Source organism: Acidovorax sp. LjRoot38 (assembly GCF_964252975.1).
Taxonomy (GTDB): domain Bacteria; phylum Pseudomonadota; class Gammaproteobacteria; order Burkholderiales; family Burkholderiaceae_C; genus Acidovorax; species Acidovorax facilis.
This window is the reverse complement of the sequence record NZ_CAXUPT020000016.1, coordinates 56744-113898: the sequence shown is the minus strand read 5'-3', so window position 1 is coordinate 113898 and position 57155 is coordinate 56744. Positions and strand designations below refer to the sequence as shown.

Sequence of the window (57155 nt, the reverse complement as noted above, 5' to 3'; positions counted from 1 at the left end):
CATTGCGGCCGGCTTGGGCTGGACGTCTACCGGGTGGGTGGGCGTGTTGCTGGGGCTTGGCGGCGTGGGCATGTTTGTGTGGGCGCTGGTTAGCGAGCGAAACACCAGGCGCGTCGCCGCCTGACGACCACGGGCCACTGACCTGTGTTGTGTCGCGGCGGTGCGACACTGCCGCAATCCACGGAGAAATGACCGCGTTGTGCCTTAAAGTGGCAGCGGGCCGGCCTTTCTGCCAGCCACGTCGCTCGGACGGTTCCGGGCGCTTACGTGAAAGTCACCACAGCATGTCTGCTTCTCAAGGCAAGCGCCGCTTTGCGCGCATCGATCGCCTCCCTCCCTACGTCTTCAACATCACGGCCGAGCTGAAACTCGCCGCCCGCCGCCGTGGCGAAGACATCATCGACATGAGCATGGGCAACCCCGACGGGGCCACGCCGCCGCACATCGTCGCCAAGCTCACCGAAGTGGCCCAGCGGCCCGACACCCACGGCTACAGCGCCAGCAAAGGTATCCCGCGCCTGCGCCGCGCCATCAGCCACTGGTACAAAGACCGCTACGCGGTGGACATCAACCCCGACACCGAGGCCATCGTCACCATCGGCTCCAAAGAAGGGTTGGCCCACCTCATGCTTGCCACGCTGGACAGGGGCGACACCGTGCTGGTGCCCGACCCGAGCTACCCCATCCACATCTACGGCGCGGTGATTGCCGGTGCCGACATCCGCAGCGTGCCCGTGGCGCCCGATGTGGACTTTTTTGCCGAGCTGGAAAAGGCCATCCGCGGCAGCTACCCCAAGCCCAAGATGATGATCTTTGGCTTTCCCAGCAACCCCACGGCGCAGTGCGTGGAGCTGAGTTTCTTCGAGCGCGTGATCGACCTGGCCAAGAAGCACGACATCCTGGTGGTGCACGACCTGGCCTATGCCGACATCGTGTACGACGGCTACCGCGCCCCCAGCATCATGGAAGTGCCCGGCGCCAAGGACGTGGCGGTGGAGTTCTTCACCCTGAGCAAAAGCTACAACATGGCCGGCTGGCGCGTGGGCTTCATGGTGGGCAACCCCGACCTCGTGGCTGCGCTCGCCCGCATCAAGAGCTACCACGACTACGGCACCTTCACCCCCCTGCAGGTCGCGGCCATCGCCGCGCTCGAGGGCGACCAGCAGTGCGTGAAAGACATCGCCGCCCAGTACCAGCGCCGCCGCGACGTGCTCTACAAGGGCCTCACCGAAGCGGGCTGGGCCGTGGACTGCCCCAAGGCCAGCATGTACATCTGGGCCCGCATCCCCGAGCCGTATCGCGCGCTGGGCTCGCTGGAGTTCGCACGGCAGCTGCTCGACAAAGCCAAGGTGTGTGTGTCGCCCGGCATTGGTTTTGGCGACCAGGGGGACGAATACGTGCGCTTTGCGTTGATCGAGAACGAGGCGCGGATTCGGCAGGCGGTGCGGGGAATTCGCGCGATGTTCAAGGCGGACGGGTTGCTCATGGCGCCTACGACAGCGGCGGCCTGACATTGGAAGAGGCCGTTTGGGGACTGAACTCCAATTGATTCTGAATGGGGATTGAGGCTTGCCCCCTCCTTGGGGCCATAGCGGTCTTGAAGTTCTCACTACTATTCGGTTGTGCGAGGAACCCATGCTTCAGAACTACGTGCTGCTCCGAGAATTCCTCCCGCGCGATCAGGAGGTGTTCTGTTCGCTGCAGGAAGATCAAGACGTAGGTCAGTTTGTAGATTGGTTGCCACGAACGCGCTATCAAGCGGAGGTTGCTTTCTGGGATGCGCTGGAGCAGCAGGTTATGCCGATCAGAAGCCGATTTTTCTACGCTGTCGAAGTGGACTCCATCGTGGCGGGGAGCGTGGGGTTCACGTTGCTCAGCGGTGGTAGCGCTGACTGTGGGTGGTTCTTGCGTAAGAACTTTTGGGGTAAAGGCATTGGCACGAAGGCTGTTGCCTTATTAGTAGAAGATGCCTTCGTAAAAGGCATTTCTAAGCTGAGAGCATCTGCTAGAAGCCAAAACATCGGCTCTATAAGGGTTGCAGAGAAGTGCGGCTTTCAGCGCCTTGGTGAGAAAAATGGGCGTGTATTTTTCGAGGTTATTGATAACCGAAAGATTTGTCCTGCCGTCTCATAGACCGCCACCTCACATCGCCCAAATCCTAGGCGCTTCCCCGTCCAACCCCCACAACACCTCCCTCCAGGCCACCCGCACCGCCTTGAGCAGCTTCATCGCGGGCTCCACCTGCGGCGCCAGCACGCGCACCACCACCATGCGGTCGTTGGGGCTGGTGGCGCCTGCGGTGGCGTTGACCTGGGGGTGTTGATCCATCACTGCGCGGGCCGCTTCCAGGGCCGCGTCGCGGCGTGTGCGGTCGAGGGGCGTGCCTGCGGCAAAGAACATGCTGGCCATGCAGCGGTGGCCTGCCAGGCCCAAGGGGCTGCTCAGCAGGCGCTCATCGGCGGCGTCGATCACGCCGCGCTCCAGCCACAGGCCGGGCACTTCCAGGTGCTGGGTGAAGCGGCCTTGCTCAAACGGCTGGCCCGCGTGGGGCAGGCCCAGTGCGGTCACGTCCCAGGCAATGCATTCGGCGCCGGGGGCGAGGTTCAGCGTGAGGTGGTTTTCGGCGTGGCAGGCGCTGTAGCACAGGGCCTCCAGCGGCAGCCATTCCAGGCGCGCGCCTTCGGCCAGGGTGAGGTGGCTGCGCTGCAGGGCCAACGGGCCGGTGGACCGGTAGAAGCGCGTGGCGCCGGGGGTGGTGACCAGGCCGTGGGCGCCGGGGCCGACGGTGGTGGTGATGTCCAGCGTGTCGCCGCCCACCAGGCCGCCGGGCGGATGCACCAGCACGTTGTGGCAGATGGCGTCGCCCTCGGGGTACAGGCTTTGCAGGATGCGCAGCGGCCCGTTGTGCTCATAGCGGGCTACGGTGCGGGCGTTGTTGTTTTGTGCCGTGTAGTCGAGCTGCAGGCGGGCGTGCCAGGACATGGAGGAGTCTTTGCTATCAAATAAGTAGCTTATTGCGCAATGCAGATAAGCGCTAGGGGCCTTTGGGGTCGAATAATAGCTGACGGTAGGTGGGTGCTTGGTTTGTTTTCGGAGACGGGCCGGTGGCGGGGCTGCACAGCATCGTCTGCTCACCCCTTTGGCAGGCCCTCCCTCGCGACAACGGCGCGAGGGGCGATTTTTGTGAGCTGTTCTAAAACTCCAGGTTGTCAATCAACCGCGTGCTGCCCAGCCGCGCAGCCCCCAGTGCCACCAGCGAGCCCGCTGCATCGGCCGCTGTGGCGGGCAACAGATCGGCGCGGCGGCGCACGGTGAGGTAGTCCGGTGCCCAGCCCCTCGCGCGCAGGGCGTCCAAGGCCCGGGGCTCCACCGCGCTGCGGTCGTTGGGCGCAGCGTTCAGCCATTGCTGTGCCAGTTGCTTCAATGCCTGCGACAGGGCTACGGCTTCTTGCCGCTCTTCCAGGCTGAGGTAGCCGTTGCGTGAACTCAGTGCCAGGCCATCGGCCGCGCGGCAGGTCTCGCCCGCTACCACCTCAATCGGCAGCGCAAACTGCTGCACCATGTGGCGGATCACCATGAGCTGCTGGTAGTCCTTTTTGCCGAACACGGCGGTGCCGCCCGTCTGGCCGAGCACGCAGGCAAAGAGCTTCATCACCACCGTGCTCACGCCTGTGAAGAAGCCGGGGCGGAAATGGCCTTCCAGCATGTCGGCCAGTGCTGCGTCGGGGTGCACCTTGAAGGTCTGGGGCTGTGGGTACAGGTCGGCCTCGCGCGGGGCAAACAGCACATCGCAGCCCGCAGCTTGCAGTTGTGCGCAATCGGCCTCCCAGGTGCGGGGGTAGCTGTCAAAGTCCTCGTGCGGCAAAAACTGCAGGCGATTCACAAAGATGCTGGCCACCGTCACGTCGCCCAGGGGCTTGGCCTGGCGCACCAGGGCGATGTGCCCGTCGTGCAGGTTGCCCATGGTGGGCACAAAGGCGGGGCGGCGATAGGAGGCCAGGGCCTGGCGCAGGTCTGCAATGGAACGGGCAATCAGCATGGGGTGGGAGAGGTCGAAAAGAAATGAGGAAATGCGGTGAAGGCTCACCAGGCGTGCAAGGCGTTGTCCGGGAACTGCCCCTGCTTCACGGCCTGCACATAAGCCTCCATGGCGCCGCGCACGCTGCCTGCGTCCTGCATGAAGTTGTGGACGAACTTCGGCATCTTTCCGAGGTTCATGCCCAGCATGTCGTGCAACACCAGCACCTGGCCGGCCGTGCCGTTGCCCGCGCCGATGCCGATGGTGTGGCAGTGCAGCAGCTCGGCCGTCAGCTCGGCGGCCAGCGCGGCGGGCACCATCTCCAGCACCAGCATGGTGGCGCCTGCGTCTTGCAGCTCATGCGCCTCCTTGCGCAGGGTGCGGGCTGCGTCGTCCGTCTTGCCCTGCACGCGGTAGCCACCCAGCGCGTGCACCGTTTGTGGCGTCAGGCCCAGGTGGGCGCACACCGGCACGCCGCGCTGCACTAAAAACTCCACCGTGGGCGCTGTCCAGCCCCCGCCTTCGAGCTTGACCATGTGCGCTCCCGCCTGCATCAATACGCAGGCGCTGCGCAGCGCCTGCTCTCGGCTCTCGGCATAGGTGCCGTAGGGCAGGTCGGCCACGAGCCAGGCCGTGCCCTGCACCCGGTGCAGGCCGCGCGCTACGCTGGCCGTGTGGTAGGCCATGGTGTCCAGCGTCACGCCCACCGTGCTGGGCAGGCCCTGGCACACCATGCCCAGCGAATCACCCACCAGGATGCATTCCACCCCCGCCGCATCAGCCACGGCCGCAAACGTGGCGTCGTAGGCGGTGAGCATGGTGATCTTCTCGCCCGCTGCGCGCATCTGCGCCAGGCGCGGCAGGCTGACCGGGCGGCGTTGGGGCAAGGGGGATGCGGGCGGCAGAGTGCCGTAGGGCGTGGCTGGGGGGGCTGCAGGGCTGGTCATGGGGCGCTCCGGTCGGGGGCTGTGAAATTGCGGCCGAGTCTATGCGAGATGGGCGCGGCGCTTGCCACACCCCATACTTGAGAAAGTGCTATTTATTTGATAGCTAATTGCGCTTTATTTGCGATGCTCAGAAGACTATTTGGCTTGGGTTGAGGCTGCACGGCGTACGCCCCCAGGACGGGTGTCAACGCTCGGGCAGTGCGCGCCAATGACGCCATAGGGGCGACAAGGCGGCCACCAGCAGGGCCGTGCTGACGGCCACGGCGGGCGCGCCCGTCAGTAGCTCCGGCCACGAACCGTCGGGCAGCTCCAGCGCGCGGGCGGCTTCGTCCCACACGCTGGCCGACCCCGCCAGGGACAGCGCCAGGCCCAGGCCCAGCAGCGTGGAGCCCCCCCAGGGGCGGCGCAGCAGCGCAATGCGCACCCAGGCCAGCGCCAGCAGCGTTGCCGGCACCAGCGGCAGCATGATGTTGTTGGCCAGGCCCGCCACGCCCAGAAGCATCAGTGCAGGGGCGGCCAGCGTGAGCGCGCCACACAGGGCAGCAATCTGCCGCAGCGACAGCAGCCGCGCGGCGATCAGCGCCAGCGCCGCGAAGAAGCCCGCGCTGGCGGCGGCCAGCACACTGCTGCGCTGGCGCTCCTGCGCCCTTTGCGACGGCGTGGCGCCTTCCAGGTGGTGGGCGACGAGGCCGGGCTGTGCCATGCCGTAGCGGGGGTGTGCCCATTGCACCAGGCGGGGCGGCGGACTGAGGTGCTGTTGCAGCGCGCTGTGCAGGTTGTCGCGCCATTGGCTGGGCGAACGCGCGAGGTCGCTAGCAAAGCAGGCACGGGGGTCGCGAGAAACGGCGACATCGCAATCCCGCCCATCCCGGGGAGACTGGGCAGCCCGGGCGTCCCGTGCGCGGTCCTGCGGCTGCGCGGTGCCTGCATGCTGAGCCTTGGAGTTGCGCCACTCTTGGGCCAGGGGCGATTGCAGGGCGGCCTGGTAGGCGCTGACGAGCTGCTGCGCCTGGTCCTGCGCCGACGCCCCCGGCCGCACGGGTGCGTATCCCCATCGGCCCAGCGCCGCGCCGTAGTGCACCAGTTGCTGCGCAATGGCATCGGTGTCGGCCTGGGCCAGCCAATGCAGGGATTGCAGCGCGTTGGTTGCGCAGCCGGGGTCGTATTCCCTGTACCTCTGGTTCTCGTTGCATTTGTCGTTGTCATGGATCTCGGCGGCGGCTGTAGACGGCTCAGCAGCCTGCATGGCCTGTGCGGCCTGTGTCCACTCGACCAGCCGCGCCGCGTTGTCCGGCGCCAGCAGCAGCTCCCAGCGGCGCACATGCCAAGCCGCCTGCTGCTGGGCGGCGGTGTCCTGGCCCTGCCACAGGCGCTGGATGCGGTCGCGGTAGGCCGCGTCCAGCAGCAGCGTGGGGGCCAGCAGCAGGGCGAAAAACAGTGCGCCCCACAGGTATTCGCACCACAGGCCCAGGCGCGGCGCGGGTGCGATCTCGCGCCAGCGGTTGTGGATGCGCACGCGCCACAGCCACCACAGCGCCAGGCCAAAGGCGATGATCCAGGCGATGATGCCGCCCACCTGCCGCGTGGTGTCCTCGGGCCGGTTCCACGTGGCGACCACTGTGCCTTCGGGGCTGCCCATCCAGCGCGCGGGTTCGGCCGTCCAGCCAATCCACCCGCCGAACATCAGCAGGCACCACAGCAGCGCCAGCGGCAGATACCAGTGCAGGCGCAACTGCCACAGCAGCGGGCTGTGCATCAAAAACCATTGATCCCAGGCAGTGGTCAGGCGGCGCATGGTGTGTCAATCTTTCACGAAAAGGCGGCGGGTCGAGTCGGTGATGTCGCGCAAATAGCCCAGCGGCAGCCCCGCATCCACGGCGGCGCGCAGGAAGTCGGCGGCGCTGGTGTCGCCCTGAAAGCTCACGATGTGTGTGTGCCCGTTGACCTGGTGCGTGTGGGGGGGCAACTGGCCCAGCCAGGCGCTCAGGGCGGGCTCCGACCAGCTTGTCTCGAACTCGATCGCGCAACCCACCATCTGCGCAAAGCGTTCCTGCACGCTGCGCGGCTGGCCGTGCTCCAGGAACAGCACGGCATCGGCCACTTTCTCCACCTCATACAGTTGCTGAGAGCTGAGCACCAGTGCCATCGGGCGCCAGGGCGAGCGCGCCAGCGATTGCAGATCAGACAGCAAGGTCTGCTGGGCGTTGATGTCCAGGTTGGCCAGCGGTTCATCAAGCAACAGCACGCATGGCTGGGTGAGCAGCGCGCGGGCGAGTTCAAAGCGCATCTTGTAGCCCGAGGAGAGCTGTTTCCACTGGTGGCCGCGAAAGGGCCGCAGCGACAGCCGGGCTATCACCAGCTCCACCAGGCAGCGGTTGGCCTCGCCCACAACGCCGTGGCTGCGCGCGGCGAACTGCAGGTGGTCCATGAGCCGCCCGCCCCAGGGATGCGGGCGCTGCGGGATGTAAGCCAGCTGTGATCGCAAGGCATAGGGGTCGCGGGCAGTGGCGCCCCAGTTGATCTGGCCGGCGTCTGGCGCCAGGTCGGCCGCGAGCAGGCGCAGCAGGGTGGTCTTGCCATTGCCGTTCTCGCCCACCAGACCCAGGATGTGGCCTGGCGCCACCTGCACGTCCACCGGGCCCAGGGTGAAAGCCCCCTTGCGAAAGCGCTTGACCAGCCCCGAGCCCTGCACCCGCCGGGCCTGCCTGCCTGCTGCTGTGAGCGTTGCGCTGTGGGTGTGGTGGTGGGCGCCGCGGACGGCGGCGAGAGCGGTGTGCAGCAGCGCGGCGCGTTGTGCTGCCGGGGCCTGGGCTGGTAGTGCATCCCAGGCATCCAGGCTGGCCAGCACCTGCTGCTGCACGGACGGAGGTACGGGCAGGGCTGCGTCCAGCAGCGTGCACCAGGCGCCGTGCCATTGGCCTGCGCCCAGTGCGTGCTCGGCCGCCAGCGCCCATGGCGGCGCGTGCGCAGGGGCGGGCTGCGCCGAAGCCGTGGCATTGTTTTCCATGTGGACTCCCTCTGTGGATAGGCCCGTCTGTGCGGGCTGCGGGGGCCGGCGTGCGGGCCGCACCCGGCACGTCGGTGGCGGGGCTTTATAGCATTTGCCCCGGTGGGGGGAGCGATGCCGCTATGCTTGGCGCCCCATGAACAAACGCCGCGACAACCCGATGACTCCTGAAGCCCTGGCGACACTGGCGCGCGAGGATGTGCACCGCGCCCTGCAAGAAGACGTGGGCAGCGGTGACCTGACCGCCGGCCTGATCGACCCCACCCGCCGCGCCCGTGCCCGCATCCTGGCGCGCGAATCTGCCGTGATCTGCGGAGCCCCCTGGGCCGAAGCCGCCTTGCGCGCACTTGACCCCACGGTGCAGATCACCTGGCATGTGGCAGAGGGCCAGCGATGCGCGCCCGATCAGGTGGTGCTGGAGCTGGAAGGCAATGCCCGCGCACTACTGTCGGCCGAGCGCACTGCGCTCAACTTTCTGCAACTGCTGTCGGCCGTGGCCACCAAGACCCGCACCTATGTGGATGTGGTGGCGGGCACCCGCGCCCACATCGTGGACACGCGCAAGACCATCCCCGGCCTGCGCCTGGCGCAAAAGTACGCCGTGCGCGTGGGCGGCGGCACCAATCACCGCATCGGTCTGCACGACGCAGTGCTCATCAAGGAAAACCACATCGCCGCCGCCGGAGGCGTGACGGCTGTGCTCAATGCCGCCCAGACTGTGGCAGCTCAAGCAAAGTTCGTCGAGATTGAAGTGGAAACCCTGGAGCAACTGACCGAGGCGCTGGATGCAGGTGCCAAGATGGTGCTGCTCGACAACATGCCGCTGCCCACGCTGCGCGAGGCGGTGCGCATCAACGCGGGCCGTGCAATTTTGGAAATATCGGGTGGCGTCACGCTCGAAGGCTTGCGCGAACTGGCCGAAACGGGGGTGGACCGCATCTCCATCGGCACGCTGACCAAAGACGTCAAGGCGACGGACTTTTCCATGCGCCTGCAGGAGCTGTCATGACCACCGCTGTAATGAACCGCATCGACGTGGAGTACGAGCAGCCGCTCGATACCGAGGAAGGCTCCGTCTGCTCCACCAAACACGCCTGGGCGCGCGTGCCACCCGAACCCACGCAGGCCGAACGCCTCGCGCTCAAGGACAAAATCCGCCGCCTGCTGAAAGAGAAAAATGCGGTGATGGTGTCGCACTACTACGTGCACCCCGACCTGCAGGATCTGGCCGAGGAAACTGGCGGCCTGGTGAGCGACTCGCTGGAGATGGCCCGCTTTGGCCGCGACCATGCCGCGCAGACCCTGGTGGTGAGCGGCGTACGCTTCATGGGTGAGACGGCCAAGATTTTGAGCCCCGAAAAGACGGTGCTCATGCCCGACCTGGATGCGACCTGCTCGCTCGATCTGGGCTGTCCTGTGGAGGAATTCAGCGCGTTCTGCGACGCCCACCCCGACCGCACCGTGGTGGTCTACGCCAACACCAGCGCGGCCGTGAAGGCGCGGGCCGATTGGCTGGTCACATCCAGCTGCGCGCTCGACATCGTCGGCGCCTTGAAGGCAGCAGGGCAAAAGATCCTGTGGGCGCCCGATCGCCACCTGGGCGCCTACATCCAGCGCGAAACCGGGGCCGACATGGTGTTCTGGAACGGCGCCTGCATCGTGCACGACGAGTTCAAAGCCTTCGAGCTGGAGGCGCTCAAAAAAGAACACCCCCACGCCAAGGTGCTGGTCCACCCCGAAAGCCCTGCGGACGTGATCGCCTTGGCCGATGCGGTGGGCTCCACCAGCGCCATCCTCAAGGCCGCGCGCGAGATGGAAGCCACCGAGTTCATCGTGGCCACCGACAACGGCATGATGCACAAGCTGCGCACGCTGAACCCCGGCAAGGTGTTCATTGAGGCCCCCACCGCCGGCAACAGCGCCACCTGCAAGAGCTGCGCGCACTGCCCCTGGATGGCGATGAACGGCCTGGCCGATGTGGCCCGCGTGCTGGAGACCGGTGCCAATGCCATCCAGGTGGACCCGGCGCTGATCCCGCGCGCGCGCCAGCCGATTGACCGCATGCTGGCCTTCACGGCCGCGCTGAGGAACGGGCAGCCCACGGCGGGCCTGGTCCCTGGCATCGGGGCCGCCTGAGGCATCACGCAGGTATTGAGTCGTGGCGGACCGGGCGGGCGCTGGCTACGCCACGCCGTCCACAATGACGTGCCGCGTGCCCACCGAGCAGCTTTCAATGCGGGCCCGGATGCGATAGACATCGCGCAGCATTGCTGCAGTAATCACCTGCTCGCAAGGCCCGCTGTGCTGCGCCTGGCCGTTGGCGATCACCAGGGCGTGGTCGCAGTAGCGCAGCGCCTGGTTGATGTCGTGCAGCGCGATGAACACGATCAGCCCCCGCTCCTGTGCCAGCGAGCGCATGAAGTCCAGCACCTGGATCTGGCGGTGCAGGTCGAGCGCGCTGGTGGGCTCGTCCATAAGCAGGATCTCGGGGTCGCGCGCCAGCGTCTGGGCGATGGACACCAGTTGCCGCTGGCCGCCACTGAGTTCCCCCAGGTTGCGAAAGGCCAGGTCCGCAATGCCCAGTGACGCGGTGATGGCGTCCACCTGCGCCAGTTCGGCATCGCTCACCGCCCAGCCCTGGTGCTGCTGTTTGGCGGCCAGCAGTATGGATTCAACCACCGTGAGCCGCGCGGTGGCGCTGATGTCCTGCGGCATGTAGCAGATGCCCTCGGACCCCTTGCGGGTGCCCTGTAGCACGATCTGGCCAGGCCCCTTGAGCATGCCGGCCACGCGCTTGAACAGGGTGGATTTTCCCGCCGCGTTGGGCCCGATCACTGCCACCACCTGCCCCGCGTGGAAGACGGGGGTGTTGACGTTCGCAAGCACCGTGCGGCTGCCATAGTGCGCGCCCACCCCTTGCAGCTGGAGCGTCACCATGAGCGCTCCCTGCGGCCCAGGATGAGCGAGATGAAGAAGGGCACGCCTATGAGCGAGGTCACGACGCCGATGGGAAAGATGGCCCCAGGGATCAGCGTTTTGCTGACCACCGAGCTGATCGACAGCAGCAATGCGCCGGTCATGACCGACGCAGGCAGGAAGAACCGCTGGTCTTCACCGATCAGCATGCGTGCAATGTGCGGGCCCACCAGGCCCACAAAGCCGATAGTGCCCACAAACGCCACCGGGAAGGCCGCCAGAAGGCTGATCAGCACCAGCGTTTGCAGCCGCAGGCGCGCCACGTTGATGCCGAAGCTGGCGGCCTTGTCATCGCCCAGGCGCAGGGCCGTCAGTGCCCAGCTGTTGCGAGCAAAAAGGGGCAGCGTGACCACGAGAACCAGGCAGGTCACACCCAGCTTCGGCCAGGTGGCCTTGGTCAGGCTGCCCATGGTCCAGAACACCACGGCCGCCACGGCTTGCTCGGTGGCGAAATACTGCACCAGCGCCAGCAGTGCATTGAAAGTGAACACCAGCGCAATGCCCAGCAGCACGATGGTCTCGGTGGTCACGCCGCGTTTCATGCTCAGCAGGTGGATCAACCCGGCCGACAGCATCGCCATCACAAAGGCATTCAGCGGCACCACATACCCGGCCACCGTGGGGAACAGGGCAACGCCGAAGGCCAGCCCGAGCGCGGCGCCAAAGCTGGCCGCCGCCGAAATACCCAGCGTAAACGGACTGGCCAGCGGGTTGTTGAGCGTGGTCTGCATCTGTGCGCCCGCCACCGACAGCGCAGCACCCACAGCCAGCGCCATGAGCGCAGTGGGCAGGCGGATGTCCCACACCACCACGCGCAGTTGCACGGGCACGCTGTCGGGCCACAGCACAGCCTGCACCACGTCCCTCACGCTGTAGCCCACCGGCCCGAGTGCCAGGTCGAGCAGCAGGCTCAAGGTCGTCAGCACGAAAAACCCCAGCAGCAGCCAGCGCTTGCGGCGTACCAGGGCACGGTAGCCAGCGCCCTGGCTTGCAGGGGGTGCCATCGCCGTGGTCGTCATGGGGCAGCCTTGGTGGTGGAGGGCGCTGCGGAGGCTGCGGGTGTTGCGCTGCCCAGGCTCACGAAGTAGCCGGGTTCATAGGGCACGGGAAGAAAGCGTTCGTGCATCTCACGGTAGGTGGCGTCCGGGTCCAGGTCCGCGAACAAGGCTGGGTGGAACCACTTGGCCAGCTGCTGGATGGCCACAAACTCGTACGGGCTGTTGTAGAACTGGTGCCAGATGGCGTGGAACGCGCGGTCTTGCGCAGCCCGGGTGCCGGTGTAGGCGGGGCGGCGGGTATAGGTCTCCAGCTTGCGCCGGGCCTCTGCCAGGTCGGCACCAGGGCCCACGCCAATCCAGTGGCCGGAGGGTACGTAGGCCTCCCAGTTGGCGCTGGTGACCACGACCTGGTCGGGGTTGGAGGCGATTACCTGCTCAGGGTTGAGCTGGCCGAAGGTGCCGGGAATCACGCCCTTAGCAACGTTCGTGCCCCCCGCCACTTCCACGTATTTGCCGAAGTTCTCGTTGCCAAAGCTCAAGCAGCAGTCTTCGGTGTAGCCGCCGATGCGTTCGATGAACACCTTGGGGCGCGGGGGCTGCTCGGCGGCGATGGTGTCTGCCACGCGCCGGATCTGCGCCGCGCGGTACGCGATGAACTCTTCAGCGCGCGCTTCCTTGCCAAGCAGCCGGCCCATCAGGCGCATGGTGGGCTCGGTGTTCTCCATGGGGCGATGGCGAAAGTCCACATACACCACCGGAATTCCCAGCGCCGCCAGTTTCTCGATGTAGCGGGCGTCATCGGTGGCCCGTTGGGCCTCGATGTTCAGCAGGATCACATCGGGCTTTTGCGCAATGGCCTGCTCGATGTCGAAGGTGCCGTCTTCAAAGCCCCCAAAGGTGGGAATGTCGGCGATGCGCGGAAATTTCTTGGCGTACGCCGAATAGGTGTCAGGGTCGGCCTGGATCAGATCCTTGCGCCAGCCCACGATGCGCTGGATCGGGTTGTCCGTATCGAGTGCGGCCACCAGGTACAACTGCCGCCCTTCGCCCAGGATCACGCGCTGCACAGGTAACCGCACCTGCACATTGCGCCCCAGCAGGTCGGTCACCGTGACGTGGTGGCTGCCGGAGGGCGGGGGGGATGCAGCGCCTTCGGGGGCTGCGGCCGGAGAAACCATAAAAATGCCGGCGGCGGCGATGCCTGCCAGCACAAGGATAAGAAGCGCGATGCGCCAGCGGTGACCCATTGCCATGTCAAAGACTCTTTGTGAATGAAGGGGTGGGGAGGAAAAAGATGCGATGCGCCGTGGAGGTCATGGCCCGGAAAGGCCGGCTGCGCCTTGCCGGGTGCCGCGCATGCGCAGCACGGCGACGATGACCGCGAGGGCGCAGGCATAGGCCCCCGCCACGAGGAAGTAGGTGGTGTGCAGGCCCAGCAGTTGGGTCAGGCCCCCGCCCAGTGCGATGCCGGCCATGGACGAGAACTGGGCGGTGCTCTGCGCCACGCCCAGAATGCGCCCCTGGTGTTGCCCGCTCGTGGCATGCGAAATCTGGGCCATCAGCACCGGTGTGGTGGCACCCAGCAGCACACCCCAGGCAAAGTGCAGTGCGATAAAAAAAGCCACGCTGTGGGTGGCCCCCGCCAGCACCATCAGCAAGGCGCAGGCGGCAGCCAACCAGGCCATGCGGACCAGGGCGTCGGGGCGCTGCAGGCGCTCGAAGTAGCGCGCCCAGAGCGTGGCCGACACGATGAATCCCAGGGAGAGAAGCCCGTAACACAGGCCCACCACCCAGTTGTCCACGGCAAACACCGAGCGGACATACATCGCAAAAGGGGTTTGCGTGAGCATGCGGGCCACCAGCAGGATGCCCAGCACGGCCAGCAGCCCTGCCACGGGGGATGCAAACCAGGATGGTGGTTGCAGCGGCGCTGCGTTGCCTGACGTGGGTGGCAGTGATGGCACTGCCTTCACGCCCTGGGCGCTGCCTGCGGCAGGACGGGGCGGCAGCAGCACGGCCACGGCTGCAGCACACACTGCGCACAGCAGCGCTGCAATGAGGTTGATCCAGAAGAACGTGGCGTGGTCCAGGATGAGCCCGCCCGCCAGCGCCCCTGCCAGCGAGCCCACGTTGGTGGACACCTGCAGGTAGGCAAACAGGCGCCCCCGGACCGTAGGCACCACGGCGCTCACACCGTAGGCCTGCGCCGGTGCCAGATAGCCAGCGCACGCCCCTTGCATAAAGCGCAGTGCCAGGATTGCCCAGACATCGTGCGTAAAGGCCAGGGCCAGCTGTGTGATGGCCAGCCCCAGAAGCGCCCGGACCATCATGGGCTTGTGCCCGAAGCGGTCCCCCACCTTGCCCCAGAACGTGCTGGTGAGCGCCACGCCCAGCATGGGGCCCACATACACGGCAATGCCCGCAAACGCCAGGACGCCGGGCGATGCGTCCAGCGATTGCAGGTGCACCGGCCAGAAAGGCCCGCTCATTTCCATGGCGCCCATGGAAATGAGCTGGATCACGAACAGCGCGTGAACCATGCGGGGCAGGGCCCCGGAGGCGGCTGGCGTGGGGGCCATCACACCTTCCCGCAGGTCGGGGGCGCGCCCAGCGGGTTGGGCAGCCGGTGCTGCAGGCGGTAGTCTGCGTATTGCTGCAGGTGCATGCGCAACACCGAGCGCGTGGGCCAGGCCGCATGCAGAAACTGTTCGCGCTCCGCGCGCCACAACTGCGGCTCGACACGCGCCTGCACCGCATCGAAGGCACCCTCGGTTTCCTCGCGAAGAATCTCCCAGAGCCAGGTAGGGGGCAACCGGTACTCGTGTGTGAGCGCCAGGGCCAGTTCATGCAGATGACACACAAAACAGGCGTCCAGCACGAAGGTGCGTACGGGTTCGATGTCGTCCCGGAAAACAGTGGGCAGGATGCCCGGGTGCACATAGGGCTGCAGTGTGTAGCCGCGCGCTTCCAGGAGCGGGGCAAACGTGCGTCCGTCGCCAAAGTCCCGGATCAGCAGGCCCCGGGGGCTGCCATCCTCGGAACACAGCACGGACGTGTTTTGCTGGTGGGCCTCCAGGCCGATGCCGTAGAGCAGGTAGATCGCCACCACAGGCCGTGTGACGGCGCGCGCGTATTGCCTGAAATACGCGCCCACCGTTTCAGGCGTGGCACGGCCTGCAGTGCGCTCGATCAGTTCCGTCACCAGCGGCCGTCCGTCCAGCGGCGAAGCCGTGAACAAGGTGGCCACCGTGATGGGCAGCAGACCGTCGCTGCGGTCCAGCGCCTGGCGGGCCCCTCGGTAGGCCACAGAGAGGTGCCTCCCCGGGCGGTCCTCCTGGCGGACCGCGTGGCGGTAGTGCAGCGCCACTTCTTCGGGAAAAATTTCAAGGCGGCGGTCAAAGCCGTTTTCCTCGGCCAGGATGCGTTCGATCACTGCGCTGATGCGCGGCCCCATGTGGATCGACTTGGCCTGCAGGCTGCGTTGTTCGCTGGTGAGCCACAGCGCCAGGGGCAGCTTGATGAACGGCGTGGCCCCGGGCAGCTGCGGCACCATGGTGCGAAACGACATGGTGGGGCGGGTGTCGATGTCGATGCCGTCGGTGATGAGCACACCCTCGGCAATCTCGTCCGCGTAGGTTTGCTTCACGTAGTGCTCCAGGTGCCACGTGTGGATGGGCAGGGGCAGCCAGTCGTCAGCGTTCTGCTGCCGTGCCCGAAGGCTATCGCTCCAGCGCTGCCACACGTCCGGGAACTGCTGGGAAAACCAGGTGCGGTAGTCCTGCACATGAGGCATGCGTTCCACATAGGCCATGTCGGCCCGCAGTGCTGCGATGCGCACGGGCACGCACGCATTGAATTCCGGTGACAGCTGTGCGACTTCGGCGGGGCTCAGCTGGGGCTTGGTTTTCCAGGTGGGGTAGAAGGGGTGCCCTTCGAGCGAGCCCCACTGCTCCAGCAGCACCGCAGCATCACGCGCGGTACGGTGGTGGCGCACATAGTCCACCAGGCCCTTGGAGCCGGTGTCCAAAATGGCTCGCCGCAGTTCTTCGTTCCAGTGGCGGCGGTGGCCGCGTGCCAGCGCGTCATTGGCGACGCTGTTGGCCATGTCGTTCTTCAGCCCGGCGAGGCCCTGCGCTGTGGCGGTGAAATCAAAGTAGGGCGCGAGCAGATCGATGAGTTGGCCGGGTGTGTCGATGGCCGTGTTCTTGCCGCTCGGCTCCACGAGGGTGATCGTGCCGTCGAGAAGGAAGGTACGGGCGGGCGCAGCCCGCAGCGCGGAGAAATACACCAGGGCATGGTGCTCCCACAGCGGGAACCAGGCCGTATCGCCGTGCGGGGCAAAGACCAGTGATCCACTGTCGAGAATGCCTTCGGCAAACAGGCAGCGCACCAGGCGCCGCAGTGCGTTGTGCTGCGCGAGAGCCTGTGCGTCTTGTGGCGGAGGGATGGAGGCCGAACTGGGTTCTGGCCGGGCCAGGGTATTGGTAGAGAGGTGCATGGGAAAGCAGGGCAGGGCACGCCCGTCAGGCGGGCCAGGTGGATGGGAAGTAGTCGAGCGCCGAGCCGCGCAGGCCCTGCATGTAGTCCACGTTCCAGTCGAAGATCTCCTGGATGTGGGGTAGTGGCACGTTGAGCCGCCGTCCCATTTCCACCAGCACGGCCAGGCCGTAGGCGACATCCTCCTGGAACGCGCGGCTGTCCTTGTCGATCACGTAGCCGGGTTGGCCAGCGGCCTGCACCATCGGGGCTTCGATCGCGTCATAGGCCTGGTTGGAGCGCAGCACGGACAGCAGCGTGCGGGGGTCGCGTACCTGGTCTCCGTAGGCTTCGACGATCTCCTGGTGCAGGGGTTTGACCGACGACAGGTTGATGCCCAGGCGTTGCTCGGCGGCCTTGCACAGCCGCTGGTTTTCTTCGTCGCTGCGCGCGAGGAAATACGCGCCCAGCTCGGTGCAGTCCGTCCACCAGCAGACGGGGGCGGGAAAGGTGCGCTCGTGCCACTGGCTGTAGGGGCCTGCCAATCCATAGACCACCGAGCTGTGCATGATGGGATTGCCCGGCGTCAGCGTGATTTCGAGGTAGTGGTCGAGCAATTCCACCGGCGCTGCGTACAGGCGCTGCAGCATCCGTTGCAAGGCAGTGCGTGCGCTAAAGCCCTCTCGGGCGTGGGTGCCCACGTGCAGCACCTGCTTGGCGCCCCCCATGCGCACCGAGACACCGGGGTGCAGGTCGTACGCGGTGTGGGGCACGTCCTTCATGCCCCAGATCACCGCGTTGGGCCGTTCTGCCAGGATCTGCTCGGCCAGCCAGTCAAAGCCGCAAAAGCCAGGGATGGCCCCCACATACACGGGTTTGTCGCGCGGCAGCGCCTGCACCATGCCGCGCAGCCAGGCGGCACGCACGTGGGCCGGCACGGTGAGGATCACGAGGTCTGCGTTGGCGACCAGGGTGGCATCGTGGCCCACTGTGTCTAGCCGCGCCCGTAGCGGGGGCGAGTCCGGCACCAAGGCGGTCAGGCCGTCGGGACTCTTCTGGTGGCGCGCGATGACGTCCTGCCGCGTGGTGAGTAGCGACACGCGAACGCCGGGCACCTGCTTGAACAGCACCGCGTTCAGGTGCCCCGTTCGCCCGCCGCCGCAGACAACCACGTCCAAGTCTTGCATGGCATCCACGTTCAGGCCACCTTCAGCCGGTCGTTGGTACGCGGCAGTTCTTCCACCACGTCCTTGGCCAGCCAGCCGTCGAGCTGCGCCCAGACCGTGGGGTCGATGATGTTGCGCTCCTTGAGCCATGCCTCGTTGAACACGGTGTGCAGGTACTTCTCGCCCCCGTCCGCCACCACCGCCACCACGTTGCCCGCGATCATGCCGCTGTGGATGAACTCCAGGGCCTTGTAGAGCACGCCGCCGGTGGAGCCGCCCACCAGCAGGCCCGTGTGCTGCGCGAAGTAGCGGGCGGTTTCAAAGGCCTGTGCATCGGTCACCTGCACGCCCAGGTCGATGCAGCTGTAGTCCAGCACCAGGCCCACGGTGTCTCCCTTGGGCGTGCCTGTGCCCGACTGGTAGTACGGCCGCCCAGGCTGCCCGAAGATGATGGAACCTGCAGGCTCGACCGCGATGGTGCGTGTGCGGGGGTTGTGCAGCTTGAGTCCGCGTGCAATGCCCGTCATCGAGCCACCCGTGCCCACGCAGCCCACATACGCGTCCACCGGGCCTTGGACCTGGTCGATCACTTCGCGCACGAAGTCGAAGTAGCCGCCCGCATTGGCCACGTTGTCCGACTGGTTCATGAACACTGCACCGGGAATCTTGGAGGCCACCTCGGCCGCCAGGCGCTGGCGCTCCACCACGGCCACCTCGTCCTCGCGGTAGTCGCCCTCCACGTAGCGGATCTCCGCACCCAGTGCGCGCATCACGGCGATCTTGTCGGGCGCGGCATGGTGGTCTACCACCGCGATAAAGCGCAGGCCGAACTCGATGGCGGCAATGGCCAGGCCAATGCCGGTGTTGCCTGACGAAGACTCCACCACCACGCCCCCGGGCTGCAGGCGGCCGGAGCGCATCGCCGCGACGATCATGTTGCGCGCCATGCGGTCCTTGATGCTCCCGCCCGGGTTGTTCTTCTCGATCTTGAGCAGCAGCCGCGTTTTCTTCGAAGGAATCGGGATGCCCAGGATGGGTGTGTTTCCGATCAGGTCCGTCACTTTGCTGAGAATCATGTCTTTACTCCGTTCGGTCGTCGTCTGGCGAAAAGGCCATGGCACCTGTCGCAGTGCGGATGACTGCAATGCGGCGGGGCATGGGATGGCGGTGAAACTCGTTTTCCAGCAGGTCCATCTGGTAACCCGCGGTGTTGGCATACACCAGCAGGTCCCCGGCCTGCGGCACACGCGCAAAGCCGATCCAGCGGTGGGTCAGAACATCGTCGTCCAGGCAGCTGTGCCCAGCGATGTAGGCATGGCAAGCCTGTGGCGTTGCGGGGCGCGGTCCGTTGCCGTCCCCTGGCACCAGCAGGGGGTCCACCAGGAACTCGGAGCCGAACCAGGTCTCGCAGGCGCTGAAGCTGCTGCCTTCCACAAAGATCACATACCGTCCGTCGGCCAGCGGTTTCACCCGCGTGGCGCGAAAGACCGAGATGGCGGCCTGGTCCACCAGGCTGCGCCCGGGTTCGATGGCCAGTGTCAGGCCTGCCGCGTTCAGGGCCTGTGCCACGGTCATGCCCTCCGTGCACGCCGAGCACAGCAGTTGCTCCATCCACATGCAGGCGTCCACAGGCCCGCCATAGGGGTAGAACGATGTGGGCACCTTGCCGCTGCGGTAGTGCGCGCCATCCTGCGCTGCGAGAAAAGCGCTGTAGGCGGCGGTGTCCACATACCGGATGGGCAGTCCACCGCCGATGTCCAGCATCCGGGCGCTCAGCCCCATGCGGCGGGCTTCGTGCACCCAGGGCAGCAGCTCGCGCACGGCTTGCACACGCGGCTCGACCGCATAGCCCGACAGATGAAAGTGAAAGCCTTCCAGAACCATGCGTGCTTCTGGGTTGGCCAATCGGGTAAGGCCTGCGCGCAGGTCGCCAGCGCCCATGCCAAAGCGACTGGTGGGCAAGGAGTGGGGCCGGTAGCGCAGCAGCACGCGCGCCCCCTGGCCCGCGCCAGCAGACTGCAGGCAGTGATCCAGGTCCTGTAGCTCCTGCAGCGAGTCGACGGAAATGAGGGATGCGTTGTCCATCAGCAGCTTGTGGAACGCCCGGGTCTTGGCCGGGCCGGTGGCGCACAGCCGCGTGGGATCCGCACCAGCACGCAGTGCGTCACCCGCCTCGTAGAGGCTGGATACGTCCACGCCGATGCCAGCCTGCACGGCCGCGCGGACCAGGGCGGGCGACTTGTTGACCTTGGCCCCGTAAAAAATCTCAAAGGGCATAGGGTGGGACTGCAGCACGGCCGCCAGCTTGCGCACGTTGTCTTCCAGCCGCTGGGGCCAGACGAGGTGCAGCGGCGAGCCGTATTGGGCAACCAGGCCCGGCAGCATTGCGGGTGATGCGTGCACCAGTGCTGCCACCGCTTCATCCAGCAGCGGTGGCAGGGCTGGGTACACCTTGGCTGCAGTGGCTGCCGGCTGGGGCTGCGGCGTTGGCGCCGCCGCGCGTACAGGGGGTGCATGCCGGTGCGCCGCCGTAACTTTGTTCATGCCCGCCAGGTCCGCCAACTCACCATGGTGCTGGGCTCGCATGGTGGTGCCTCAGAAATCAACGGTGGCCGACACCACCAGGGAACGTGGCGCACCCTGCACCAGGCTGCCGTACTGCGACACGCTGGCCCAGTAAGCGCGGTCTGCCACGTTGCGCAGGTTGGCACGGAACGTCGTGGGCTTGCCGGCGATCTGTGTGCGGTAGCGGGCGCCCAGGTCTGCGGTGGTCCACGATGGAATGCCCAGCGTGTTCGCGCGGTCCACATACTGCTTTCCGGTGTGGGTGATACCCCCGCTCAGTGCCAGGCCCGGCACCCAGGGCAGATCCCACTCCAGCCCCAGGTTGGCCTGCACCGAGGGGACGCCGATGGCTTTCTTGCCCTGCGTGGCCGCGCTGTTGGTCTGGCTCAGCACACCTTGCAGCAGCGTCACGCCGCCGGTGACGGAGACGCCAGGCACCACACGGCCGGAGGCGTTCAGTTCCACCCCCCGATTGCGCTGCTTGGCATCCACTGCAAACAGGCCGTTGGTCTGCTGGCCGCTGGGCTTGGTGATCTCGAACAGGCTCAGCGAGCTGATCATCCGGCCCCATCCGAACTTGGCGCCGATTTCCTTTTGTTTGGCCTTGTACGGCGCAAACACCTCGCCCGCGTTGGAGGCCGTGGCCGGAGCGATGTCGCCCTTGCTCAGGCCTTCGATGTAGTTGGCGTAGAGCGATACGTTCTGCCAGGGCTTGACCACCAGGCCCGCCAGCGGCGTCACTGCGCTCTGGTCGTACGACGAGGCGACGGCGCCCGTGGTGGTGTTGAAGTTGTCGGATTCCACACGCTGGCGGCGCACGCCCAGCAGCACCTGCACCCGGTCGTCCAGCATCGACAGGGTGTCGGCCAGCGCGATGCTGGACAGCTCTGTGTCGGCCACCCGCGCGACCTGGGCCGGGGCGGCCACGTTCTGCGCCGGGCTGTTCACCGGCGCGTAGATGTTGGACAACACGGTGGTGCCGTTGACGGAACCACGACCCAGGCGGTCGTGGTAGGTGCTGGCCTGCAGCGTGACCGTGTGGCGGACGCCGCCGGTGGCGAACTTGGTGCGCAGCCCGGCGTCCGCCGTGCTCCGGTCCACCTCGAACTGAAAGCGTTGCGGCAACGTGCTGGTGTCGCCCTGCACATTGAGCAGGGTGGGGTTGCCAAAGAGCCGGTCTACCCGTGTGCGTCCGCCGCCTGCGTTGGCGAACGCGGTGGTCTGGTCGTTCAGGTCGTATTCCAGGCGCAGCAGCAGGGAGCGGTCGGTGGTTTCAAACCATTCCCAGGGCTGGCTCACGTTGCGCCGGCCATCGGGTGCGGCCGGTACGGCCGTGGCCCCTGCGGCCAGAAACGGCCGACGCTGTGGCGCATCGACACTTTCCTTCTGCGCGATGGCGTCCACGGTGGCGCGCAGCCGTTCGCCCTGGTAGTCGAGCGCGATCGCTCCCACGTCCGCCTTGCGCGACTGGTTGTCCAGCAGCGTGTCGCCCTGGTGGTGGCTGCCGTTGACGCGCACGCCCCACTGGCGTTCGGGGCCAAACCGGCGGCTCAGGTCGATCTGGCCACCCCCCTGTGCGGAGGGGCCAACGTCGGCGGAGATGCGTGTGAGCGGGTCGCTGGTGGCACGCTTGGGCACGATGTTGATGGTGCCGCCCACGCTGCTGGCCGGGGACATGCCAAACAGCAGCGCTGCGGGCCCTTTGACCAGCTCGATGCGCTCCGCGTAGTCGGCCAGCACGCGGTAGTTGGGGGCGATGCCATAGACGCCGTCAAAGGCGATTTCGCCCGAGTTCTGGTCACCTACCGGGAAGCCTCGGATGAAGAACGAGTCCAGCTGGTCGCCGGAGTGGCCCGAGAGCCGGACCGACGAATCGTTCTTCACGATGTCGGCAATGGTGACGGCCTGTTGGTCCTGCACCATCTGCGACGTGTAGCTGGTGGCGCTAAGCGGTGCGTTCAGGGTGTCGGTGTTGCCCAGCAGCCCCAGCCGGCCACCGCGCGCTGTGTGCCCGTTGCCGATGGTGGCGGGCAGCCCTGCATCGCCGTCTGCTGTGACCTGGACCTCGGGCAGGGTACGGGGGCGGTCGGCGGCGTCCGGAGATACGGTCTGAGCGCCTGCCGGGGCCATGATGCCGGCCGTGACCAGACTGGCGAGCGCCAGGCGTGTGGCGGCCGCGAGGGGGTGAAGGGGGGCCGCGGGAGCGGCGTCCATCGAAGAAGAAGGCAGAGAGCCTGGCACGGTCGGTGGCAGCACAGTGGTTCCTTGAGGGGGCAGGAGGCTGGCTGGCGACGGCTGGCTGCTTGGGGTGCATGTCAATGCACCGTATGGCAAAAATTATAAACAAGAATTATTCGCATTTGATGGATTTTTTGCTTGCACTTGCAACAGGAACGCGCTGCCCACCCTCCGCAGAGTTCGTGCCCTGCGGCGTTTACGATAGGCGGCTGCCCCTGCTTGCCGCAGGGCGCTCGTTTCCTTCAAGGTGCTGCCGCCGCGCCCGCCATTTCCATGAATTCCTGCATCGACTTCAGTGCCGCGCTGGCCCCGTCAGCGCCCCGCCTTCGCCATGCCTTCCGCGCGCCCCGCGCCGTGCTGTCGGCCCGTGACCTGGCCGAGGTGCGCCCCGTTCTCGATGCCGTGTTTGCTGCCGCGCAGGCAGGCGCATGGTGCGTGGGCTACGTGCGCTACGAGGCGGCTCCGGCCTTCGATGCAGCCTTGCAGGTGCATGCCGCCCAGGGGCCGCTGGCCTGGTTTGCCGTCCATGACGAAGCGCTGCCGTGGCCCGGGGAAGCCGCTGCAGATTCGGCCGATGGGGCCCATGTGGAGTGGACCTCGGGCCCCTCGCGCGCGGAGTTCGATGCAGCCCTGAACCGCATTCACCAGGCCATCGGCGATGGCGAGCTGTACCAGGTCAACTACACCGCGCCGCTGTCGGGCCAGTTGCTGCAGGGCAGCGCGCAGGCCTTGTTCCAGGCCTTGCAGCGCTCACAGCCCGGCGGCTATGCCGCGTTCATCGCCACCGGCAACGAACAGGTGCTTTCGGTGTCGCCCGAATTGTTCTTTGACTGGGAAAGCGGAGCCCATGGTGACCCGGCGGGTGGAGCCATCCTGGCGCGCCCCATGAAAGGCACCGCGCCACGTGGCGCCACGCCTGCGCAGGATGTTGCCAACGCTGAGCACCTGCGCTCGTCGCCCAAGGAGCGGGCTGAGAACGTGATGATCGTGGACCTGCTGCGCAACGACATATCCCGCATCGCGCTGCCGCACAGCGTGCGTGTGCCCGCGCTGTTTGCCACCGAAGCCCTGCCCACCGTGTGGCAGATGACGTCGGACGTGACGGCCCGCACGCGGCCCGGTACCACGCTGACCGACGTGTTTGCTGCGCTGTTTCCCTGCGGCTCCATCACCGGTGCGCCCAAGGTGCGCGCCATGCAGATGATCCATGCGGTGGAGCCCGCACCGCGCGGCGTGTACTGCGGCGCCGTGGGCGTGGTGCGGCCTCTGGGTGCCGCCGGGGCGGATGGGCAGCACCGCGTGGCGGCCACCTTCAACGTACCCATTCGCACCGTGGTGCTGCGCACCGACGGCGGCCACACCCAGGCCACCTGCGGCATTGGCAGTGGCATCACCTCGGGCGCGCAAGCGGACGCCGAATGGAACGAGTGGCGCCACAAGCGCGCCTTCGTGGAGCGTGCGAGCCAGCCTTTTGACCTGCTCGAAACCCTGGCGCTGGTGGACGGCCAGTGGCGGCATCTGCCCGAACACCTGGCGCGCCTGCAGGCAGCGGCGGTGCATTTTGGCTACCCCTTCGATGGGGAGAAGGTTGGGCAGTGCCTGAGGATGCTGGCCTCAGGGCACGGCACGGGCCCTTGGCGTGTGCGTTTGCTGCTCAATGCCACTGGCGAGCCCCGGGCCGAGGCCTTTGCATTGGCCCCCACGCCCGAGCCCGTGCGCCTGCAGCTGGCGCGCAGCCCGCTACCGGAGGCCCATGGCGAATTCGTGCGCCACAAGACCACGCGCCGCGCGCACTACGCGGCCTTTGCGCCCACGGCAGCCGGGATGTTCGACACGGTGTTGTGGAACGAGGCGGGTGAGATCACCGAAAGTACCTTCGGCAATGTCGCCCTGCTGCTCGATGGCCGCTGGGTCACGCCGCCGCTGGCCTGTGGCCTGCTGCCTGGCGTGGGCCGCGCGGTGGCGCTGCGCGAGGGGCGTGTGGCAGAAGCCGTGGTGCAGCTGCAGGACCTGCCCCGCGTGCAGGGCTGGGCGTTCATCAACAGCCTGCGCGGCTGGTTGGCTGCGGAGTTGGTGGCAGAAGACCCAGGCTGATGCATCAGGGCACCCGCCGGGCTTTAGGGGTACAGAGTTTTGCTATCGAAATAATAGCTATCAATGACTATGGATAAGCGATAGGGCTAAATTTATTCAAAAATTGCCGCTGCTGGTTCAGAGCCGCTCCTTGGCGTACGAGCCCCGGTCCATATCGACGATCTCCACGCTCAGCTGCACCATCACGCCCTGGGGCTTGGGCGTGCGTTCGCGCAGCACGGCGGCGATGCGGTCGGACAGCTCTTTCTTGGCCTCGGGCGTGCGGCCCGCGAGCAGGCGCAGTTGGGCATGCACAAAAGCGCGGTTGGCGGGCGCGATGCCGATCTCGAAGCTGTCGGCCACGATGAAGCGGGTCTTCAGGTCCGCCTCGTCCTGCACCTGGGGGTGGGCGCACAGGGTGGCATTCAGGGCCGTCAGCGTTTCGGCCTCTGGGTAGTGGGGCAGGTTGGCCGAGTATTCAATGGTCAGGTGGGGCATGGAGTGGGTCCGGTTCGGTCGAGTGAATTCACTTCAAAGCCATGGTAGACAGGTTCTAAGAACCTGTTCAAGATCTTTTCAGGGTCGCACAGGGCCCGTTCCCGAAGGGTTGGAGCGAAATCGGGCCGACGAACTTGGAAGTGTTTGGCGCCCCGGCTGCTTGCATGGGCATGAGCCCATGCGGCGCCTCCGAAGCATCCACGTCCATCACGATGGCACTCCAATGCGATCCCCGAAAAGATTCTGAACAGGTTCTAAAGCCAGCAACCCTTGGGCCGTCAGCGGCACCCAGCAGTTTAAGCCGCCGTTAAGCAAGGCTGCTGACTATCATGCGGCTGCTTGCAGCAGCTTGTTTTTCATCAACTTGTTGTTCCTTAAGAGCCATGACACCCTCCTTCTTGATCCAAAAAACCACATTGTTTGCCCTCCTGCTGTGCGCCGCCACCTGGGCTAGCGCCGAGGGCGCCCACCCGCACTGGGAATACAAGGGCAAACACGGCGCCGCCCACTGGGGCGCGCTGGAGCCTGGTTTTGAGGCCTGTGCACGCGGTGCGGCGCAAAGCCCCATCGACATTCGCAATACCGTGAAAGAGGCGCTGCCTGCGCTGGATTTCCAGTACACGGCAGGTGCCCCCACGCTGGTCAACAACGGGCACACGGTGCAGGTGAACATGCCTGCGGGCAGCAAGCTGGTGGTGGACGGCAAGGCGATGGAGCTGCTGCAGTTCCACTTCCACACCCCCAGCGAAGAGGCCATTGGCGGCAAGCACGCGGCCATGGTGGCCCACTTTGTGCACAAGGCTGCGGACGGAGGACTGGGCGTGGTGGCGGTGCTGATCCAGCCGGGCAAGACGAATGCGGCCTGGGCCCCCATCTTTGCGCACCTGCCGCGTGTGGGTGAGCAGGTGACGGTGGACGGGCTCACGCTGGACGCCAGCACCCTGTTGCCCGCCAAGAAGGGTTACTACAGCTTTGCAGGGTCGTTGACCACGCCGCCCTGTTCCGAAGGCGTGCAGTGGATGGTGCTCAAGGAACCCGTGAAACTGGGTGCCCAGCAGATCAAGGCGTTCCGCCAGCTCTATAACGCCAACGCGCGCCCAGTGCAGCCGCTCAATGGCCGCATCGTGAAAGAAAGCACCTGACTGTGACCAGCCGGTCCGCTGGTTCCAGGGGGGGCGGCTGAGTCGCAGGTCGATGTTCAGGCCATAGTCAGGCTGTAGCGGCCGCAGACGCCACGCTGGTGTCTGCGGTTTTTTGTTGAAGAGCCACCACGCAGTCGGCGGCATGTGCCGCCAGCGCTGCCAGCAACGCATCCACATCCGCCGCCGTGTGCGCGGCCGATAGCGCAATGCGCAACCGGGCCGTACCCACGGGCACCGTGGGCGGGCGGATGGCGGGCACCCACAGGCCCCGCTGGCGCAGGCTTTCCATCGCGGCCAGGGCCGCTTCGTTGCTGCCGATGACGAGCGCCTGCACCGCCGTGTGGGATGGCAGCAGGTGCCAGCCCAGTTCCGGGGGCAGCGCGGCCAGGCCTTCGCGCAGTTGCGCAATGCGCTTGCAAAGCCCCGCTCGCAGGTCGTCCGCAGTCGCGATCAGCTCCAGGCTTTTGCGCAATGCGCTTGCCAGCAGGGGTGGTGCGGCCGTGGCAAAGATGTAGGTGCGGGTCTTTTGCAGCAGCCATTCAATGAGTGCAGCATCACCCGCCACAAAGGCGCCCGCCACGCCCGCCGCCTTGCCCAGCGTGGCCATGTAGAGCACGCGGCGCGAGGCGGTGGTGCCCGTCAGGCCCGCTTGCGCCAGGCTACCGCGCCCTTGGGGGCCGAGCAAGCCAAAACCATGGGCGTCGTCCAGCAGCAGCAGCGCGTCGTAGCGCTCGCACAGCGCCAGCAGGGCGGGGATGTCGATCAGGTCGCCATCCATGCTGAACACCGCATCGCTGACCACCAGCTTGCGCCGTGCAGGGCTGGCGGCCAGAGCAGTCTCCAGCGCGGCCAGGTCGGCGTGGGCGTAGCGGTGGATGGTGGCGCGCGAGAGGCGCGCGCCATCGATCAGGCAGGCGTGGTTGAGCGCGTCGGAGAACAGCGCATCGCCATCGCCCACCAGCGCGGGGATGATGCCGGTGTTGGTGGCGTAGCCCGCGTAGAAGTACAGCGCACGGGGTAGCTGCACAAAGGCGGCCAGGTCGCGCTCCAGTGCATCGTTCGCGGCGCTGTGGCCGCTGACCAGGGGTGATCCGCCCGAGCCCACGCCAAAGGTGTGCGTGGCGTCCCGAGCGGCCTCGGCCAGCGCGGGGTGGCTGGCCAGGCCCAGGTAGTCGTTGCTGCAAAAGGCCAGCATGGGCTGGCCGTCCACCAGCAGGTGGGCACCGCCCGCGGGTTGCACCACGCGGCGGCGGCGCAGCAGGTGGGCGCGCTCGATGTCGGCCAGGCGCCCCGGGATCTCGTCGAGCCAGGAGGTGGGGTGGGATTCCTGCGTCATAGCCATTCCCCGGGCAGTTCAAACACCAGGCTGCGCGCATCGGGAAGGTCCTGGTACGGCACCTCGGCCAGCAGCGGCACGCCCAGGCGCGCACGCAGGTAGGCGATGTTCTCGTCAGCGGCCTCCATCTCGGGGTCCACACGGTTGGCCACCCAACCCACCAGCACGAGGCCACGCGCCCGGATGGCCTCGGCAGTCAGCAACGCATGGCTGAGGCAGCCCAGCCGTAAACCCACCACCAGCACCACGGGCAGGGCCAGGGCCTGGGCCAGGTCGGCACCGGTCTGGGTGTCGGTCAGCGGCACATGAAAACCGCCCGCGCCCTCCACCACCACGGCATCCGCCTGGGCGGCCAGCGCCTGGTAGCTGCGCACGATGGCCGCGATATCAATCTGCACCCCGGCACGTTCGGCCGCAATGTGGGGCGACAACGGGTCGAGCAGCAGCACGGGGTTGTCCAGCTCGGGTGCGACGGACAGGGTGGAGGCCGAGCGCAGCGCGATCGCGTCCTCGCTGGCCCAGTCCTCGCCCCAGGGCACCACACCGGCCGCCACGGGCTTCATGCCGACCACACGGCGGTGGTGCGGCGCCAGGGCGTGCAACAGGCCGGTGGACACCAGCGTCTTGCCGACGCCGGTGTCGGTGCCGGTGACAAAACATCCAATCATCAATTCTCCTCTTGCAGCGTGGCGTTCAGCGCAGCGAGCGCGCCGCTGGCCAGGCATTGCACGGCTTCGTCGTCGAGCATGTAGGGCGGCATGGCATACAGCGTCTTGCCGATGGGCCGCAGCACCAGCCCCCGCGCCATGGCGTGCTGGTGGTAGCGGCGGGAAAAGTCGGGCAGCGTGGTGTCCACATCCCAGGCCCAGATCATTCCGAGGCTGCGCGCATGGCGCACACGTGGATGCTGTGCCAAGGGTGCGCACGCCGCATCGATGCGTTGCGCCAGCGCCTTGTTGGCATTCAGCGCATCCAGCTGTTCAAACAACTCAAGCGTGGCCAGCGCCGCGCGGCAGGCCAGGGGGTTGCCGGTGTACGAGTGCGAATGCAGAAAGCCGCGCGCCACATCGTCGTCGTAGAACGCGGCGTACACCACATCCGTGGTCAGCACGGCCGACAGCGGCAGCGTGCCGCCAGTCAGGCCTTTGGACAGACAAATGAAATCCGGCCGGATGCCCGCCTGCTGGTGCGCGAACATCGTGCCCGTGCGGCCAAAGCCGACGGCGATCTCGTCCACCACCAGGTGCACGTCATAGCGGCTGCACAGCGCGCGCGCCAGGCGCAGGTACTCGGGGTCGTGCATCGCCATGCCAGCTGCGCATTGCACCAGAGGTTCAACAATGAATGCCGCGGTGGTGGTGTGGTGCTCCTGCAGCCATGCTTCCAGCGCGGCGGCGGCGCGCCGGGCCACGTCTTGCGCGGTTTCGCCAGGCGCTGCATTGCGCGCATCGGGGCTGGGCACGGTATCGGCCAAACGCACCAGCGGGGCATAGGCCTCGCGGAAGATCGCGATGTCGGTCACGGCCAGTGCGCCCACGGTCTCGCCGTGGTAGCCGCCGGCCAAGCCCACAAAACGGCTCTTGGCGGGGCGGCCGGTGTTGCGCCAGTAGTGCGCGCTCATCTTCAGGGCGATCTCGGTCGCGGCTGCGCCGTCGCTGCCGTAGAACGCATGGCCCAGGCCGGTGAGGGCGGCCAGGCGCTCGGACAACTCCACCACGGGCGCGTGGGTAAAGCCCGCCAGCATCACGTGGTCGAGCTTGCCCAGTTGGTCCAGCAGCGCGGCTTGGATGTGTGGGTGGCTGTGGCCGAACAGGTTGACCCACCAGGAGCTGATGCCGTCCAGGTAGCGCTTCCCATCGGTGCCGTAGAGCCACGGGCCCTGGGCGCGCGCAATGGCCACGGGCGGCTGGGTTTCGTGCCGCTTCATCTGGGTGCAGGGGTGCCAGACGCTGGCGAGGCTGCGGGCCACGAGTCCGTCGTGCGTGGGCTGCATGGTCAGACGCCCTGGGTGGGTACGGCGTGGCGCAGCTCGGTCTGGCGGTTGTGCTCGTCCACGAAGACCAACTGAGGCTGGTGCGCGCCCACCTGGTCTTCATGCACCTGCGCAAAGGCAGCAATGATGATGAGGTCGCCTGCGGCTGCGCGGCGTGCGGCCGAGCCGTTCACCGAGATCATGCCGCTGCCGCGCTGGCCCTTGATGGCATAGGTGACGAAGCGCTCGCCGTTGTTGATGTTCCAGATGTGGATCTGCTCGTTCTCTGCGATGTTGGCGGCGTCGAGCAGGTCTTCGTCGATGGCACAGGAGCCTTCGTAGTGGAGCTCGCACTGGGTCACGGCCACGCGGTGGATCTTGGATTTGAGCAGGGTGCGGAACATCGGCTTCCTTCAGTGAAGTCTGTGAATGGGGGAGGATCTGCCGGTGGCAGGGCCGTGGTCGATCAGGGCTGCGGAAAGTCCAGCACGCAGCTGTCGCCCAACGCCTCGCGCCACACGCGCACACGACTCACGCTGGCGCGCAGGTCGGCGGGCAGCGCCTGGGCGATGAAAACGCACAGGTTCTCCAGCGTCGGCGTGCCCAGGCCAGGCACGTCGTCCAGCATGTGGTGGTCCAGCTGCTCGCGCACCACCTCCAGGCCCCTGCGCAGCAGGCCCAGGTCCAGCACCATGCCGGTGGCGGGGTCGCGTGGGCCGCTCAAAAAGACCTCGGCGTGGTAGGTATGGCCGTGCACGCGGCGGCTGCCTTCGGCCTCGATCTCGCGGCGCAGGGTGTGGGCAGCGTCGAAGAAGAAGCGCTGGGAGATGGTGAACAACATACGGGAACCAAAAAGAAAACCGCTCACCGGATACCGGTGAGCTTGTGAGTTTGCAGGCTCAGGCGCCATGCGGGGTGGGCCAGGCAGGCGTCAATGCAAGCGGCAGTGTTCTGTCGCTGCAGAAGGCCATCCATGGGCTGCAGAAAGCGGTGGGTGAACTGCGTGTCCTGCTCCAGCGCCTGCAGGTCAAAGCCCGGCTGGGGCCACACGAGCTTCAGTTCCTGCCCGCTGCGCTGCACCCACGGGGCACCCGCCTTGGGGCTGATGCACAACCAGTCGATGCCCTCGGGCGCAATCACGGTGCCGTTGCTTTCAACCGCAATGCGAAATTGCTGCGCGTGCAGCGCGTCGATGAGTGCCGTATCGACCTGCAGAAGGGGTTCTCCACCCGTCAGCACCACCAGGCGATGGCCCGCGTCTGCAGGCCATTGGGCGGCGATTAATTCCGCCAGTGCCGTGGCCGTTTCGAACTTGCCGCCCAGCGTGCCGTCGGTGCCCACAAAGTCGGTGTCGCAGAACTGGCAGATGGCCTGCGCGCGGTCCTGCTCGCGGCCAGTCCAGAGGTTGCAGCCCGCAAAGCGACAGAACACCGCGGGTGTGCCCGCCTGGCCGCCTTCGCCTTGCAGGGTGTAGAAAATTTCTTTGACGCTGTAGGTCATCGGGCCACCGGTGGTACGAGAAGGGTGGGGGCCGCAGGCGCGGCCATCTCGGGGTAATCGCGGCTGAAATGCAGGCCCCGGCTTTCGCGGCGCAGCTGGGCGCTTTTCACGATCAGGTCGGCCACCTGCACCAGGTTGCGCAGCTCCAGCAGGTCGCGCGTGACGTGGAAATGGGCGTAGAACTCCTGAATCTCGCCCTGCAGCATGGCAATGCGGTGGGCGGCACGTTCCAGGCGCTTGTTGGTACGCACGATGCCCACGTAGTCCCACATGAAGCGGCGCAGCTCGTCCCAGTTGTGGGAGATGACGACGGATTCATCCGCATCGGTCACGCGGCTGTCGTCCCAGGCGGGAACGGTGGGCAGTTCTGTGGTCGGGGCTGCTGCGATGGCCTGCGCGGCGGCGCGGGCGAACACCATGCATTCGAGCAGCGAGTTGCTGGCCAGGCGGTTGGCGCCATGCAGGCCGGTGCAGGCCACCTCGCCCACGGCGTACAGACCGGGCAGGTCGGTGCGGCCCGCCAGGTCGGTCAGCACGCCGCCGCAGGTGAAGTGGGCCGTGGGCACCACGGGGATGGGCTCCTTGGTGATGTCGATGCCCAGCGACGCGCAGTGCGCGAGGATGTTGGGGAAGTGCTCTTGCAGAAACGCGGGGCTCTGGTGCGAGATGTCCAGGTGTACGCAGTCCAGGCCGTGTTTCTTCATCTCGAAGTCGATGGCGCGGGCCACCACGTCGCGCGGGGCCAGTTCGGCGCGCGGGTCGTGGTCGAGCATGAAGCGGGTGCCGCCGGCCGAGGGGGGCAGCTTGAGTTGCCCGCCCTCGCCGCGCACGGCCTCGCTGATGAGGAAGGACTTTTCGTGCGGGTGGTACAGGCCTGTGGGGTGGAACTGGATGAACTCCATGTTCGCCACACGACAGCCCGCGCGCCAGGCGGCGGCAATGCCGTCGCCCGTGGCGGTGTCGGGGTTGGTGGTGTACAGGTACACCTTGCCTGCGCCGCCCGTGGCCAGGATGGTTTGCGGCGCGCGGAAGGTCACCACCTCGTCGGTGTCGCTGTCGAGCGCATACAGCCCCAGGCAGCGGTTGCCAGGCAGGCCCAGCTTGCGCGTGGTGATCAGGTCCACCAGCGTGTGCTGCTCAAACAGGGTGATGCCCGGTGTGCTGCGCACCACGTCGATCAGCGTGCGCTGCACGGCTGCGCCGGTGGCATCGGTCACATGGGCGATGCGGCGCGCGCTGTGACCGCCTTCGCGCGTCAGGTGCAGCTGGTCGCCTTCGAGTGTGAAGGGCACACCCAGCTTGCGCAGCCAGGCAATCGATGCGGGCGCGTTCTCCACCACAAAGCGGGTGGTGGCCAGGTCGCACAGGCCCGCACCGGCCACCAGCGTGTCTTCAATGTGGGCGGCAAAGCTGTCGTCGTCAGCCAGCACGGCGGCAATGCCGCCCTGGGCCCAGCCGCTCGATCCATCCTGCAGCGTGCGCTTGGTGATCACGGCCACGCGGTGGGTGGGCGCCAGGTGCAAGGCAGCCGAGAGGCCAGCGAGGCCGCTGCCTACGATGAGAACGTCGAAGTCGTGGGATGCCATGGCTTGCGGGTGAAGAAAGGGGTAACGCCACGGCCACCGGCCAGGGCGGTGAACAGGGGAGCCAGCCTAGACCGGCGTGTAAGCGAGGCGCACGTAAATGGGGGCAAAAGCCTCGGCCTGCGTGATCTCGATCAGCGTCTCTTTGGCCAGCTCCAGCAGCGCGATGAAGGTCACCACCAGCACGGTGCTGCCTTTTTCGGGTTCGAAGAGTTCTTCAAACTCCACAAAGCGGCGGCCCTGCAGCGTTTTGAGCACCATGCTCATGTATTCGCGCACCGAAAGTTCCTCGCGCGTGATCTTGTGGTGCTGCACGAGCTTGGCGCGTTTGAGGATGTCGCGCCAGGCGTCCTGCAGCTCCACCACGTGCACGTCCGGAAAGCGTGGCTGCAGGCTTTGTTCTATGTAGACCTGGGCCTTCAGGAAGTCGCGGCCGTACTGCGGCATGTGCGACAGGCGCATGGCCGCCATCTTCATTTGCTCGTATTCGAGCAGGCGGCGCACCAGCTCGGCGCGGGGGTCTTCGGGCTCCTCGCCGCCTTCCTGCTTTTTGGGCGGCAGCAGCATGCGCGACTTGATCTCGATGAGCATCGCCGCCATCAGCAGGTACTCGGCTGCCAGCTCCAGGTTGCGGCTGCGAATCTCGTCCACATACGCCAGGTACTGCTTGGTCACCCCCACCATGGGGATGTCGAGGATGTTGAAGTTCTGCTTGCGGATCAGGTACAGCAGCAAATCGAGCGGGCCTTCGAAGGCTTCCAGGAAGACTTCGAGCGCATCGGGCGGGATGTACAGGTCTTGCGGCAGCGCAAACAGCGGCTCGCCGTACAGGCGTGCCAGCGCCACCTGGTCGACCACCACGGGCATGCCCGCGGCGTCCCGCGCGGACAGATCCGGCGAATCGGCCACTTCGGCTTCGTTCGCTGTGGTCATGATTTGCTATAAAAAAATGAGCTTATAGCGCTTGTTGGATAAGCGCTAGAGGCCATTTTGATGCTTAATCTGCGTTGGTCTGGTAGACGTACGGCTTTTGCTCGACCTGGCCTTCGCGGTACTCGGTCCAGATGCTGCGGTCCACCTTCTTGTCCCACAGCAGGGCACGGCCTGCCAGCTGCTGGCTTTCCAGTTCGGGGCGGCTGGCCTTGAGCTGGTTGATGAACTGGGTGGCGTCGGATTGGTAATCGGGGCGGCGGAAAATAGACATGGACTGTGAATCTCTTTCTTGGAACGCATCAGGCACAGTGACGCACCAAAGGTCCAAGATTTTACCGGGACGAATTTATGCGCTTGATATATCGCGCCGCTGCCCTGGCAGCTGCCGCTTTTTCCCTGATCGCTCTTACCGCCTGCGACCCTCAGCGCATCAGCGAGCTGAAAGAGGGCGTATCGACCGAAGCCGACGTGCGCGACCGCTTTGGCGCCCCCGAGAACGTGTGGGAAGAACCGGGCGGTGCCCGCACCTTCGAATACAACCGCCAGCCCGCAGGTCAGGTCAACTACATGATCACCATCGGCCCCGATGGCCGCATGATCGCGCTGCGCCAGGTGCTCACGCCCGAAACCTTTGCGCGCGTCGTGCCTGGCATGCGCATGGATGAGGTGCGCCGCCTGCTGGGCAAACCCGCAAAGGCCACGCCCTACGAGCTGAAGAAAGAGACGTGGGTGGACTGGCGCTATCTGGAGGCGCCCAACCAGGCCAAGGTGTTCACGGTGGTCCATGGGGCTGACCTCGTGGTGCTGCGCACGCAGACGGGGGCCGACCTGGACGCGCCGGAGTTCAAGGGCGGCAAGTAAACGGTTGCCCCGCGCCCTGCCGACAACTACACATCCACGCTGGCGCCGCCCTGGGCGGCCAGCCGGTCGGCAAAGCCCGATCGCTCGATCAGCGAGCGTGGCTGCTCGTGCAGGTTCACCACCGACATGCGCCCACCGCGCGCTGCCACGGCTTTCAGGATCTGCTCCAGCGCATCCAGCCCGGTCGTGTCCAGCGCCACCAGCTCGCAGGCGTCCAGCACCACATCCATGCCGGGCGGGCCGGTTTCCACCGCCTGCACGATGGGGTCGATCTTGGCGGCTGCGCCAAAAAACAGCGCGCCGTGCAGGCGCCAGCGGGCCACAGTGTGCTGGCCCGGCGCAGCGCTCGGCGGTGTTGGAATGGGTTCGGGCTCGCGCACCGCGCGAAACAACCCGCTCATGCGCCGCACAAACAGCGCGCAGGCCATGAACAGGCCCACCTCCACCGCCACCGTGAGGTCGAACACCACCGTGAGGAAAAACGTGCCCAGCATCAGCAGCCGATAGTGGTTGCTGAAATGCTTGAGCCGCACAAACTCGTGCCACTCGCCCATGTTCCAGGCCACAAACAGCAAGATGCCCGCCAGCACCGCCAGCGGAATGTGCAGCGCCAGCGGCGCAGCCACCAGCACGATCGCCAGCAGCGTGAGTGCATGCACCATGCCCGCCACCGGCGAGGTGGCGCCCGCGCGGATATTGGTCACCGTGCGCGCAATGGTGCCGGTGGCCGGCATGCCGCCAAAAAACGGCACGATCATGTTGGCCGCGCCCTGGGCCATCAGCTCCTGGTTGGGGTCGTGTTTTTTGTGGTGCGGGTCGGTGGCCAGCTGGTCGGCCACGCGGGCGCACAGCAGCGACTCGATGGCACCCAGCAACGCGATGGTGAGTGTGGGGGTGACCAGCAGCCGCACCGTCTCCCACGAAAAATCGGGCAGCGCAAACACCGGCAGCGCCTGCGGAATGCCTCCAAAGCGCGAGCCGATGGTCTCCACCGGAAACCTGAGCCCCCAGGCCAGCAGGCTCAGCGCCACCAGCGCCACCACGGGTGCGGGCACCCGGGCAAACCGGCGCACCGTGTGCCCCTCCATGAGCCGGATCACCGGCGAGCCCTTGAGGAACAGCCGTGGCCAGAGGAACAGCAGCGCCACACACGCCAGCCCCAGCCCGAACGCATAGGGGTTGAAGGTGCCGATGTGCTGCGCCAGCGTGCTCACCTGCGAGAAGAAGTTGCCCGGCATGCGGTCAATCGACAAGCCCAGCCAGTCTTTCACCTGTGACAGCGCAATCAGCACCGCAATGCCGTTGGTAAAGCCGATCACGATGCTGACCGGCACAAACCGCACCAGCGTGCCCAGGCGAAACAACCCCAGCAGCACCAGAATCACGCCCGCGCAGGCGGTAGAGATCAGCAGATTGGCCACGCCATAGCGCTCCACAATGCCGTAGACGATCACGATGAACGCGCCCGCCGGCCCACCAATCTGCGTGTTGGCGCCCCCCAGGGCAGAGATGAGGAAGCCCGCAATGATGGCCGTCCACAGCCCCGCCTCGGGCTTGAGGCCACTGGCAATCGCAAACGCCATGGCCAGCGGCAGCGCCACAATGCCTACCGTGACCCCTGCACCCACGTCGGCCAGCCAGCGGCTCTTGGTGTAGCCGCGCAGGGCGTCGATCAGGCGGGGGCGAAAGGCGGGCGAAAACGGCATGGAGGCAACCAGTGTAGTGAGCGCTTCTTGAAGTGCAACCGATGGCGGTCCCAACCACCCGATGGCGTCACACCGGCGCTGCAATAGCGCCACAACAGGGCCGCAACAGGGCCACAAACAGAGCCTCCGCAACTTGGGTAGCTTCAGCTCCATGTCGGTGTTGTATAGAATTTGCTCCTAATTTGATAGCTATTGACGCTTGCTGTATAAGCGCTGGATGCCAAAAAATGCTTGCAATCTGCCAAGGCTGGCAAGGGAAAGCAGCCCCTGCGCACTGGCGCGTTGCTTGCTAGTTGTGGTGCACTGCATCCCCACCTGATCCCATGCCCGACACCCTTCACCCTCCTGCCATGCCGACGCCCGAAATGTCCCCCCCGCCATCGCTGCGCCACGGCCTGTTCGAAGACGCGCAGGCCCTGTTCGCGGGCACCTTGTTTGTGGCCATGGCGCTCATGCTTTTCAACCAGGCGGGCCTGCTGGTGGGCGGCACCGCGGGCGTGGCGTTTTTGCTGCACTACGTCACGGGCATTTCGTTCGGCAAGCTGTTTTTTGTGGTCAACCTGCCGTTCTACTGGTTTGCCTGGACGCGCATGGGTCACGAGTTCACCATCAAGACCTTTGTCTGCGTGGGCCTGCTGTCGCTGCTGACCGAGCTGTTTCCGCACGTGATGCATGTGGACTACCTGAACCCGCTGTTCGCCTCGCTGCTGGGCGGGCTGCTGCTGGGCACGGGCTGTTTGTTTCTGGCGCGCCACCGCTCCAGCCTGGGCGGTGCCACGGTGGTGTCGCTGTATCTGCAAAGCCGCTATGGCATGCGGGCGGGCAAGGTGCAGATGATGATCGACGGCTCCGTGGTGCTGCTGGCGCTGTTCGTGGTGCCGGTCGAGCGTGTGGCGTATTCGGTGCTGGCCGTGCTGGTGATGAGCGGGTTCTTGTGGATCAGCCACCGGCCAGGGCGCTACGTGGGGCATTGAGGGACGGGGCCGCCAGCGCGACGGCCGCCTGTCTCCGATCGTGACCGAGTCCTCAGCGGCCTGAGCTCCCGCCGAACGCCCCTGCGCGACTCCATTGCACCCGTCAACCCTGCTTCAGTGGGGTGTGTTTGCGCGTCCACCCACCATAGAGTTCGTGCCACCCCGCCTGCGCCCGCACGAGGGGCGCCGGGCTCGCCCGCGCCTCCTGAATGGGTGAAGTGCCCACCCCGTTCACATGCCCGGAGAACCCTTGATGTACCGAACTTATTCCGCCAGCGCTGAAGCACTGTGGGCGAGGCTTGGTGGGGCGGCAAGGCTGCTTCTTCTGATTGCGAGCGGAGTCTTGATGGCCTGCGGCGGTGGCGAAGACCCTGCTGCGCCCCCACCGCCCCCGCCCGTGGCGCAACATGCTGTGGGCGGCACTGTGACGGGGCTGGTGGGCACGCTCGTCCTGGCCAATGGCACGGAGGCGGAGCTGACCATCACGGCGAACGGCAGCTATGCCACCAACGTTTTGCAGGGCCAGGCCTACAACATTGTTGTGCGTACCCAGCCCGCCGGGCAGACCTGTGTTGTGGAAAACGGTTCGGGTGTGGTGGCAGGCCCGGTTACCAACATCTTGGTGACATGCACCACCAATACCTACTCCGTCGGTGGATCGATCACGGGCCTGCTGGGCGTGGTGACGTTGCGGCTCAACGGCGCTGCGGATCTGTTGGTGGCCACCAATGGCGTTTTCGGGTTTGCCTCACCGCTGACCCATGGCAGCTCTTACGCCGTGACGGTGCATGTACAGCCTGCGAATCAGGTTTGCACAGTAGAGGCTGGCACCGGGGTTGTCGTGGCGCCCGTGACCCAAGTGAGAGTGCGTTGCAGCACCGTCTCATCGCCTCCGCCTCCTGCTCCCCCCCCTCCACCGGCTCCCCCCACGCCGGGTGGCCTGGGGATTGCCTATGGGACGAAGGCACTGGTCTTTTCGTGGACCTCGACGCCCGGCGCAACCCGCTACACGGTGTACGAAGACCCGGACGGCGCGGGCCCGCTGGCACCCGCGCAAATCGGGTCGACCGCGGCCACCGGGCTGACCTACGCAGTTCCGGTGCTGCTGCACCTTCGGGTGAATGCGACGTACACCGTGCAAGCCTGCAACGCGGGCGGGTGCAGTGCCCCATCGACCTCCATGGCGGCAGACATGGTGCGTGCCATTGGCTACTTCAAGGGATCGACTACCACCGTCGAAGGCCGGTTTGGCAACCGCGTGGCCTTGTCCAGCAACGGCACCACCCTGGCCGTGGGGGCGTATGGAGAGGGTGGCAATACCGGGGCGGTATACGTATTCACGAAGAGCGGCGCCACGTGGTCGCAGCAGGCGCGCATTGCGGCCCCCAACGGCGAGGCCAACGATTATTTTGGCAATGCCGTGGCCTTGTCGGCCGACGGCAACACGCTGGCCATCGGCGCGGATGGCGAGAGCGGCGACCAGAAGGGCACGTTCTCGACGATGCCGACCACCAATAACCTGGCCAGCAACTCAGGCGCCGTCTATGTCTATTCCCGCACGGGCGCCGTCTGGTCGCAGCAGGCATTCATCAAGGCGAACAACGCGGATGCCGACGATCTTTTCGGTTCATTCGTAGCCCTCTCGAGCGACGGCAACACCCTGGCGGTGGGGGCCTACAACGAGGATGGTGACCTGACTGGAACACACGGCAATGGAGCCTATGCTGCGTCCGGGGCTGCCTACGTCTTTGCCCGCACGGGCACCAGCTGGGCACAGCAAAGTTACCTCAAGGCCTCCAACGCAGGCTCGGGAGATTTCTTCGGCATCTACCTCAGCCTGTCTGGCGCAGGCGACACCCTGGCGGTGGGCGCGTTCTTTGAGCGCAGCGCCTTGGCGAGTGATCCTGCGGACGACACCCTGGCCAATGCCGGTGCGGCCTACGTGTTCCAGCGCAATGCGGGGGCATGGTCGCAGCAGGCCTATCTGAAGGCTCCGAATCCCAAGGCGCAGGACCGCTTCGGTGTATCGGTCATCCTGTCAGGCGACGGCAACACGCTGGCGGTTGGCATGGACGGAGACAGCAGCAACTACACAGGCACCTTCGTCGTGCCTCCACCCAGCAACACCCTTGCACTCAACTCTGGCGCGGTGTTTGTGTTTACTCGCGCAGGTGGCGTCTGGCAGTCACAGGCGTACTTGAAAGCCTCCAACACCCGCACCCCCCACCGGTTTGGCAACAACCTGGCGATGTCCAGCGACGGCAACACGCTGGTGGTGCCGTCGTACCGGGACGACAGCAATGCGCGCGGATTCAATGGCGACCCGGCCAACACCGCCGCAGCGGATGCGGGCGCTGTGCTGGTGTTCCGCCGCAGCGCAGGCACCTGGGCGCAACAGGCCTACCTGAAGGCACCCAATACGGGCGCTGGGGACCGGTTTGGTGGACGTGTGGCGATATCGGGTGACGGCACTACGCTGGCCGTGGGGGCATCCACCGAAGACAGTGGATCGACTGGCATTGGGGGCAATCAGTCTGACGAAAGCAGCACCAACGCGGGCGCGGTGTACCTTTACTGAGAGCTTGCTTCAGGGCGGCAGTCAACATGCCGCCCCTTCCTCTATCGGCGGATGGCGAGGGGCTCAGCACCCCTCGGCATCCTTGACGGTTGCTTTGTCTATGAGCGTTGCACGCCTTACCGCACCCGCATGCCGGGCGTGGCGCCGGGCCAGGGGTTGAGCACGTAGATGCCGGGGTTGGCCTTTTCGTCGCCATGGCTGGCGGCCAGCACCATGCCTTCGCTCACGCCAAACTTCATCTTGCGCGGCGCCAGGTTGGCCACCATCACGGTGTGCTTGCCCACCAGATCTTCGGGCTTGTAAGCGCTGGCAATGCCGCTGAACACGTTGCGCGTACGGCCTTCGCCCACGTCCAGCGTCAGGCGCAGCAGCTTGGTGGAGCCCTCGACCGGCTCACAGTTCACGATCAGCGCAATGCGCAAGTCGATCTTGGTGAAGTCGTCGATGGTGATGGTGGGGGCCAGTTCCTCGCCACCAGGAAGGGAGTTGGCTGCTACGGTTTCAGTAGCTGCTGGCGCTTGTTCTGCTTGCGCTGGGGCCTCAAACAGTGCTTCAAGCTGTTCTGGGGTCACGCGCTGCATCAGGTGCTGGTAGGGCTGGATGGCTTGCACGTCCCCCGCCACGTTCCACTGCTGCATGTTCACCCCCACAAAGCCTTGCACCGCCTGGGCCAGGCCCGGGAGTACAGGTGCCAGGTAGCGGGTGAGCGCGGCAAAGGCGTTGACGAGCACCGAGCACACCTGGTGCAGGGCCTCGTTGTTGGCAGCGTCCTTGGCCAGATCCCAGGGCTTGTTCTGGTCCACATAGGCGTTGACCTTGTCGGCCAGCAGCATGATCTCGCGCGTGGCCTTGCTGTATTCCCGCGTTTCGTACATCTGCGCGATGGCGTCACTGGCGCCGCGCACCTCGGCCAGCAGGGCTGTGCCCGTGGTGGCAAATTGGTCGGTCAGCTTGCCGTCAAAGCGCTTGGTCAAGAAGCCCGCCGCGCGGCTGGCAATGTTCACGTATTTGCCGATCAAATCGCTGTTCACCCGCAGCATGAAGTCTTCGGCATTGAAGTCGATGTCCTCGTTGCGCGCGCTCAGCTTGGCCGCCAGGTAGTAGCGCAGCCACTCGGCGTTCATGTTCAGGCTCAGGTACTTGAGCGGGTCCAGGCCCGTGCCCCGGCTCTTGCTCATCTTCTCGCCGTTGTTCACGGTCAAGAAGCCGTGCACAAACACGTTGTTGGGCGTCTTGCGGCCGCTGAAGTGCAGCATGGCGGGCCAGAACAGGGTGTGGAAGGTGACGATGTCCTTGCCAATGAAGTGGTACTGCTCCATGGCTGGGTCGGCCATGTAGGCGTCGTAGCTTTCGCCACGCTTTTCCAGCAGGTTCTTTAGCGACGCGAGGTAGCCCACGGGGGCATCGAGCCACACGTAGAAGTATTTGCCGGGCGCGTCGGGGATCTCGATGCCGAAGTAGGGCGCGTCGCGGCTGATGTCCCAGTCGCCCAGGCCTTCGCTGGTAGTGCCGTCGGGGTTGGTGCGGACGGTGAACCATTCCTTGATCTTGTTGGCCACCTCGGGCTGCAGTTTGCCGTCCTGCGTCCAGTTTTCCAGGAACTCCACGCAGCGTGGGTCCGAGAGCTTGAAGAAGAAGTGCTCCGAATTCTTCAGCTCGGGCTTGGCGCCCGACAGGGCCGAGAAGGGGTTGATGAGGTCGGTGGGCGCGTACACCGTGCCGCATACCTCGCAGTTGTCGCCGTACTGGTCCTTGGCGTGGCACTTGGGGCATTCGCCCTTGATGTAGCGGTCGGGCAGGAACATGTTCTTCTCGGGGTCGAAGAACTGCTCGATGGTGCGCACCTCGATCAGACTGCCATCGGCACGGTCACGCAGGTCGCGGTAGATCTGGCGGGCCAGCTCGTGGTTTTCAGGCGCGTCGGTGCTGTGCCAGTTGTCAAAGCTGATGTGAAAACCGTCCAGGTACTGCTTGCGACCGGCGGCGATGTCGGCCACGAACTGCTGGGGCGTCTTGCCGGCCTTTTCGGCGGCAATCATGATGGGCGCACCGTGGGTGTCGTCCGCACCCACAAAGTTGACCGCGTTGCCCTGCATCCTTTGGTACCGCACCCAGATGTCGGCCTGGATGTATTCCATGATGTGGCCGATGTGAAAGTTGCCGTTGGCGTACGGCAGGGCGGTGGTAACGAAGAGTTTGCGGGCGGAGGTCGTCATGAAAAGCGGCTTTCTCAGGCGGAACCCGCGATTTTAGGCGGTCGGCAGTATCCCTGGCCATTACGGGCGCTGCGGTGGCCTCCCCAGGTCGCGCAGGTGCCAAACAGGGCATGCGCGCAGGCCGCCTATGGAGCCACAATGCCCCGCATTCCAACAATCAACAGGAGACGACACATGGCCAGCACATGGGCAAAACGGGTGGGGTGGGGCGTGGGTGGCGCGATATTGGCGGTGGCTGCCTATCTGGCGGCGTGGCCTGTGCCCATTCAGCCGGTGGCCTGGACCGCGCCTGCCGCCCCCGGCTACCAGGGCGTGCATGCCCCCAACCAGCGCCTGGCCCAGCTGAACATCATCGACCTCAAGGGCGAGGTGGGCCCCGAGCACATCGCCTTTGGCAAGGACGGCAAGCTCTACACCACCGTGCTCAGCGGCAGCATTTTGCGCATGAACGCCGACGGATCGGGCCAGGAGGTGTTTGCCAATACCGGCGGGCGGGTGCTGGGGTTTGACTTTGACGCAGCGGGCAATCTGATTGCGGCCGATGCGGTCAGGGGCCTGCTGTCCATTGCGCCCGATGGCAAGGTCACCGTGCTGACCGACAAGGTGGGCAACGACCCCATCCGCTATGCCGACGCCGTGGTGGTGGCCCAAAGCGGAAAGATGTACCTGAGCGACGCCTCCACCCGTTTTGCCCCCAAGGACTGGGGCGGCACGTTTGAAGCGAGCGTGCTCGACATCCTGGAGCAGGCCAGCACCGGCCGGGTGATCGAATACGACCCCACCACCCGCACCGCACGCGTGGTGGCCCAGAGCATCAGCTTTGCCAACGGCGTGGCCCTGAGCCAGGACGAAAAACACCTGTTCGTCAACGAAACCGGCAAATACCGGGTGTGGAAGATTGCGGTGGATGCGAAAGACCTCGACATTGGCCAGGCCAGCCCCCAGGCCCGCGTGCTGCTCGACAACCTGCCCGGCTACCCCGACAACCTGATGCGCGGGCAGGACGGCAAGGTGTGGTTGGGCTTTGCCAAGCCGCGCGGGGCAGCCATCGACAACATGGCGGGCAAGCCCTGGCTGCGCAGCCTGACCCTGCGCCTGCCGCGTGCGCTGTGTCCCATTCCCCAGCCCTACGGCCATGTGATTGCGTTCACCGACGATGGCAAGGTGGTGGCCGACCTGCAGGACCCGAGTGGCGCCTACCCCGAGACCACTGCGATCACCGAGACGGCGGACCGGCTGTATGTGCAGAGCCTGCACGCGCACGGCCTGGGGTGGCTGCCCAAGCCGTAGGGTTCAGGCCTGGGGCGTCTCAGGCGGTTTCCCCATGGTGCCGGGTCTTCACCTCGGCGCCGTTATCCGTCCACCCAAAGAACCTGCACACCTCGGCCCGCATGGCCAGGGTGTCGGCCCGGCCCAGGGCCATGAGCTCCTGGGTGTAACCGGATTCGAAGAGCAGGTAGCTGGCCAGCGCCGCGCCGCGCACATCGGCCATGTTGGACGTGACGCCCAGGGCGCCCAGCATGGTGCGCACGGGCGTGGGCAGGTCGCCCACGTGGCGCGCAGCCACGGCATCCAGGCGCTGCGAGGGGGCAATCACCAGCAGCTCGATGGGGCGCAGTGCGCTGTGCAGGCGCTTTTCTTCGGGGATGAGCGACAGGGTCTGGTTGATGCGCTGCACGCGCTCCACATCCACGGCCAGCGCATCCAGAAAGATGTTGGACAGCGCATGACCCGCAATCTGCGCCAGCGTGGGGTAGGTGGCCGTGGGGTTGGCGGCGGCATCGCCCTTGGGCTCGTGCATGCGGCCAGCGCCGATCACCAGGATGCGCTCGGCCCCCAGGTGAATGGCCGGAGCAATGGGCGCCGACTGGCGCATGGAGCCGTCGCCGAAATATTCGACGTGGTCATCCACCTCAATGCCTTTGGCCGGAAAGATGAACGGAATGGCCGAGGACGCCAGCAGATGCTCGTGCGTGATGCGGTCGCTGGCCGCCTTGCGCTGCGAGCGCACCCAGGGCTTGACGGGTGCGGCGGCTTCAAAAAAGGTGACGTGTTCGCCCGAGCTGTAGCTCGACGCTGTGACGGCAAGCGCTGTGAGATGCCCTTTGCGGATCAGCCGGGGCAGGCGCACCAGCGGCACCATCTTGACCAGCAGTTTTTCGAGCGGGGTGTTGTCCAGCAGCGACTTGGGCCGCATGCGCCGCCAGCGCGCCAGCGCCCAGCCCAGCGACACCAGCGTGAGCCAGCGCGCGCCGCTGCGCATCACGCTGAGCGAGTCGGCGCCATACACCTGGCTGGCGTGGAACTGCCGCCATACGCGTGCGATGCGGCGCACGGCGCGGTCAAAGTTGTCGGCCCCGCAGGCCAGCGCCGCCGCGTTGATGGCCCCGGCCGAGGTGCCGGTGATGATGGGGAAGGGGTTGGGTCCGCTCCCCTCGCCACAGGCCTGGCGCAGGTCGGCAATGGCTTCGAGCACGCCCACCTGGTAGGCGGCGCGGGCACCGCCGCCGGTGAGTAGCAGGCCGGTGGCGGGTCTCGCTTCGGCGGGGATATCAGAAGTTACCAAGGGCGGCATGAATGTGTGTGGGGTGGTGTCCCAAGTGTCGGTGGGTGGCTGGGAGCCCTTCATGTGGGAAAACCCGCATGGTTGAGGCGACACTTCGCTTTTTGCTGGGGCGTTCAAGCTTGCCGGGGGAAGTCAATTGTTTGCGCCAGAGGTGGGTTCGTGCTGTTCCCCGGCCTGTGGCATGCTCCAACGCACTTTTTTGGGGAGATGGCTTGAATCCGAGCATCATCGTTTCGCTTGATTTCCCTGCTGCTGCGCCTGCGGCAGATCTGGTCGGGCAGCTGGGCTCTGCTGCTTCTGTCTACAAGGTGGGTTTGCAATTGCTCACGGCGGCTGGACCGTCCTTCGTCCGCGATCTGTTGGATGCTGGCAAGCAGGTCTTTTTGGACCTCAAACTGTTTGAAATCCCGAGCTCGGTGGCTGACGCAGTTGCGGCGGCGGGGCAACTGGGGGCTTCTATGGTGACGGTTCATGCGTCGGCAGGATCTTCTGTGCTGGAGGCTGCAGTGGCGTCGGCAGCACACTTCCCTGAGCTCAAAGTGCTGGCACTCACTGTGATCACCAGCATGGACGACGAGGCGCTGCGCGAAGTGGGCGTGGCGTCGACAGTGCCAGAACAGGTGCTGCGTCTTGCGCGCCTTGCACACGCAGCAGGCTGCCACGGTGTGGTCGCGTCGCCGCTAGAAGCCAGGCTTCTGCGCAACGCGCTGCCGCGGGGCGCGCTCATCGTCACGCCTGGCATACAGCCGCTGGAGTTTGCAAAAGGCGACCACGCCCGTTTCACCACCGCCAGCGAAGCCATCAAGGCGGGTGCAACGCACGTCGTGGTGGGTCGGCCGATATCACGCGCTTTGAACCCTGCCGCTTCTTTTGCTGCCCTGTGCGCAGAACTAGATGTTTGAAAATTTGGCCCGGGATGGGGCGGATCGCCTTTTTTCTGCAGCGTTACAGCTGTGATTCTGTGGGCCGGAGGCCCCGGCACATCGCTGTCTACGGTTGGCGCAGCAGCAGCTGTGCCACCGCGTCACCCTGCAGCACCACAATGCCGTGCTCCCGGGCAAACGCCTGGGCGTTGTCGCTGACCTGCCCCAGGGCAGCCACATAGACGCCTGCGGGGGCCTCGCTGGCCAGCATGGCCGCGTGCAGCTCGCGCAGGGGCTCTACGCCGTGGGTGGCGGCTTTCCAGCGTTTGGCGCTGACCAGCGTGGTTTTGCCACCTTGGGTCAGTCGCATGTCAGCGCCTGCGTTGTTGCCGTGGATCCGCTCTACAGAGTAGCCCGCCCGTGCCCAGGCCGATGCCAGGGTGTCGGCAAAGCTGCGCCAGGGCATGCTGGCCACGGCCTCCAGCATCTCGGCAACCCGGGCGGGGTTGGGGGCGTGCAGCTGCTTCCACGCGGCGATGCAGCCCACTACGAAGATGGGGAAACCGGCCAGCGCACCCACCACGAAATATTCCTTGGGCAGCAGCGCACCTGCCGCCAGAACGATGAGGCCGACCACCACAAAGCTGATCCACCAGGGCGAGCGCAGCAGCATGGCAAACAGGGATTTCTCGGCCATCTTGAATTTCACGGGGGTCCTTTTCGTTCGGTTTCTCAGGGTGCCGGCTGCTGTGGAGCCAGGGGCAAAGCGTGCGCATTGTCCTTCACGCGCCGGGGGAACAGCGCTTGGATAGACTACCGGCCCCACAGGAGTTTATTGAATGGCAGTCACCGAACAGGGCCTTTTGGCCGCACTTTCCAGCGTGCTGGACCCCCACACGGGCAAGGATTTCGTCAGCACCCGCGCCCTGCGCAATGTGCAGATCAGCGGCGGCGACGTGGCCTTCGATGTGGAGTTGGGCTACCCCGCCAAGAGCTTGGTGCCCGAACTGCGCCGCAATCTCGTGGCCGCTGCCAAGGGCGTGGGGGGCGTCGAGAACGTGTCGGTCAACATCACCACCAAGGTGATTGCGCATGCCGTGCAGCGCGGCGTGCAGCTCTTGCCCCAGGTCAAGAACATCATCGCCGTGGCCTCGGGCAAGGGCGGCGTGGGCAAAAGCACAACGGCCGCCAACCTGGCCCTGGCCCTGGCCGCCGAGGGCGCCAGCGTGGGCGTGCTCGACGCCGACATCTACGGCCCCAGCCAGCCCATGATGCTGGGCATCAACCGCCGCCCTGAAAGCGACGACGGCAAGACCATGGAGCCGCTGGAGAACTACGGCGTGCAGGTCATGTCCATCGGCTTCCTGGTGGACCAGGACGAAGCCATGATCTGGCGCGGCCCCATGGCCACCCAGGCGCTGGAGCAACTGCTGCGCCAGACCAACTGGAAAGACCTCGACTACCTCATCATCGACATGCCCCCCGGCACCGGCGACATCCAGCTCACCCTGAGCCAGCGCGTGCCCATGACCGGCGCCGTGATCGTGACCACGCCCCAGGACATCGCCCTGCTCGATGCCAAGAAGGGCATCAAGATGTTCGAGAAGGTGGGCGTGCCCATCCTTGGCATCGTCGAGAACATGGCCGCGCACGTGTGCAGCAACTGCGGCCATGTGGAACACATCTTTGGCGCCGATGGCGGCAAGAAGATGGCAGCCGAGTACAACATGGACTACCTGGGCGCGCTGCCGCTCGACATGAGTATCCGCCTGCAGGCCGACAGCGGCAAGCCCACAGTGGTGGCCGACCCCGACGGGGACGTGGCCAAGATCTACAAGAAGGTCGCGCGCGACGTGGCGGTGAAGATCGCGCAGCAGGCCAAGGATTTTTCGAGCAAGTTCCCGACGATTTCGATCAGCAAGAACACCTGATCTTCCTGAGTCGCCCCACCATGCCATGAACCTGCTCGCGTCCCTGCGCTACCTGGTGGCGCTGCATGAGCACCGGCACTTTGGCCGGGCGGCGCAGGCCTGCCACATCACGCAGCCCGCGCTGTCCAATGCACTGCGCGCGCTGGAAAAGGAGTTTGGCGTGGTCGTGGTGCGCCGGGGCCGCAGCTTCGAAGGCTTCACGCCCGAGGGCGAACGCGTGCTGGCCACGGCGCAGCGCATGCTGCACGAACACCAGGTGCTGCAGCAGGACCTGAGCAGCGACGCCGCCCACCCGCGCGGCACGCTGCGCCTGGGCGCGGTGCCCACCGCCATGCCCATCCTGGCGCGGTTTGCGGCGCAGCTGCAGGCGCGGCACCCGGGCATTGTGCCGGTCGCGCTGTCGATGAGCTCGCAGGCGCTGGAGGCGGGGCTGGAGAGCATTGCACTGGACCTGGCGCTGGGCTACACCGAGCGCATGCCTGCACGCGGCGGGCCATTGCGTGCTTGGCCGCAGTATGTGGAGCACTATTTTTTGCTGCGCCGGGCGCCGAGCCAGCGCAAGGGGCCGGCGCGCGGGCTGCAGATCGGCCCTCCCATGGCCTGGGCCGATGCGGCGGCCTTGCCGCTGTGCCTGCTCACCCCCGAGATGCACAACCGCAGCCTGGTGGATGGCGCGTTTCGCAGCGCGGGTGCTACGGTGCGGCCCGCCATGGAAACGGATTCGGTATTGACCCTGGCGTTGAGCGTGGTGGCAGGCCAGGTGTGCAGCATCCTGCCCGGGGCGCTGGTCGATGTCGTGCGCGGCCATGACGGGTTGGAGGCGCTGCCGCTGACGGGCCCGGTGCTCACCACGGCGATTGGATTCATGTCGCACCGGCAGGTGCAGCCAACGCGTGCACTCGATGCGGCGCTGGCGCTGGCGCAAGACTCCGATTGGCTGCAGCATGCCGCCGCGCACAGCGGGTTGTTGGCAGTCCACTGACCCAGGCTCGACCCACCGCCGGGGCGGCCATAGGCGATTAGCAGGGCATCTCAAACCCGGCTGTTTCATTTGTTTTTGTGATCGACCCATGTGCATCGGCAATTTGACGCTGCATGCGCCCCTGGCCGACACTGCGGCATCGCGCCCGGCCTATGCAGGCGCTTTCATACAAAACAACGCCCCCACGCACCCGCTCCATGCACCTTGCCCCCGAAGCCCCTACTGTTGCCGCCGTGTCGGTCAACGACATGCGCAAGCGCATCCGCCGCAAAAGCCGCCTCAAGGGCCGCCAGCCCGAGGACGCAGCGATGGCCGATGTGGCGCAGTTGCTGGGCCCGCGCCCGGCCGAAGGCTTCCGGCGCGACCTGCTCATTGAATATCTGCACCGCCTGAACGACCACTTTGGCGTGCTGCACGACCGGCACCTGGTGGCTCTCGCCAAGCAGATAAACCTGCCCATGGCCGAGGTGTACGAGGTGGCGAGCTTTTACCACCACTTCGAGATCGTACGTGGTGAAGACGCCCAGGCACCCCGTCTGGTGCTGCGGGTGTGCGACAGCCTGAGCTGCAGCCTGGCCGGTGCCCGCGAGCTGTTGGCCACGCTGCCCGAGCGGCTGCGCGCGGCCGGGCAGGGCGATGTGCAGGTGCAGGCCGTGCCCTGCGTGGGCCGCTGCGAACAAGCGCCCGTGGCGGTGGTGCACCAGTGCCCCGTGCCGCGCGCCACAGTGGATTCAGTGCTGGAGGTAGTGAAATCCAAGACAAATCGGGCTCTGGCGCTTCATCCACAAGCGCTAGTAGCTATCAATTTTGATATTTCTGAGCTGTCCGAGAAGAGCGTGCCAACGCAGCCGGACGGGATCAGCCCCGCGCACACCGACCTTGTCACCTACCGTGCCCACGGCGGCTACCAGACCGCCGCCGCGCTGGTCAACGGAGAGATGGACGCCGAGGCGGTGCTCGCTGCCATGGAGGACTCGGGTTTGCGCGGCCTGGGCGGCGCGGGCTTCCCGGCGGGGCGCAAGTGGCGCATTGTTCGGGACCAGCCCGCGCCGCGCCTGATGGCCGTCAACATCGACGAGGGCGAGCCCGGCACCTTCAAGGACCGTACCTACCTGGAGCGCGACCCGCACCGCTTTCTGGAAGGCGTGCTCATCGCCGCCCAGGTGGTGGGTACCGAGGCCATCTATATCTACCTGCGCGACGAATACCACGGCTGCCGCGCACTGCTGCAAACGGCGCTGGACGACCTGCGTGCCGAGCCGCCATGCCCGCTGCCGCACATCGAGCTGCGGCGCGGTGCGGGCGCCTACATCTGCGGCGAAGAGTCGGCCATGATCGAGAGCATCGAAGGCAAACGCGGCGAACCCCGCATGCGCCCGCCCTACATCGCGCAGGTCGGCCTGTTCGGCCGGCCCACGCTGGAGCACAACTTCGAGACGCTGTACTGGGTGCGCGACATCGTCGAGCGCGGGCCGCAGTGGTTTGCCAGCTTCGGCCGCCACGGGCGCAAGGGGCTGCGTAGTTTCAGCGTGAGCGGGCGCGTGAAGCACCCCGGCGTCAAGCTCGCGCCTGCGGGCATCACGGTGCAGGAACTCATCGACGAATACTGCGGCGGCATGGCCGACGGCCACCAGCTCTATGCGTACCTGCCCGGCGGCGCCTCGGGCGGCATCCTGCCCGCCAGCCTGAACCACATTCCGCTCGATTTCGACACGCTGCAGCCCTACGGCTGCTTCATCGGCTCGGCCGCCGTCATCGTGCTCAGCCAGCACGACCGGGCGCGCGATGCGGCGCTGAACGTGATGCGGTTCTTCGAACACGAAAGCTGCGGCCAGTGCACGCCCTGCCGCGTGGGCACGGCCAAGGCCGCCGCGCTGATGGAGGCACCGCAGTGGGACGCCGACCTGCTGGACGACTTGGCGCAGGTGATGGCCGACGCGTCCATCTGCGGCCTGGGCCAGGCGGCGCCCAACCCCATCCGCTGCATTCACAAATACTTTCCGCATGAGGTGGGCGAGGGCCCCTGGCCGGGCAATTTGCCCAAGCCGCGCAACAGCCCGCTGACCGAACAACTGCCTACCGGGGTGAAGCCATGAGCGCCGTGTTGACTTCTGCCGCAGCGCAGCCCGGCGTGGCTTTCGAGCTGGACGGCCAGCCCGTGACAGCCCATCCTGGCGAAACCATCCTGAAGGCCGCGCAGCGCCACGGCGTGGAGATTCCGCACCTTTGCTACAGCGACGGCCTGCGTCCCGACGGCAACTGCCGCGCCTGCGTGGTGGAGATCGCGGGCGAACGCACGCTGGCCCCCAGCTGCTGCCGCGCACCGACTGAAGGCATGAAGGTGCAGGCGGCCAGCCCGCGCGCCCGCAAGAGCCAACAGATGGTGGTGGAGATGCTGCTGTCCGACATGCCGGACGTGGGATACCGGTGGAACGATCAAAAGGCAAATACTCCTGAATTGATAGCTGGTGGCGCTTGTCCATCAAGCGCTATCGGCCTATATGACTCAAAAAATCCAGAAGTCATAGGCCAGCACGGCGAGTTGAGCGAATGGGCGGATCGTTTGGGCGTGACCGTGCGACCGGCACTCCAAGCCCTGCGTCGAGAGCAGCCCGCGCCCGACCTGAGCCACCCGGCCATGGCCGTGAATCTGGATGCCTGCATCCAGTGCAATCGCTGCGTGCGCGCCTGCCGCGAAGAGCAGGTCAACGACGTGATCGGCTACGCGCTGCGCGGGGCCGACAGCAAGATCGTCTTCGACCTCGACGACCCCATGGCCGAGAGCACCTGCGTGGCCTGCGGCGAATGTGTGCAGGCCTGCCCCACGGGCGCGCTCAGCCCCAAGACCCACGTCGGCTCGCAAAAGGTGGACCGCAAGGTCGATTCGGTCTGCCCCTTCTGCGGCGTGGGCTGCCTCATCACCTACAACGTGCGCGATGAAAAAATCATCAGCGTCGAAGGCCGCGACGGCCCGGCCAACCACGGCCGCCTGTGCGTGAAAGGGCGCTTCGGTTTCGACTACGCCCACCACCCCGACCGCCTGACGGTGCCGCTGATCCGCAAACCCGGCGTGCCCAAGGAGGTGCGGCCCTACGGCGCCGACTGGCGCGATACCTTCCGCGAAGCGACCTGGGACGAGGCGCTGGACCTGGCTGCTGGCGCGCTTAAAGCCCTGCGCGACACCCACGGCCCCAAGGCGCTGGCGGGCTTTGGCTCCGCCAAGGGCAGCAATGAAGAAGCGTATTTGTTCCAGAAGCTGGTGCGCACCGGCTTTGGCAGCAACAACGTGGACCACTGCACGCGGCTGTGCCATGCGTCCAGCGTGGCCGCGCTGCTCGAAGGCGTGGGCTCGGGTGCGGTGAGCAACCCGGTGAATGACGTGGAGCATGCCGAGCTGATCTTTGTGATCGGATCCAACCCCACGGCCAACCACCCGGTAGCCGCCACCTGGATGAAGAACGCTGCCCAGCGCGGCGCCAGGATCGTGCTGGCCGACCCGCGCGTCACCGACATCGGCCGCCACGCCTGGCGCAACCTGCAGTTCAAGGCCGACACCGACGTGGCCATGCTCAATGCGCTGATTCACACGGTGATCGATGAGGGCCTGGTGGATGAGGCCTTTATCAAGGATCGCGCCAACAACTTCGAGGCCCTCAAGGCCAACGTGATGGGCTGCAGCCCCGAGGCCATGGCTCCGGTGTGCGGCATCCCGGCCGAGACGCTGCGCGAGGTGGCGCGGGCATTTGCCACCGCCAAGTCCTCCATGATCCTCTGGGGCATGGGCGTGAGCCAGCACGTGCACGGCACCGACAACGCGCGCTGCCTGATCGCGCTGTGCGCCATCACCGGCCAGATCGGCAAGCCCGGCTCGGGCCTGCACCCGCTGCGCGGCCAGAACAACGTGCAGGGCGCAAGCGACGCAGGGCTGATCCCCATGATGTTCCCCAACTACCAGCGCGTGGACAACGCCGGGGCGCATGCCTGGTTTGAAGACTTCTGGGGCACCAAGCTGGACGAAGCGCCGGGCTACACCGTGGTCGAAATCATGCACAAGGCACTGGCCGACGACAGCGACCCGCACAAGGTGCGCGGCATGTACATCATGGGCGAGAACCCCGCCATGAGCGACCCCGACCTGAACCACGCGCGCCACGCGCTGGCCAGCCTGTCGCATCTGGTGGTGCAGGACATCTTCCTGACCGAGACTGCCTGGCTGGCCGACGTGGTGCTGCCCGCGAGCGCCTGGCCCGAAAAGACCGGCACCGCCAGCAACACCGACCGCATGGTGCAGATGGGGCGCCGCGCGTTGAACCCGCCGGGCGATGCGCAGCCGGACCTGTGGATCATTCAGCAGATCGCCCAGAGGATGGGCCTTGGCTGGAACTACGAAGGCGAAGAGTCGGGCGTAGCTGCCGTGTACGACGAAATGCGGCAGGCCATGCACGCGAGCATCGAGGGCATCACCTGGAACCGGCTGGAGCGCGAGTCCAGCGTGACCTACCCGTGCCTCACAGAGGGCGACCCCGGCCAGCCCATCGTCTTCACCGAGAAATTTCCCACCCCCACGGGTCGCCTGCAACTGGTGCCCGCCGGCGTGATCCCGGCCGCCGAAAAGCCCGATGCCGACTACCCCCTGGTGCTCATCACGGGCCGCCAGCTGGAGCACTGGCACACGGGCAGCATGACGCGGCGCAGCACCGTGCTCGACGCCATCGAGCCTATGGCCACCGCATCGCTACATGGCGACGAACTTGACCGGCTTGGCGTGGCGCCCGGTGCGCTGGTGGGCATCCGCTCGCGGCGCGGCATGGTGCAGGTGCGCGTGCGGCGCGACGACGGCACGCCGCGCGGCACGGTGTTCATGCCTTTTGCGTACGTGGAGGCGGCAGCCAACTTGCTCACCAACGCGGCGCTGGACCCGTTTGGAAAGATCCCGGAGTTCAAGTACTGCGCGGTGGCGGTGGAGGTGCTGGAGGGGGCTGCAAGCTGACCGTGCGCAGAGGGGCTTTACGGACAAAGCTGCTGGTGGCCTTGCGCCGGGGTAAAGTCTGCGCCCATGACTGAGCGCCCCTACACCGACGTTGCCGTGATCATGCGGTGCGAGCACATCGACAACCGCTGGCAGCCCTGGCGGTGGTCGCTGGCCGAGGTGGTGATCAACGAGCCCGCCTTTGGCACCGAGCCGCGCCAGATCCTCCGGGACGAGCGCGAGCAGCGCTGGTTGTTCCCGGGGTTTCGGGCAGAGCTGTTTCGCGACGACGCCGAGGGTTATCACCTCAACCTCACTTCGCCCGCCCCGTGCTGGTTTGTGATGTGGCGCCGCGATGACGACCCTGGCACTGGCGAGATCCCGCTGGCCCGCCCCGTGGCCGTGAGCCTGAGCTACCACGACGCAGGCCGCTGGCTGGACGCGCAGGAAACCGTGGAACAGGTGCCCGCAGCGCCCGAGGTGGTGGAAGCGCTGCGCGCCTTTGTGGCCGAGCACTACCAGCCCGAACCCAAACGCCGCAAGCGGCCGGACAGTTTCCGCACGCTGCAAGACCGGTTTGGTAACCCTGCATCTGTGTCCACTGAAAAAACGCGTGGTGGAGGTGGCGGTCATGGCTGACGGGTTCCTGGGCCGCTGGTCGCGCCGCAAGCAGGAGGTGCGCGAAGGCAAGCCGGTGGAGGAACCTCCACCACCCGTTCCGTCGTTGCCTCCGGCCGCGTCTTCGTCGTCACCGCCTGCCCCATCCTCCGTGGCAGCTGGCTCCCCCCCCACCGCCGCAGAAGGCGCTGGGCCCGCTGCAGAAGCTCCCCCGCCACCCACGCTGGCCGATGCCCAGGCGCTTACGCCGGCATCCGATTTCAAGGCCTTTGTGGCCCGCGATGTATCGCCCGAGGTGCGCAACCTGGCCATGAAGAAGCTCTTTGCCGACCCGCACTTCAATGTGATGGATGGCCTCGATATCTACATCGGCGACTACACCCAGCCCGACCCGCTGCCCGAAGGCATGCTGCGCAAAATGGCCAGCGCCCATGCGATGGGCTTTTTTGATCACGAAAAGAAGGCTGATGCAGCGCCTGATGTTCCGGTCGATGGCGCCGCCGTAGAAGCCAGTGCAGACGCAGAAGCAATAGCCCCTGCCCTTGCTCAGCCTCGGGATGATGCGGAGGGGCACGCCCGCGCAGACGTGGCACAGTCCGGGGTATGCAACGCTATTCCTAGCGCCCCCTCCAGCGAGCTTGAGATGGCCACCCGCGCCCATAAGGATGCGGTGGCCCTGCCAGCCAGCCACACAGAACATGACCACGACGCTCATCTGCGACTGCAACCAGACGATGCCCCTCAACGCGAAGGCGTTGGGCGCGGCGCTGCATGAAGACCTGACACTCCACTCCACCCTGTGCCGCCGCGAGGCGGGGGCCTTTCAAAAGGCCATCCAGTCGGGTGACGATGTGGTGGTGGCTTGCACTCAGGAGCAGCGCTTGTTTGGCGATCTGGGCCAGCAGACCGAAGGCGCGGTGTCGCCCATCCGGTTTGTGAACATCCGCGAAACCGGTGGCTGGTGCCGCGATGCCGCCAAGGCCAGCCCCAAGATCGCCGCGCTGCTGGCCGCCGCCCGCCTGCCTGATCCACCGCCCGTGCCCACGGTCACTTACAAGAGCACGGGCCGCTTGCTCATCATCGGCCCCCTCGACCAGGCCGAACAGGCTGCCGCCCTGGTGTCGGATGTGCTGGATGTGACCCTGTTCACCCAAGGCCCCGGCAATGCGGGTGGTGCGCAGGCGCGGCGTTTTCCCGTGCTGGGTGGGCGCATTACGGGCCTTACCGGCTGGCTGGGTGCGTTTGAGCTGCAGTGGAAGGCCGACAACCCCATTGACCTGGACCTGTGTACACGCTGCAACGCCTGTGTGGCGGCCTGCCCCGAGAACGCCATCGGCCTCGATTACCAGATCGACATGGCGGCCTGCAGCTCGCACCGCGACTGTGTGAAGGTGTGCCAGGTGGCGGGTGCCATCGACTTCACCCGTGACGCCACGGCGCAGACCGAGCGCTTTGACCTGGTGCTCGACCTGCGTTCGCCCACCGCCACGCCCACCTTCTTGCAGCACGCGCTGCCGCAGGGTTACCTGCGCTGGGACGGGCGTAGTGATGGGGTCAATATGGCCACGCTGCTGAAGCTGCGCGAGCTGGTGGGCGAGTTCGAAAAGCCCAAGTTTTTTGTCTACAAACAAAAGCTTTGCGCCCACAGCCGCAACGAAACCGTGGGCTGCAATGCCTGCGTGGACATCTGCTCGGCCGAAGCCATTGCCAGCGACAAAAGCCGTCAGCAAATCAAGGTGAACCCCAACCTGTGTGTCGGCTGCGGCGCCTGCACCACCGTGTGCCCCACGGGCGCGCTGACCTATGCCTACCCCAGTGCGACCGAGCAGGGCACCAAGCTCAAAACCCTTTTGTCCACCTACGCCGCTGCAGGTGGCAAGGATGCTGTGCTGCTGCTGCACAGCCAGGAGCGCGGACAGGCGCTGGTGGAAGAGCTGGGTCGTGCCGCCCAGTTGAAACTGGCGCAGGGCGTGCCTGCCAATGTGATCCCGGTGGCGCTGTGGCACACCGCCAGCACCGGGGTGGACCTGTGGCTCAGCGCCATTGCCTACGGCGCTTCGCAGGTAGTGTTGCTGACGACACAGGAGGAAGCACCGCAGTACCTCGACGGCCTGCAGGCACAGATGGATGTGGCGCAAGCCATCTTGCGGGGCCTGGGCTACACGGGCACCCATGTGCAACTGCTGCGCGCCACCCATCCCACCGAGCTGGACGCCGCCTTGCAGGCCCTGGGCCAGACTCGCCAGAAGACCCCGGCCGTGGCCGCGCGCTTTGCCGTGGCGCAGGAAAAGCGCAGCACGCTGGAGATGGCTCTGGACCATCTCATCGAGCAGGCCCCGATATCTGTGGCCGAGCGACCTGCAGCCATTGCCTTGCCCGCAGTGGGGTCGCCGCTGGGCACCATTGAAGTCAACAAGGACCGCTGCACCCTGTGCCTGAGCTGCGTGAGCGCCTGCCCGGCCAGTGCGCTGCAGGACAACCCGCAGCTGCCGCAACTGCGCTTTATCGAAAAGAACTGCGTGCAGTGTGGCCTGTGTGTCACCACCTGCCCGGAAGACGCCATCACCCTGCAGCCGCGCCTGCTGCTGGCGCCGGAGCGTGCGCAACTGCGCGTGCTCAACGAGGCCAAACCCTGGGCCTGTGTGCGCTGCAGCAAGCCCTTTGGCACCGTCAAGGCCATCGAGGCCATGCTGGGCAAACTGTCGGGCCACGCGATGTTCCAGGGCGACGCGCTGGAGCGCCTGAAGATGTGCAGCGACTGCCGCGTGATTGACCTGTATTCCTCCCAAAGCGAAACGAAAGTGACGGACCTGTGAGCGCCCAACCTGCTTCTTTGACCCCCCCTGGCGGCAGCTCTGCGCTGGATGAGGAAACGGCACGCGCCGAACTCTATGGTCTGCTGTCGCAGCTGTACTACGCCGCGCCCAGCGCCGAGTTGTTGTCTGCCTTGCGGGTAGCCGTGACCGAGGCACCCGCCGACGGCGCCTTTTTGCAAGAGCCTTGGCAGGTGCTGGTGGGTGCGGCCCGCGAACTGAGCGATGCCGCCATCGCGCAGGAGTTCGACCGTCTCTTTGGCGGTGTGGGCAAGCCCGAGGTGTTTTTGTATGGCTCGCATTACCTGAGCGGTTTTCTGAATGAAAAGCCATTGGCCCGTTTGCGCACCGACCTGGATCGGCTGGGACTGGCACGCGACGATTCCATGTCCGAAACCGAAGACCACATCGCGTACCTGTGCGAGGTGATGCGCTACCTGATCGCGGGGGATGACGTAGCTGTCTGCAACCTGACGGCACAGCGCGACTTTTTTGCAACGCATGTGCAGCCCTGGGTTTTGCAGTTGTGTGATGCCCTGGCTGCCCAACCGCAGGCGCGCTTTTATGCAGCGCTGGCCCAGTTCACACGGGCCTTCGTGTCGGTGGAGGCCCAGGGCTTCGACATGCTCGACTAACCTCTGGGAGGCTCG

Annotated in this window: 48 protein-coding genes (1 of these 48 cut by a window edge); 20 read left to right on the top strand and 28 right to left on the bottom strand. The window is 66.1% G+C overall.

The annotated features are described in order from the left end of the window. The 3 genes from ACSQ22_RS22755 to ACSQ22_RS22745 all read left to right on the top strand — a co-directional run. Positions 1–124: the final stretch of an MFS transporter gene (locus ACSQ22_RS22755; RefSeq protein ID WP_426306676.1), read on the top strand. It extends 1091 nt beyond the left edge of the window; the window shows 124 of its 1215 coding nt (coding positions 1092–1215); the start codon falls outside the window, past its left edge; it ends in the stop codon at positions 122–124. Between the two features lie 160 nt (positions 125–284). Then, positions 285–1511 (top strand): alanine transaminase, encoded by a 1227-nt coding sequence (gene alaC, locus ACSQ22_RS22750; protein WP_436131633.1) that lies wholly within the window; start codon positions 285–287, stop codon positions 1509–1511. Positions 1512–1635: 124 nt separating this feature from the next. After that, positions 1636–2133 (top strand): GNAT family N-acetyltransferase, encoded by a 498-nt coding sequence (locus tag ACSQ22_RS22745; protein ID WP_436131632.1) that lies wholly within the window; start codon positions 1636–1638, stop codon positions 2131–2133. A 9-nt stretch (positions 2134–2142) separates the two neighbouring features. Here the strand turns inward: ACSQ22_RS22745 and ACSQ22_RS22740 are convergent, their stop codons facing one another. The 5 genes from ACSQ22_RS22740 to ACSQ22_RS22720 all read right to left on the bottom strand — a co-directional run bounded on the left by ACSQ22_RS22740 (position 2143) and on the right by ACSQ22_RS22720 (position 7972). Further along, positions 2143–2982 (bottom strand): urease accessory protein UreD, encoded by an 840-nt coding sequence (locus tag ACSQ22_RS22740; protein ID WP_436131631.1) that lies wholly within the window; start codon positions 2980–2982, stop codon positions 2143–2145. Positions 2983–3193: 211 nt separating this feature from the next. Then, on the bottom strand, positions 3194–4039 hold the full coding sequence (panC, locus tag ACSQ22_RS22735; RefSeq protein WP_228898627.1) for a pantoate--beta-alanine ligase: 846 nt from the start codon (positions 4037–4039) through the stop codon (positions 3194–3196). A 44-nt stretch (positions 4040–4083) separates the two neighbouring features. After that, positions 4084–4965, bottom strand: a complete 882-nt coding sequence (gene panB, locus ACSQ22_RS22730; RefSeq protein ID WP_436131630.1) for a 3-methyl-2-oxobutanoate hydroxymethyltransferase — start codon at positions 4963–4965, stop codon at positions 4084–4086. A 184-nt stretch (positions 4966–5149) separates the two neighbouring features. After that, entirely contained in the window at positions 5150–6760 is a 1611-nt protein-coding gene (locus tag ACSQ22_RS22725; RefSeq protein WP_436131629.1) for a hypothetical protein, read from the bottom strand. A gap of 6 nt (positions 6761–6766) precedes the next feature. Further along, positions 6767–7972 carry an ATP-binding cassette domain-containing protein gene (locus ACSQ22_RS22720; protein ID WP_436131628.1) on the bottom strand — a complete coding sequence of 402 codons (1206 nt, stop codon included), beginning with the start codon at positions 7970–7972 and terminating at the stop codon, positions 6767–6769. A gap of 136 nt (positions 7973–8108) precedes the next feature. On the opposite strand from ACSQ22_RS22720, the gene nadC reads away from it, so the two are divergent. Together nadC and nadA are read left to right on the top strand one after the other, a co-directional pair. Continuing rightward, positions 8109–8981 carry a carboxylating nicotinate-nucleotide diphosphorylase gene (nadC, locus tag ACSQ22_RS22715; RefSeq protein WP_436131627.1) on the top strand — a complete coding sequence of 291 codons (873 nt, stop codon included), beginning with the start codon at positions 8109–8111 and terminating at the stop codon, positions 8979–8981. Next, entirely contained in the window at positions 8978–10108 is a 1131-nt protein-coding gene (gene nadA / locus ACSQ22_RS22710; RefSeq protein WP_436131626.1) for a quinolinate synthase NadA, read from the top strand. Before nadC ends, nadA begins: the two co-directional genes overlap by 4 nt. A 45-nt stretch (positions 10109–10153) precedes the next feature. Here the strand turns inward: nadA and ACSQ22_RS22705 are convergent, their stop codons facing one another. Genes ACSQ22_RS22705 through ACSQ22_RS22665 form a run of 9 tightly spaced genes read right to left on the bottom strand, consistent with a single transcriptional unit; the run spans position 10154 to position 22367 of the window. Further along, positions 10154–10909 (bottom strand): ABC transporter ATP-binding protein, encoded by a 756-nt coding sequence (locus tag ACSQ22_RS22705; protein WP_436131625.1) that lies wholly within the window; start codon positions 10907–10909, stop codon positions 10154–10156. Continuing rightward, on the bottom strand, positions 10903–11967 hold the full coding sequence (locus ACSQ22_RS22700) for a FecCD family ABC transporter permease (RefSeq protein ID WP_436131624.1): 1065 nt from the start codon (positions 11965–11967) through the stop codon (positions 10903–10905). The genes ACSQ22_RS22705 and ACSQ22_RS22700 overlap by 7 nt, the downstream gene beginning before the upstream one ends. After that, the gene (locus ACSQ22_RS22695) at positions 11964–13199 is read right to left on the bottom strand and encodes an ABC transporter substrate-binding protein (protein ID WP_436131623.1); all 1236 of its coding nucleotides are present in this window, start codon (positions 13197–13199) and stop codon (positions 11964–11966) included. The genes ACSQ22_RS22700 and ACSQ22_RS22695 overlap by 4 nt, the downstream gene beginning before the upstream one ends. Before the next feature lie 60 nt (positions 13200–13259). Beyond that, positions 13260–14525, bottom strand: a complete 1266-nt coding sequence (locus tag ACSQ22_RS22690; RefSeq protein WP_436131622.1) for an MFS transporter — start codon at positions 14523–14525, stop codon at positions 13260–13262. Beyond that, a complete protein-coding gene (locus tag ACSQ22_RS22685; RefSeq protein WP_436131621.1) occupies positions 14525–16444 on the bottom strand; it encodes an IucA/IucC family protein in 1920 nt (639 codons plus the stop codon). Before ACSQ22_RS22685 ends, ACSQ22_RS22690 begins: the two co-directional genes overlap by 1 nt. A 25-nt stretch (positions 16445–16469) precedes the next feature. After that, positions 16470–17609, bottom strand: a complete 1140-nt coding sequence (locus ACSQ22_RS22680) for an NAD/NADP octopine/nopaline dehydrogenase family protein (protein WP_436131620.1) — start codon at positions 17607–17609, stop codon at positions 16470–16472. An 11-nt stretch (positions 17610–17620) separates the two neighbouring features. Next, entirely contained in the window at positions 17621–18664 is a 1044-nt protein-coding gene (locus ACSQ22_RS22675) for a PLP-dependent cysteine synthase family protein (RefSeq protein WP_436131619.1), read from the bottom strand. A gap of 4 nt (positions 18665–18668) precedes the next feature. Next, positions 18669–20174 (bottom strand): Y4yA family PLP-dependent enzyme, encoded by a 1506-nt coding sequence (locus ACSQ22_RS22670; protein WP_436131618.1) that lies wholly within the window; start codon positions 20172–20174, stop codon positions 18669–18671. Positions 20175–20183: 9 nt separating this feature from the next. Continuing rightward, a complete protein-coding gene (locus tag ACSQ22_RS22665) occupies positions 20184–22367 on the bottom strand; it encodes a TonB-dependent receptor (RefSeq protein ID WP_436131617.1) in 2184 nt (727 codons plus the stop codon). A gap of 297 nt (positions 22368–22664) precedes the next feature. Between ACSQ22_RS22665 and ACSQ22_RS22660 the strand changes: the two genes are divergently transcribed. Continuing rightward, positions 22665–24485 (top strand): chorismate-binding protein, encoded by a 1821-nt coding sequence (locus ACSQ22_RS22660; RefSeq protein WP_436131616.1) that lies wholly within the window; start codon positions 22665–22667, stop codon positions 24483–24485. Between the two features lie 117 nt (positions 24486–24602). Here ACSQ22_RS22660 and ACSQ22_RS22655 read toward each other — a convergent pair whose 3' ends face one another. Beyond that, a complete protein-coding gene (locus tag ACSQ22_RS22655; RefSeq protein WP_121507342.1) occupies positions 24603–24962 on the bottom strand; it encodes a 5-carboxymethyl-2-hydroxymuconate Delta-isomerase in 360 nt (119 codons plus the stop codon). A 383-nt stretch (positions 24963–25345) separates the two neighbouring features. Between ACSQ22_RS22655 and ACSQ22_RS22650 the strand changes: the two genes are divergently transcribed. Beyond that, complete coding sequence (locus ACSQ22_RS22650) at positions 25346–26104, top strand: carbonic anhydrase (RefSeq protein ID WP_436131615.1); 759 nt, start codon at positions 25346–25348, stop codon at positions 26102–26104. Positions 26105–26171: 67 nt separating this feature from the next. Here the strand turns inward: ACSQ22_RS22650 and bioF are convergent, their stop codons facing one another. The 9 genes from bioF to ACSQ22_RS22605 all read right to left on the bottom strand — a co-directional run bounded on the left by bioF (position 26172) and on the right by ACSQ22_RS22605 (position 33699). After that, a complete protein-coding gene (bioF, locus tag ACSQ22_RS22645) occupies positions 26172–27440 on the bottom strand; it encodes an 8-amino-7-oxononanoate synthase (protein WP_436131614.1) in 1269 nt (422 codons plus the stop codon). Further along, positions 27437–28108, bottom strand: a complete 672-nt coding sequence (gene bioD / locus ACSQ22_RS22640; protein WP_121421050.1) for a dethiobiotin synthase — start codon at positions 28106–28108, stop codon at positions 27437–27439. Before bioD ends, bioF begins: the two co-directional genes overlap by 4 nt. Beyond that, the gene (gene bioA / locus ACSQ22_RS22635; RefSeq protein ID WP_436131613.1) at positions 28108–29433 is read right to left on the bottom strand and encodes an adenosylmethionine--8-amino-7-oxononanoate transaminase; all 1326 of its coding nucleotides are present in this window, start codon (positions 29431–29433) and stop codon (positions 28108–28110) included. The genes bioD and bioA overlap by 1 nt, the downstream gene beginning before the upstream one ends. A 2-nt stretch (positions 29434–29435) precedes the next feature. Continuing rightward, a complete protein-coding gene (gene panD, locus ACSQ22_RS22630) occupies positions 29436–29816 on the bottom strand; it encodes an aspartate 1-decarboxylase (RefSeq protein WP_436131612.1) in 381 nt (126 codons plus the stop codon). A gap of 62 nt (positions 29817–29878) precedes the next feature. Then, positions 29879–30253, bottom strand: a complete 375-nt coding sequence (locus tag ACSQ22_RS22625) for a 6-carboxytetrahydropterin synthase (protein ID WP_008903449.1) — start codon at positions 30251–30253, stop codon at positions 29879–29881. Between the two features lie 23 nt (positions 30254–30276). Then, positions 30277–30912: a 7-carboxy-7-deazaguanine synthase gene (gene queE / locus ACSQ22_RS22620; RefSeq protein WP_436131611.1), complete on the bottom strand. Its 636-nt coding sequence runs from the start codon at positions 30910–30912 to the stop codon at positions 30277–30279. Continuing rightward, positions 30909–32498, bottom strand: a complete 1590-nt coding sequence (nadB, locus tag ACSQ22_RS22615; protein ID WP_436131610.1) for an L-aspartate oxidase — start codon at positions 32496–32498, stop codon at positions 30909–30911. Before nadB ends, queE begins: the two co-directional genes overlap by 4 nt. 66 nt (positions 32499–32564) lie before the next feature. After that, a complete protein-coding gene (locus ACSQ22_RS22610) occupies positions 32565–33428 on the bottom strand; it encodes a segregation and condensation protein A (RefSeq protein ID WP_436131609.1) in 864 nt (287 codons plus the stop codon). A gap of 64 nt (positions 33429–33492) precedes the next feature. Then, positions 33493–33699: a DUF3460 family protein gene (locus tag ACSQ22_RS22605; RefSeq protein ID WP_055402867.1), complete on the bottom strand. Its 207-nt coding sequence runs from the start codon at positions 33697–33699 to the stop codon at positions 33493–33495. 77 nt (positions 33700–33776) lie between these two features. Here ACSQ22_RS22605 and ACSQ22_RS22600 point away from each other — a divergent pair, with 77 nt between their 5' ends. After that, positions 33777–34289, top strand: coding sequence for a hypothetical protein (locus tag ACSQ22_RS22600; protein WP_055402865.1), 513 nt, complete (start codon positions 33777–33779; stop codon positions 34287–34289). 26 nt (positions 34290–34315) lie between these two features. Here the strand turns inward: ACSQ22_RS22600 and ACSQ22_RS22595 are convergent, their stop codons facing one another. Continuing rightward, complete coding sequence (locus ACSQ22_RS22595; protein WP_436131608.1) at positions 34316–35995, bottom strand: SulP family inorganic anion transporter; 1680 nt, start codon at positions 35993–35995, stop codon at positions 34316–34318. 323 nt (positions 35996–36318) lie between these two features. Here ACSQ22_RS22595 and ACSQ22_RS22590 point away from each other — a divergent pair, with 323 nt between their 5' ends. Continuing rightward, positions 36319–36969 (top strand): YitT family protein, encoded by a 651-nt coding sequence (locus ACSQ22_RS22590; protein WP_176888632.1) that lies wholly within the window; start codon positions 36319–36321, stop codon positions 36967–36969. A gap of 397 nt (positions 36970–37366) precedes the next feature. After that, positions 37367–39547 carry an FG-GAP repeat protein gene (locus ACSQ22_RS22585; RefSeq protein ID WP_436131607.1) on the top strand — a complete coding sequence of 727 codons (2181 nt, stop codon included), beginning with the start codon at positions 37367–37369 and terminating at the stop codon, positions 39545–39547. A 116-nt stretch (positions 39548–39663) separates the two neighbouring features. Here ACSQ22_RS22585 and metG read toward each other — a convergent pair whose 3' ends face one another. Then, the gene (metG, locus tag ACSQ22_RS22580) at positions 39664–41763 is read right to left on the bottom strand and encodes a methionine--tRNA ligase (RefSeq protein ID WP_436131606.1); all 2100 of its coding nucleotides are present in this window, start codon (positions 41761–41763) and stop codon (positions 39664–39666) included. A 174-nt stretch (positions 41764–41937) separates the two neighbouring features. Between metG and ACSQ22_RS22575 the strand changes: the two genes are divergently transcribed. Beyond that, the gene (locus ACSQ22_RS22575; RefSeq protein ID WP_436131605.1) at positions 41938–43053 is read left to right on the top strand and encodes an SMP-30/gluconolactonase/LRE family protein; all 1116 of its coding nucleotides are present in this window, start codon (positions 41938–41940) and stop codon (positions 43051–43053) included. Between the two features lie 19 nt (positions 43054–43072). Here the strand turns inward: ACSQ22_RS22575 and ACSQ22_RS22570 are convergent, their stop codons facing one another. Continuing rightward, the gene (locus ACSQ22_RS22570) at positions 43073–44338 is read right to left on the bottom strand and encodes a patatin-like phospholipase family protein (RefSeq protein ID WP_436131604.1); all 1266 of its coding nucleotides are present in this window, start codon (positions 44336–44338) and stop codon (positions 43073–43075) included. Between the two features lie 203 nt (positions 44339–44541). Here ACSQ22_RS22570 and pyrF point away from each other — a divergent pair, with 203 nt between their 5' ends. Beyond that, positions 44542–45231, top strand: a complete 690-nt coding sequence (pyrF, locus tag ACSQ22_RS22565) for an orotidine-5'-phosphate decarboxylase (RefSeq protein ID WP_436131603.1) — start codon at positions 44542–44544, stop codon at positions 45229–45231. An 88-nt stretch (positions 45232–45319) separates the two neighbouring features. On the opposite strand, the gene ACSQ22_RS22560 is transcribed toward pyrF, so the two are convergent. Further along, on the bottom strand, positions 45320–45889 hold the full coding sequence (locus ACSQ22_RS22560; protein WP_436131644.1) for a restriction endonuclease: 570 nt from the start codon (positions 45887–45889) through the stop codon (positions 45320–45322). 142 nt (positions 45890–46031) lie between these two features. Here ACSQ22_RS22560 and apbC point away from each other — a divergent pair, with 142 nt between their 5' ends. The 8 genes from apbC (at position 46032) to ACSQ22_RS22520 (ending at position 57140) form a co-directional block, all read left to right on the top strand. After that, a complete protein-coding gene (gene apbC, locus ACSQ22_RS22555) occupies positions 46032–47123 on the top strand; it encodes an iron-sulfur cluster carrier protein ApbC (protein ID WP_055402851.1) in 1092 nt (363 codons plus the stop codon). Positions 47124–47148: 25 nt separating this feature from the next. Further along, entirely contained in the window at positions 47149–48105 is a 957-nt protein-coding gene (locus ACSQ22_RS22550; protein ID WP_436131602.1) for a LysR substrate-binding domain-containing protein, read from the top strand. A gap of 197 nt (positions 48106–48302) precedes the next feature. Then, positions 48303–50201, top strand: coding sequence for an NAD(P)H-dependent oxidoreductase subunit E (locus ACSQ22_RS22545; RefSeq protein ID WP_436131601.1), 1899 nt, complete (start codon positions 48303–48305; stop codon positions 50199–50201). Then, complete coding sequence (gene fdhF, locus ACSQ22_RS22540) at positions 50198–53095, top strand: formate dehydrogenase subunit alpha (protein WP_436131600.1); 2898 nt, start codon at positions 50198–50200, stop codon at positions 53093–53095. The genes ACSQ22_RS22545 and fdhF overlap by 4 nt, the downstream gene beginning before the upstream one ends. Before the next feature lie 66 nt (positions 53096–53161). Next, entirely contained in the window at positions 53162–53713 is a 552-nt protein-coding gene (locus tag ACSQ22_RS22535; RefSeq protein ID WP_121507325.1) for a DUF3305 domain-containing protein, read from the top strand. Further along, positions 53706–54467 (top strand): DUF3306 domain-containing protein, encoded by a 762-nt coding sequence (locus ACSQ22_RS22530; protein ID WP_436131599.1) that lies wholly within the window; start codon positions 53706–53708, stop codon positions 54465–54467. The genes ACSQ22_RS22535 and ACSQ22_RS22530 overlap by 8 nt, the downstream gene beginning before the upstream one ends. Continuing rightward, a complete protein-coding gene (locus ACSQ22_RS22525; RefSeq protein WP_436131643.1) occupies positions 54427–56508 on the top strand; it encodes a 4Fe-4S binding protein in 2082 nt (693 codons plus the stop codon). The genes ACSQ22_RS22530 and ACSQ22_RS22525 overlap by 41 nt, the downstream gene beginning before the upstream one ends. Further along, positions 56505–57140, top strand: a complete 636-nt coding sequence (locus tag ACSQ22_RS22520; RefSeq protein WP_121421029.1) for a TorD/DmsD family molecular chaperone — start codon at positions 56505–56507, stop codon at positions 57138–57140. The genes ACSQ22_RS22525 and ACSQ22_RS22520 overlap by 4 nt, the downstream gene beginning before the upstream one ends. The last annotated feature ends 15 nt before the right edge of the window (positions 57141–57155 follow it).

Coding starts and splice junctions, on each gene's coding strand:
- nadA (WP_436131626.1), top strand. CDS start 8,978: ATGACCACCGCTGTAATGAACCGCATCGACGTGGAGTACGAGCAGCCG.
- ACSQ22_RS22695 (WP_436131623.1), bottom strand. CDS start 13,199: ATGGCAATGGGTCACCGCTGGCGCATCGCGCTTCTTATCCTTGTGCTG.
- bioF (WP_436131614.1), bottom strand. CDS start 27,440: ATGACGCAGGAATCCCACCCCACCTCCTGGCTCGACGAGATCCCGGGG.
- nadB (WP_436131610.1), bottom strand. CDS start 32,498: ATGGCATCCCACGACTTCGACGTTCTCATCGTAGGCAGCGGCCTCGCT.
- ACSQ22_RS22575 (WP_436131605.1), top strand. CDS start 41,938: ATGGCCAGCACATGGGCAAAACGGGTGGGGTGGGGCGTGGGTGGCGCG.
- ACSQ22_RS22570 (WP_436131604.1), bottom strand. CDS start 44,338: ATGCCGCCCTTGGTAACTTCTGATATCCCCGCCGAAGCGAGACCCGCC.
- ACSQ22_RS22530 (WP_436131599.1), top strand. CDS start 53,706: ATGGCTGACGGGTTCCTGGGCCGCTGGTCGCGCCGCAAGCAGGAGGTG.
- ACSQ22_RS22655 (WP_121507342.1), bottom strand. CDS start 24,962: ATGCCCCACCTGACCATTGAATACTCGGCCAACCTGCCCCACTACCCA.
- alaC (WP_436131633.1), top strand. CDS start 285: ATGTCTGCTTCTCAAGGCAAGCGCCGCTTTGCGCGCATCGATCGCCTC.
- ACSQ22_RS22665 (WP_436131617.1), bottom strand. CDS start 22,367: ATGGACGCCGCTCCCGCGGCCCCCCTTCACCCCCTCGCGGCCGCCACA.
- ACSQ22_RS22610 (WP_436131609.1), bottom strand. CDS start 33,428: ATGACCACAGCGAACGAAGCCGAAGTGGCCGATTCGCCGGATCTGTCC.
- apbC (WP_055402851.1), top strand. CDS start 46,032: ATGGCAGTCACCGAACAGGGCCTTTTGGCCGCACTTTCCAGCGTGCTG.
- ACSQ22_RS22590 (WP_176888632.1), top strand. CDS start 36,319: ATGCCCGACACCCTTCACCCTCCTGCCATGCCGACGCCCGAAATGTCC.
- ACSQ22_RS22680 (WP_436131620.1), bottom strand. CDS start 17,609: ATGCAAGACTTGGACGTGGTTGTCTGCGGCGGCGGGCGAACGGGGCAC.
- ACSQ22_RS22535 (WP_121507325.1), top strand. CDS start 53,162: ATGACTGAGCGCCCCTACACCGACGTTGCCGTGATCATGCGGTGCGAG.
- ACSQ22_RS22525 (WP_436131643.1), top strand. CDS start 54,427: ATGCCCCTCAACGCGAAGGCGTTGGGCGCGGCGCTGCATGAAGACCTG.
- ACSQ22_RS22605 (WP_055402867.1), bottom strand. CDS start 33,699: ATGTCTATTTTCCGCCGCCCCGATTACCAATCCGACGCCACCCAGTTC.
- ACSQ22_RS22675 (WP_436131619.1), bottom strand. CDS start 18,664: ATGATTCTCAGCAAAGTGACGGACCTGATCGGAAACACACCCATCCTG.
- ACSQ22_RS22690 (WP_436131622.1), bottom strand. CDS start 14,525: ATGGCCCCCACGCCAGCCGCCTCCGGGGCCCTGCCCCGCATGGTTCAC.
- panC (WP_228898627.1), bottom strand. CDS start 4,039: ATGCTGATTGCCCGTTCCATTGCAGACCTGCGCCAGGCCCTGGCCTCC.
- ACSQ22_RS22685 (WP_436131621.1), bottom strand. CDS start 16,444: ATGCACCTCTCTACCAATACCCTGGCCCGGCCAGAACCCAGTTCGGCC.
- ACSQ22_RS22725 (WP_436131629.1), bottom strand. CDS start 6,760: ATGCGCCGCCTGACCACTGCCTGGGATCAATGGTTTTTGATGCACAGC.
- ACSQ22_RS22560 (WP_436131644.1), bottom strand. CDS start 45,889: ATGGCCGAGAAATCCCTGTTTGCCATGCTGCTGCGCTCGCCCTGGTGG.
- ACSQ22_RS22705 (WP_436131625.1), bottom strand. CDS start 10,909: ATGGTGACGCTCCAGCTGCAAGGGGTGGGCGCGCACTATGGCAGCCGC.
- panB (WP_436131630.1), bottom strand. CDS start 4,965: ATGACCAGCCCTGCAGCCCCCCCAGCCACGCCCTACGGCACTCTGCCG.
- fdhF (WP_436131600.1), top strand. CDS start 50,198: ATGAGCGCCGTGTTGACTTCTGCCGCAGCGCAGCCCGGCGTGGCTTTC.
- ACSQ22_RS22600 (WP_055402865.1), top strand. CDS start 33,777: ATGCGCTTGATATATCGCGCCGCTGCCCTGGCAGCTGCCGCTTTTTCC.
- metG (WP_436131606.1), bottom strand. CDS start 41,763: ATGACGACCTCCGCCCGCAAACTCTTCGTTACCACCGCCCTGCCGTAC.
- queE (WP_436131611.1), bottom strand. CDS start 30,912: ATGACCTACAGCGTCAAAGAAATTTTCTACACCCTGCAAGGCGAAGGC.
- ACSQ22_RS22700 (WP_436131624.1), bottom strand. CDS start 11,967: ATGACGACCACGGCGATGGCACCCCCTGCAAGCCAGGGCGCTGGCTAC.
- ACSQ22_RS22595 (WP_436131608.1), bottom strand. CDS start 35,995: ATGCCGTTTTCGCCCGCCTTTCGCCCCCGCCTGATCGACGCCCTGCGC.
- nadC (WP_436131627.1), top strand. CDS start 8,109: ATGAACAAACGCCGCGACAACCCGATGACTCCTGAAGCCCTGGCGACA.
- ACSQ22_RS22545 (WP_436131601.1), top strand. CDS start 48,303: ATGCACCTTGCCCCCGAAGCCCCTACTGTTGCCGCCGTGTCGGTCAAC.
- ACSQ22_RS22550 (WP_436131602.1), top strand. CDS start 47,149: ATGAACCTGCTCGCGTCCCTGCGCTACCTGGTGGCGCTGCATGAGCAC.
- bioA (WP_436131613.1), bottom strand. CDS start 29,433: ATGCAGCCCACGCACGACGGACTCGTGGCCCGCAGCCTCGCCAGCGTC.
- ACSQ22_RS22660 (WP_436131616.1), top strand. CDS start 22,665: ATGAATTCCTGCATCGACTTCAGTGCCGCGCTGGCCCCGTCAGCGCCC.
- bioD (WP_121421050.1), bottom strand. CDS start 28,108: ATGATTGGATGTTTTGTCACCGGCACCGACACCGGCGTCGGCAAGACG.
- ACSQ22_RS22745 (WP_436131632.1), top strand. CDS start 1,636: ATGCTTCAGAACTACGTGCTGCTCCGAGAATTCCTCCCGCGCGATCAG.
- ACSQ22_RS22650 (WP_436131615.1), top strand. CDS start 25,346: ATGACACCCTCCTTCTTGATCCAAAAAACCACATTGTTTGCCCTCCTG.
- ACSQ22_RS22720 (WP_436131628.1), bottom strand. CDS start 7,972: ATGGAAAACAATGCCACGGCTTCGGCGCAGCCCGCCCCTGCGCACGCG.
- ACSQ22_RS22740 (WP_436131631.1), bottom strand. CDS start 2,982: ATGTCCTGGCACGCCCGCCTGCAGCTCGACTACACGGCACAAAACAAC.
- ACSQ22_RS22625 (WP_008903449.1), bottom strand. CDS start 30,253: ATGTTGTTCACCATCTCCCAGCGCTTCTTCTTCGACGCTGCCCACACC.
- panD (WP_436131612.1), bottom strand. CDS start 29,816: ATGTTCCGCACCCTGCTCAAATCCAAGATCCACCGCGTGGCCGTGACC.
- ACSQ22_RS22670 (WP_436131618.1), bottom strand. CDS start 20,174: ATGCGAGCCCAGCACCATGGTGAGTTGGCGGACCTGGCGGGCATGAAC.